At 63.5% G+C, this 56,425-nt stretch carries 57 protein-coding genes and 1 tRNA gene; 21 read left to right on the top strand and 37 right to left on the bottom strand.

What is annotated here, in order from left to right:
• Positions 1-125: 125 nt before the first annotated feature.
• Positions 126-887, top strand: coding sequence for a hypothetical protein (locus VII69_02550; GenBank protein HEY5093978.1), 762 nt, complete (start codon positions 126-128; stop codon positions 885-887).
• 1 nt (position 888) lies between these two features.
• Complete coding sequence (locus VII69_02545) at positions 889-1,374, top strand: hypothetical protein (GenBank protein HEY5093977.1); 486 nt, start codon at positions 889-891, stop codon at positions 1,372-1,374.
• 35 nt (positions 1,375-1,409) lie between these two features.
• Here the strand turns inward: VII69_02545 and VII69_02540 are convergent, their stop codons facing one another.
• The 3 genes from VII69_02540 to VII69_02530 form a co-directional block, all read right to left on the bottom strand.
• Complete coding sequence (locus VII69_02540) at positions 1,410-2,270, bottom strand: NAD+ synthase (GenBank protein HEY5093976.1); 861 nt, start codon at positions 2,268-2,270, stop codon at positions 1,410-1,412.
• Entirely contained in the window at positions 2,267-3,157 is an 891-nt protein-coding gene (locus tag VII69_02535; GenBank protein HEY5093975.1) for a nitrilase-related carbon-nitrogen hydrolase, read from the bottom strand. The genes VII69_02540 and VII69_02535 overlap by 4 nt, the downstream gene beginning before the upstream one ends.
• A 79-nt stretch (positions 3,158-3,236) precedes the next feature.
• Positions 3,237-4,007 carry a sulfite exporter TauE/SafE family protein gene (locus VII69_02530; GenBank protein HEY5093974.1) on the bottom strand — a complete coding sequence of 257 codons (771 nt, stop codon included), beginning with the start codon at positions 4,005-4,007 and terminating at the stop codon, positions 3,237-3,239.
• 453 nt (positions 4,008-4,460) lie between these two features.
• On the opposite strand from VII69_02530, the gene VII69_02525 reads away from it, so the two are divergent.
• Together VII69_02525 and VII69_02520 are read left to right on the top strand one after the other, a co-directional pair.
• Positions 4,461-9,029: an LAGLIDADG family homing endonuclease gene (locus tag VII69_02525; GenBank protein HEY5093973.1), complete on the top strand. Its 4,569-nt coding sequence runs from the start codon at positions 4,461-4,463 to the stop codon at positions 9,027-9,029.
• Positions 9,030-9,080: 51 nt separating this feature from the next.
• Entirely contained in the window at positions 9,081-10,049 is a 969-nt protein-coding gene (locus tag VII69_02520; GenBank protein HEY5093972.1) for an oxidoreductase, read from the top strand.
• A gap of 7 nt (positions 10,050-10,056) precedes the next feature.
• Here the strand turns inward: VII69_02520 and VII69_02515 are convergent, their stop codons facing one another.
• On the bottom strand, positions 10,057-10,605 hold the full coding sequence (locus VII69_02515; GenBank protein ID HEY5093971.1) for a hypothetical protein: 549 nt from the start codon (positions 10,603-10,605) through the stop codon (positions 10,057-10,059).
• Between the two features lie 4 nt (positions 10,606-10,609).
• A complete protein-coding gene (locus tag VII69_02510) occupies positions 10,610-11,932 on the bottom strand; it encodes an NAD(P)/FAD-dependent oxidoreductase (GenBank protein HEY5093970.1) in 1,323 nt (440 codons plus the stop codon).
• Positions 11,933-12,056: 124 nt separating this feature from the next.
• On the opposite strand from VII69_02510, the gene VII69_02505 reads away from it, so the two are divergent.
• A complete protein-coding gene (locus VII69_02505) occupies positions 12,057-13,262 on the top strand; it encodes an MFS transporter (GenBank protein HEY5093969.1) in 1,206 nt (401 codons plus the stop codon).
• Here VII69_02505 and VII69_02500 read toward each other — a convergent pair whose 3' ends face one another.
• The gene (locus VII69_02500) at positions 13,263-14,195 is read right to left on the bottom strand and encodes a BadF/BadG/BcrA/BcrD ATPase family protein (GenBank protein ID HEY5093968.1); all 933 of its coding nucleotides are present in this window, start codon (positions 14,193-14,195) and stop codon (positions 13,263-13,265) included.
• A 68-nt stretch (positions 14,196-14,263) separates the two neighbouring features.
• On the opposite strand from VII69_02500, the gene VII69_02495 reads away from it, so the two are divergent.
• Together VII69_02495 and VII69_02490 are read left to right on the top strand one after the other, a co-directional pair.
• Positions 14,264-15,385, top strand: coding sequence for a hypothetical protein (locus VII69_02495; protein HEY5093967.1), 1,122 nt, complete (start codon positions 14,264-14,266; stop codon positions 15,383-15,385).
• Positions 15,386-15,479: 94 nt separating this feature from the next.
• Positions 15,480-15,659, top strand: a complete 180-nt coding sequence (locus tag VII69_02490) for an SHOCT domain-containing protein (protein HEY5093966.1) — start codon at positions 15,480-15,482, stop codon at positions 15,657-15,659.
• Between the two features lie 21 nt (positions 15,660-15,680).
• Here the strand turns inward: VII69_02490 and VII69_02485 are convergent, their stop codons facing one another.
• A complete protein-coding gene (locus VII69_02485; GenBank protein HEY5093965.1) occupies positions 15,681-16,439 on the bottom strand; it encodes a MerR family transcriptional regulator in 759 nt (252 codons plus the stop codon).
• 109 nt (positions 16,440-16,548) lie between these two features.
• On the opposite strand from VII69_02485, the gene VII69_02480 reads away from it, so the two are divergent.
• Positions 16,549-17,463, top strand: coding sequence for a dienelactone hydrolase family protein (locus VII69_02480; protein HEY5093964.1), 915 nt, complete (start codon positions 16,549-16,551; stop codon positions 17,461-17,463).
• A gap of 5 nt (positions 17,464-17,468) precedes the next feature.
• Here VII69_02480 and VII69_02475 read toward each other — a convergent pair whose 3' ends face one another.
• On the bottom strand, positions 17,469-18,989 hold the full coding sequence (locus VII69_02475; GenBank protein ID HEY5093963.1) for a PLP-dependent aminotransferase family protein: 1,521 nt from the start codon (positions 18,987-18,989) through the stop codon (positions 17,469-17,471).
• A gap of 82 nt (positions 18,990-19,071) precedes the next feature.
• On the opposite strand from VII69_02475, the gene VII69_02470 reads away from it, so the two are divergent.
• Entirely contained in the window at positions 19,072-19,644 is a 573-nt protein-coding gene (locus tag VII69_02470; GenBank protein ID HEY5093962.1) for a pyridoxamine 5'-phosphate oxidase family protein, read from the top strand.
• Between the two features lie 4 nt (positions 19,645-19,648).
• Here VII69_02470 and VII69_02465 read toward each other — a convergent pair whose 3' ends face one another.
• The gene (locus tag VII69_02465) at positions 19,649-20,152 is read right to left on the bottom strand and encodes a hypothetical protein (protein ID HEY5093961.1); all 504 of its coding nucleotides are present in this window, start codon (positions 20,150-20,152) and stop codon (positions 19,649-19,651) included.
• Between the two features lie 127 nt (positions 20,153-20,279).
• On the opposite strand from VII69_02465, the gene VII69_02460 reads away from it, so the two are divergent.
• Entirely contained in the window at positions 20,280-21,860 is a 1,581-nt protein-coding gene (locus VII69_02460) for a DHA2 family efflux MFS transporter permease subunit (GenBank protein HEY5093960.1), read from the top strand.
• A gap of 2 nt (positions 21,861-21,862) precedes the next feature.
• Positions 21,863-22,576 (top strand): uracil-DNA glycosylase, encoded by a 714-nt coding sequence (locus VII69_02455; GenBank protein ID HEY5093959.1) that lies wholly within the window; start codon positions 21,863-21,865, stop codon positions 22,574-22,576.
• Between the two features lie 2 nt (positions 22,577-22,578).
• On the opposite strand, the gene VII69_02450 is transcribed toward VII69_02455, so the two are convergent.
• The 4 genes from VII69_02450 to VII69_02435 form a co-directional block, all read right to left on the bottom strand.
• Positions 22,579-23,547: a 2-hydroxyacid dehydrogenase gene (locus VII69_02450; protein ID HEY5093958.1), complete on the bottom strand. Its 969-nt coding sequence runs from the start codon at positions 23,545-23,547 to the stop codon at positions 22,579-22,581.
• Positions 23,548-23,551: 4 nt separating this feature from the next.
• The gene (locus tag VII69_02445; protein HEY5093957.1) at positions 23,552-24,643 is read right to left on the bottom strand and encodes a PQQ-dependent sugar dehydrogenase; all 1,092 of its coding nucleotides are present in this window, start codon (positions 24,641-24,643) and stop codon (positions 23,552-23,554) included.
• A gap of 83 nt (positions 24,644-24,726) precedes the next feature.
• Positions 24,727-25,584 (bottom strand): class I SAM-dependent methyltransferase, encoded by an 858-nt coding sequence (locus VII69_02440; GenBank protein ID HEY5093956.1) that lies wholly within the window; start codon positions 25,582-25,584, stop codon positions 24,727-24,729.
• A complete protein-coding gene (locus VII69_02435) occupies positions 25,556-26,962 on the bottom strand; it encodes an FAD-dependent oxidoreductase (GenBank protein HEY5093955.1) in 1,407 nt (468 codons plus the stop codon). The genes VII69_02440 and VII69_02435 overlap by 29 nt, the downstream gene beginning before the upstream one ends.
• Positions 26,963-27,101: 139 nt before the next feature.
• On the opposite strand from VII69_02435, the gene VII69_02430 reads away from it, so the two are divergent.
• Complete coding sequence (locus VII69_02430) at positions 27,102-27,512, top strand: hypothetical protein (GenBank protein ID HEY5093954.1); 411 nt, start codon at positions 27,102-27,104, stop codon at positions 27,510-27,512.
• The gene (locus tag VII69_02425) at positions 27,509-28,237 is read left to right on the top strand and encodes a fumarylacetoacetate hydrolase family protein (GenBank protein ID HEY5093953.1); all 729 of its coding nucleotides are present in this window, start codon (positions 27,509-27,511) and stop codon (positions 28,235-28,237) included. Before VII69_02430 ends, VII69_02425 begins: the two co-directional genes overlap by 4 nt.
• A gap of 18 nt (positions 28,238-28,255) precedes the next feature.
• Here the strand turns inward: VII69_02425 and VII69_02420 are convergent, their stop codons facing one another.
• Entirely contained in the window at positions 28,256-28,837 is a 582-nt protein-coding gene (locus VII69_02420; GenBank protein ID HEY5093952.1) for a hypothetical protein, read from the bottom strand.
• A 186-nt stretch (positions 28,838-29,023) separates the two neighbouring features.
• Here VII69_02420 and VII69_02415 point away from each other — a divergent pair, with 186 nt between their 5' ends.
• Entirely contained in the window at positions 29,024-29,176 is a 153-nt protein-coding gene (locus VII69_02415; GenBank protein HEY5093951.1) for a hypothetical protein, read from the top strand.
• A 38-nt stretch (positions 29,177-29,214) separates the two neighbouring features.
• Here the strand turns inward: VII69_02415 and VII69_02410 are convergent, their stop codons facing one another.
• Complete coding sequence (locus VII69_02410; protein ID HEY5093950.1) at positions 29,215-30,999, bottom strand: exonuclease domain-containing protein; 1,785 nt, start codon at positions 30,997-30,999, stop codon at positions 29,215-29,217.
• Between the two features lie 85 nt (positions 31,000-31,084).
• Here VII69_02410 and VII69_02405 point away from each other — a divergent pair, with 85 nt between their 5' ends.
• Positions 31,085-31,762 carry an alpha/beta hydrolase gene (locus tag VII69_02405; protein ID HEY5093949.1) on the top strand — a complete coding sequence of 226 codons (678 nt, stop codon included), beginning with the start codon at positions 31,085-31,087 and terminating at the stop codon, positions 31,760-31,762.
• A gap of 186 nt (positions 31,763-31,948) precedes the next feature.
• Here VII69_02405 and rimM read toward each other — a convergent pair whose 3' ends face one another.
• The 16 genes from rimM to VII69_02325 form a co-directional block, all read right to left on the bottom strand.
• Positions 31,949-32,452 carry a ribosome maturation factor RimM gene (gene rimM / locus VII69_02400; GenBank protein HEY5093948.1) on the bottom strand — a complete coding sequence of 168 codons (504 nt, stop codon included), beginning with the start codon at positions 32,450-32,452 and terminating at the stop codon, positions 31,949-31,951.
• 3 nt (positions 32,453-32,455) lie between these two features.
• Complete coding sequence (locus VII69_02395; protein ID HEY5093947.1) at positions 32,456-32,872, bottom strand: KH domain-containing protein; 417 nt, start codon at positions 32,870-32,872, stop codon at positions 32,456-32,458.
• 30 nt (positions 32,873-32,902) lie between these two features.
• Positions 32,903-33,199, bottom strand: coding sequence for a 30S ribosomal protein S16 (gene rpsP, locus VII69_02390; GenBank protein HEY5093946.1), 297 nt, complete (start codon positions 33,197-33,199; stop codon positions 32,903-32,905).
• 66 nt (positions 33,200-33,265) lie between these two features.
• A complete protein-coding gene (ffh, locus tag VII69_02385) occupies positions 33,266-34,576 on the bottom strand; it encodes a signal recognition particle protein (protein ID HEY5093945.1) in 1,311 nt (436 codons plus the stop codon).
• 48 nt (positions 34,577-34,624) lie between these two features.
• Positions 34,625-34,864, bottom strand: a complete 240-nt coding sequence (locus VII69_02380) for an acyl carrier protein (protein ID HEY5093944.1) — start codon at positions 34,862-34,864, stop codon at positions 34,625-34,627.
• 51 nt (positions 34,865-34,915) lie between these two features.
• A complete protein-coding gene (gene fabG, locus VII69_02375) occupies positions 34,916-35,671 on the bottom strand; it encodes a 3-oxoacyl-[acyl-carrier-protein] reductase (GenBank protein HEY5093943.1) in 756 nt (251 codons plus the stop codon).
• A 1-nt stretch (position 35,672) separates the two neighbouring features.
• Positions 35,673-36,629 carry an ACP S-malonyltransferase gene (gene fabD, locus VII69_02370; protein ID HEY5093942.1) on the bottom strand — a complete coding sequence of 319 codons (957 nt, stop codon included), beginning with the start codon at positions 36,627-36,629 and terminating at the stop codon, positions 35,673-35,675.
• A 9-nt stretch (positions 36,630-36,638) separates the two neighbouring features.
• Entirely contained in the window at positions 36,639-37,697 is a 1,059-nt protein-coding gene (locus VII69_02365) for a beta-ketoacyl-ACP synthase III (GenBank protein HEY5093941.1), read from the bottom strand.
• Complete coding sequence (locus VII69_02360) at positions 37,694-37,840, bottom strand: hypothetical protein (protein HEY5093940.1); 147 nt, start codon at positions 37,838-37,840, stop codon at positions 37,694-37,696. Before VII69_02360 ends, VII69_02365 begins: the two co-directional genes overlap by 4 nt.
• Before the next feature lie 184 nt (positions 37,841-38,024).
• A complete protein-coding gene (locus VII69_02355; protein ID HEY5093939.1) occupies positions 38,025-38,531 on the bottom strand; it encodes a DUF177 domain-containing protein in 507 nt (168 codons plus the stop codon).
• The gene (locus VII69_02350; protein ID HEY5093938.1) at positions 38,528-39,517 is read right to left on the bottom strand and encodes a S16 family serine protease; all 990 of its coding nucleotides are present in this window, start codon (positions 39,515-39,517) and stop codon (positions 38,528-38,530) included. Before VII69_02350 ends, VII69_02355 begins: the two co-directional genes overlap by 4 nt.
• Before the next feature lie 9 nt (positions 39,518-39,526).
• Positions 39,527-40,015, bottom strand: coding sequence for a hypothetical protein (locus VII69_02345; protein HEY5093937.1), 489 nt, complete (start codon positions 40,013-40,015; stop codon positions 39,527-39,529).
• Positions 40,012-40,575, bottom strand: a complete 564-nt coding sequence (gene coaD / locus VII69_02340; GenBank protein ID HEY5093936.1) for a pantetheine-phosphate adenylyltransferase — start codon at positions 40,573-40,575, stop codon at positions 40,012-40,014. Before coaD ends, VII69_02345 begins: the two co-directional genes overlap by 4 nt.
• Entirely contained in the window at positions 40,572-41,204 is a 633-nt protein-coding gene (gene rsmD / locus VII69_02335; protein HEY5093935.1) for a 16S rRNA (guanine(966)-N(2))-methyltransferase RsmD, read from the bottom strand. The genes coaD and rsmD overlap by 4 nt, the downstream gene beginning before the upstream one ends.
• A 37-nt stretch (positions 41,205-41,241) precedes the next feature.
• The gene (recG, locus tag VII69_02330) at positions 41,242-43,410 is read right to left on the bottom strand and encodes an ATP-dependent DNA helicase RecG (GenBank protein ID HEY5093934.1); all 2,169 of its coding nucleotides are present in this window, start codon (positions 43,408-43,410) and stop codon (positions 41,242-41,244) included.
• A gap of 48 nt (positions 43,411-43,458) precedes the next feature.
• Positions 43,459-43,532 (bottom strand) — tRNA-Cys (locus VII69_02325).
• 130 nt (positions 43,533-43,662) lie between these two features.
• Here VII69_02325 and VII69_02320 point away from each other — a divergent pair.
• From VII69_02320 to VII69_02300, 5 genes are all read left to right on the top strand, one after another.
• Complete coding sequence (locus VII69_02320; protein HEY5093933.1) at positions 43,663-44,250, top strand: sigma-70 family RNA polymerase sigma factor; 588 nt, start codon at positions 43,663-43,665, stop codon at positions 44,248-44,250.
• On the top strand, positions 44,237-45,388 hold the full coding sequence (locus VII69_02315) for a hypothetical protein (GenBank protein HEY5093932.1): 1,152 nt from the start codon (positions 44,237-44,239) through the stop codon (positions 45,386-45,388). Before VII69_02320 ends, VII69_02315 begins: the two co-directional genes overlap by 14 nt.
• Before the next feature lie 71 nt (positions 45,389-45,459).
• Positions 45,460-46,377, top strand: coding sequence for an ABC transporter ATP-binding protein (locus VII69_02310; GenBank protein ID HEY5093931.1), 918 nt, complete (start codon positions 45,460-45,462; stop codon positions 46,375-46,377).
• Positions 46,355-47,203, top strand: coding sequence for an ABC transporter permease subunit (locus VII69_02305; protein HEY5093930.1), 849 nt, complete (start codon positions 46,355-46,357; stop codon positions 47,201-47,203). Before VII69_02310 ends, VII69_02305 begins: the two co-directional genes overlap by 23 nt.
• On the top strand, positions 47,196-47,780 hold the full coding sequence (locus tag VII69_02300; protein ID HEY5093929.1) for a hypothetical protein: 585 nt from the start codon (positions 47,196-47,198) through the stop codon (positions 47,778-47,780). The genes VII69_02305 and VII69_02300 overlap by 8 nt, the downstream gene beginning before the upstream one ends.
• On the opposite strand, the gene VII69_02295 is transcribed toward VII69_02300, so the two are convergent.
• From VII69_02295 to VII69_02280, 4 genes are all read right to left on the bottom strand, one after another.
• Positions 47,777-48,235: a type II secretion system protein gene (locus VII69_02295; protein ID HEY5093928.1), complete on the bottom strand. Its 459-nt coding sequence runs from the start codon at positions 48,233-48,235 to the stop codon at positions 47,777-47,779. The genes VII69_02300 and VII69_02295 overlap by 4 nt on opposite strands.
• A gap of 128 nt (positions 48,236-48,363) precedes the next feature.
• Positions 48,364-49,365 carry an alkaline phosphatase family protein gene (locus VII69_02290; protein ID HEY5093927.1) on the bottom strand — a complete coding sequence of 334 codons (1,002 nt, stop codon included), beginning with the start codon at positions 49,363-49,365 and terminating at the stop codon, positions 48,364-48,366.
• 71 nt (positions 49,366-49,436) lie between these two features.
• Positions 49,437-50,369: an EamA family transporter gene (locus VII69_02285; GenBank protein HEY5093926.1), complete on the bottom strand. Its 933-nt coding sequence runs from the start codon at positions 50,367-50,369 to the stop codon at positions 49,437-49,439.
• 66 nt (positions 50,370-50,435) lie between these two features.
• On the bottom strand, positions 50,436-53,945 hold the full coding sequence (locus VII69_02280) for an AAA family ATPase (protein HEY5093925.1): 3,510 nt from the start codon (positions 53,943-53,945) through the stop codon (positions 50,436-50,438).
• Between VII69_02280 and VII69_02275 the strand changes: the two genes are divergently transcribed.
• Positions 53,937-54,170, top strand: a complete 234-nt coding sequence (locus VII69_02275) for a hypothetical protein (GenBank protein HEY5093924.1) — start codon at positions 53,937-53,939, stop codon at positions 54,168-54,170. The two genes, VII69_02280 and VII69_02275, sit on opposite strands and share 9 nt — an antisense overlap.
• A 17-nt stretch (positions 54,171-54,187) precedes the next feature.
• Here VII69_02275 and VII69_02270 read toward each other — a convergent pair whose 3' ends face one another.
• Together VII69_02270 and VII69_02265 are read right to left on the bottom strand one after the other, a co-directional pair.
• Positions 54,188-55,258 (bottom strand): hypothetical protein, encoded by a 1,071-nt coding sequence (locus tag VII69_02270; protein ID HEY5093923.1) that lies wholly within the window; start codon positions 55,256-55,258, stop codon positions 54,188-54,190.
• A partial coding sequence (locus tag VII69_02265) for an amylo-alpha-1,6-glucosidase (protein ID HEY5093922.1) occupies positions 55,255-56,425 on the bottom strand: 1,171 nt, incomplete at its 5' end. The genes VII69_02270 and VII69_02265, both read right to left, overlap by 4 nt.

Below are 56,425 nucleotides of genomic sequence, written 5' to 3'. Positions count from 1 at the left end.
CTGCGGATCGCACGCGGCTCGCGAGGGAAAACGCAGGTGCAATCACGCGACCGCGAAAAAGTGAACGGCGCCGTGCCGGCTCGCGACAGTCGATCGGTGCCCTACGTTCTCGGGATGGTGTGTTCATGATTTTCCTCGCGTTGTCAGCGCTTCTTGCCTTTCTCGCGCCGGCCAGTACTTGGTCGAATCAGCTTCCGGCGTATCATGCGCCGGCGTTGCCTTCCTTTCTCGGCATCGAGGTCGGCGAAAAAGCCACTGCCGTCGACGCGAAATTCGGCACCCCGACGCTTGTCAAAACGGCGGGTGATGGCGAGTTTCGCGTGTACAACCTTGCAAGCGGGGTGGCGCTGATCGTCAAGGTTCACGATGGTTTGATCGTTCTCGTCGGAGCGGGACTGCGGCCGAAGATGTTCGCCGATATCACCGATCCGTATGGTGTGGCGATCGGCGCCGCGGCCGACACGATTCAGCTTCGCCGCGGCACACCGCTTGCGACTCTCTCAAACGGGTCGCTTGAGTATAACGCATCGCCGGCCGGACATTGGTTCTATCGTGTCGACGACGGCAAGGTCACCGACATCTCTTTGACGATATCGTACGAAGCGCTCGGGCTTACGAAAACCGATGATGCAGGCCGCGATGGATCGAACGTCGCTACTGCGATCGTCATCACGGCCAAGACCGAGACGGACGGCATCACCGCAGAGCACGACTACATCGCAAAACAGCCATGCGCGAACGGCGGAACTTGGTTATGGACAAAACAGTCGGTGCGCGCCGCGGGATCCCTGAAGTACGATCAAATCGACACGAAGTGTTCGTCATCCGACGACAGCCGTTCGTTTTTCTTCGACATCACGAGTTTCTTTGGGAGATTGGGGGACTAATATGCTCGTTCACGGCCCCCGCTCGCTCATCGCAGCGATCTTGATCTCGTGCGTTCTGCCCGCGACTTCGTTTGCCGCGCCGGCGCAAGCGCCCACCGCCGCGATGATGGCGCCCGTGCGGCGAATCGTCACGTTCGTCAATACCGGAGCCGGAATTCCGGCGGGCACATATGCGGCAGGCGCGACGATTACCGATGAGTTCGCGCCCTTTCATTGGACGTCGGCCGACGCCGGAACACTGTGGAGCACCGGCTTCACCACATCCAATAACGCGGCGGGAATCACAAAGCCCCACATCGTGCTTGGTGCGCCCACCGAATACGTCGCATCGGCGACGCGCGCGTACATCGTTTTTCCGGGCAGGTTCACACCGTTCTTCCACGACAAACCGTTCGTCGAGACTGGGTATTGGACGTTCGTGGTGGTGAAGGCGGGCGTCGGCTGGCGGGTGGCTTCGCAAGCGTGGGCGGGCGTGACGTTCAAATAGCGCGGTGAGACGACTGCCGGCAAGGCCCGTCCGGCTTAGAAATCGACGGGACGCAAGTAGAACTCGTTGATGGCGGTCGCCGAAAGCATCGCCGTGGTCGCCAAGTGCCGCTTCCAATGCGTGGCGTCGACGCGCTTCTTCACGAGCGCGACGTCGCGATGGGAGAACCCCTGCGCCGCGATGTCGGCCGGCGAATAACCGAGCAATATCGCGTTGAGGATGCGGTCGGCGCGCGCGTAGGTGATGCCGAGGTCGTCTTCGTCGGTTTGGCCGCGGATGAGATCGGCGGTCGCCGGCTTGTCGATGATGGCCGTGGGCACCCCGAGATGGCGGGCGAGCACCCAGACTTGTGACTTGAACAGGTCGCCGATCGGGTTGATCGGCGGCGAGTCGTCACCGTGCCACGTGAAGTAGCCGAAAAGCCGCTCGGATTTATTGCCGGTGCCGATGGGCAATCCGCCGACCTTTGCAGATTGGTCGAACAACACGAGCATACGCGCGCGCGCCATGACGTTGCCGCGGCGCTGACCGTCTGCGCCGCGCTCGAATTTGAGGTAGCCGTCGACGGCAGCCGAGATGTCGATCAGCCGGTCGCGAATGCCGGCCTCGCGGATGACGAGCGCCCCGTGCGCGAGGCTTTCTTTGCTCGATGTGCGGTATGGCATGCGGATTCCGTGGACGTTCTTCGGGCCGAGCGCACGGCTGCACAGAAGCGCGACGACCGCGGAGTCGACGCCACCGGAGATGCCGACGACGGCTTGCGTGATCCCGCGCCGGTGCACGAGTTCGTCGCGCAGGAATCGGACGAGCCAGCGCTCGACTAGCGCCGGATCAACCGCGAGCGGGTTGGTCGCGCGCGGCGCGCGGACGATGGCGAAGGCCGGTCCGGCGTTCACCTTTCCACCTGCGGCTGCAGTTGCGCGGCGAGTTCGGCGAGATTGGCCTCGAGGTCGCCGAGCATGGGAAGCGCGGCGCGCGCGACGGCGACGTCTTCCAAACGGATCTTCGTGCGCAAGATGGCCGGCTGGTCGAACGGCGCTTCCGCTCGCAGGTCGCCGAGAGGGCCGACGACGCGCGAAGCGCCGGTGAAGCCCTTGCCGCCTTCAAAGCCGAGTAAGCCTGCGTACACCGTGAAGATGCCATGTTCGGCCGACGTCACGCGCATGATGTCGCGCCACATGCGCACGTTTGCGGGCTCGGCGTCTTCGAGCCCGCGACCGGGCGACGCGCTCGGGATAAAGACTATCTGCGCGCCGTGCAGCGCCGCAACTGTGGTTGCAAGCGAATGGCAAGCGTCCTCGCAGATGAGCATCGCGACCCGGCCGTACGGCACGTCGAACGCCGCGATGGCGCTCCCGCGCGACACGAACCGCTCTTCGTCGAAGACGCCGTAAGTGGGCAGAAACATCTTGCGGTGGACGTGGCGAAGTTTCGGCTTCGTACCGAGCGTGGCGTACAGAGCGCTATTGTAGAGCTTGCCGCCGTCGTTCTCGTAAAAACCGACGATGACGTCGAACGGGTGGTGCGCTTTGCCGCAGCCTTTGGCGGCGCTTGCATTGATGTGATGCAGCGCCTCATCTGCGGAAAGCGCGAGTTCGCGCACCCCGCCTTCCACAAAATAGCCGGAGAGACAGGTTTCGGGAAAGACTACGACGTCTGCCATACCGGCGCGATCGCGCTTTAAACTTGCAAAAGCCCCCGTGAGGGCGTTTAGGTTGGCTTTGAGATCGCCCTTTCGCGGCGCGAATTGCACGAGGGCGATGTCGAGCGTTTTCGAGCTCATCGGATCGCTCGTTCGACCACGCCACGAAAAAGCCCCGCGACGAGCGCGGGGCGTTGTATGGCCGATTGCGACGAAACCGCTAGAACATGCGCGTTCCGGCTGCGACCATCGCGATAGCCATCGTCACGCGCAGCCATTTGGTCTCCATCTTCTTGCATAGCCAGGCGCCGATCAACACACCGGGGATGGATCCTATGATCAGCGCGAGGGTCATGGCCCAATTCACGTTGCCAAGCGCGACGTGTCCTATGGCCGCGACCGGCACGATGAGCGCGGCGAACGCGACGTCGGAACCGACGAGATCGCGCAGGCGAACGATCGGGAGGATGAGACAAAGCGCCGTCATCGTGATCGAGCCTGCGCCGATCGACGTGATCGCGACGAGGTACCCGACGATGGCGCCGACGACGATGATGCGCCATTTCGCATTTTTCACCGTGACGTAGGGGTCGGGATTATGCGCTTTCAAAATCAACGGCGTGACCAGCACCACCGCGGAGACGAAGAACAGCAATATTCCAAGGCCATGCTTGAGGTCGGTGTTGAGCGCCGCAAGGCCGATGTGCGCTTCAACCCAGCGCAGCGTGAGCACACCGAGTATGGCCGCCGGCACGCCCCCGTACGCGAGATACAGCACGACGCGCCGGTTTCCGGTCTTCTGCTGACCGTGCATGAACGCCCCGACAAGTTTTGTGGGAACGCTGTACGCGAGGTCGGTGCCGACCGCCAAAAGCGGACTGACACCGAGAAACAGCACGAGGATCGGCAGCATGAGCGCGCTCGAGCCCACGCCGGTCAGACCGACGAGTATGCCAACGACAAAGCCCGCGATGGAAAAGTGAAAGTCCATTTGCCTACGCTATCAGAGCGGACGGTCGGACGTATAGGGACCATCCGTCCATTTCCACATTTCCGCTCGAAATTGTGAGGTTAGATCGTCTAGATATTTCGTCGCTCCTAATCCTATTCATATGCCGGAAACGCGGAGTTCTGCACACGGGGCAATTCCTGTACATGGGAATCTGCGGAAAACCGCGCCATGTCAGGCGCAGCATGAGTGCGGCCTGTGTACAAACTGCTGTTCGAAAAATCTATTGCATATCACCTTCCGTCGCTATATAATGGGGGATGTCACTCCGGGAGCCACTATACGTAGGGGCGAATGAACGTTCGTCGAACATACGTTTCCAATCAGTTTGACCGTTCGGTGGCTGCAAAGCCCCAGGCGTTTCGAGCGTCCCTTTCGCATCATCACCACCGTTCGCGGCAGTCATGATATAGAGAGAAAGGACTAGGAAGGTCCATGAAGATCCAACGGCGTTTCACCAAACAAGGCACCGATCCGCTTGACACCATCGAATGGGATAGCCGGGAATCGGTCATCCGCGAGCCCGACGGCACCGTCGTCTTCGAGATGCGCGATGTCGAAGTGCCGAAAGCGTGGTCGCAAGTCGCCACCGACATCCTCGCGCAGAAATATTTCCGCAAAGCCGGGGTGCCCCAACCCGATAGTTCGCTTGGCAGCGAAACGTCGGCGCGACAGGTGGTGCGCCGTTTAGCTGGATGCTGGACCGATTGGGGACGCCGTTATAAATATTTCGACACCGACGAAGACGCTGCCGCGTTCGATGCCGAGATCACACACATGCTCATCAATCAGATGGCCGCGCCCAACTCGCCGCAGTGGTTCAACACCGGGCTGGCTTATGCGTACGGGATAACCGGCACGCCGCAAGGACACTATTACGTCGACCCCGATACGCAAGAGCTCGTGCGCTCCGAAGACGCGTACACACGCGTGCAGGCGCACGCCTGTTTTATCCAGTCGGTCGAAGACGATCTCGTCAATGAAAACGGCATCATGGATCTGTGGGTGCGCGAAGCGCGCCTCTTCAAGATGGGTTCGGGCACGGGAAGCAATTTCTCGAACATCCGCGCCGAAGGCGAAAAGCTAGGCGGCGGCGGCACGTCGAGCGGCCTCATGTCCTTCCTCAAAGTCGGCGATCGAGCCGCAGGCGCAATCAAGAGCGGCGGCACAACCCGGCGCGCCGCGAAGATGGTCATCCTCGACATGGACCACCCTGACATCGACAAGTTCATCAATTGGAAAGTGCAAGAAGAAAAGAAAGTCGCCGCGCTGATGGCCGCCGGCTACGACAGTTCGTACGAGGGCGAGGCCTATCAGACGGTCTCCGGTCAGAACTCCAACAACTCCGTGCGCGTGCCGGACAAGTTCATCGACGCCGTGCGCAACGACGGTTCGTGGGATCTGCTGTGGCGCAAGGATCGCTCGGTGGCGCGCACCGTTCGCGCGCGCGATCTGTGGGATCAGATCGGCCGCGCCGCGTGGGCGTGCGCAGATCCAGGCGTGCAATATGACGACATCATCAATTCATGGCATACATCGCCTAAGGGCGGACGGATCCGGGCGACAAATCCGTGTGTCACGGGCGATACATTCGTCGCGACAGCCGACGGCCTGCACCGCATCGATGCCCTCGTCGGCAAGTCCGCATTCGTCATAGGCTCCGACGGCAAGGCGCACTTCGTCTCCCGCATTTTCCCAACCGGCACGAAGCAAGTGTTCCGCCTGCGCACCAAGGCCGGCTATTCGCTTCGCCTCACCGGCGACCACAAGGTGTTCACGAAGTCGCGCGGCGACGTCGCCGCGAACGAACTGCAAAAGGGCGATCTCGTCGCGCTTGCTGGATCGGGCTTCGGCTCGGTCAAACTTGTCGACGATATCGCGCTTGGCATCGGCGCCGCCGTAGGCGACGGCTATCTTGCTCATGCGACCGTCGCGGGGCGCGCCCGCGAGAATGTAACTCTAGTCATGGCCGCGGCGGAGTGGCCGATTCTCGAAAAGATCGCGCTCGCCGTCAACGACGAAAAGCGCGCGCGGAAAGCCATCGGCTCCGTCGGACGAAACGACGAAGTCCAGGTCACGTCGTACACCTCCAGTACTTCCCGGCTGTCGTTCGGCTCGCAACCTGTGGTCGACGTCTTCAAACGATACGCTGTGCTCGACCAGGGCAGCCACCAGAAACGATTCACCGACTCGGTGTACGAACTCGACCGCGCATCCGTCGGTCTCGTGCTTCGCGGCCTGTTCTCCGCCGATGGCACGGTTGCCAACTACGGCGACAAGAGCCAATATGTGGCGCTCGATTCAACATCGCTCGAACTGCTCCAGCAGGTTCAACTACTTCTGCTCTCCTTCGGCATCAAAGCGAAGATCTATTCCGGCCGTCGCAATGGCAAGCTCGAAGCCGCGTTGCCGGATGGCCGCGGCGGGATGCGCACATATCCAGTGAAAGAGATGCATTCGCTGCGGGTCAGCCGTGCGTCGCGCGTATTATTCGAACAGCACATTGGCTTCGATCCGGTAACCGCAAAGGCCGATGCGCTCGCCGCGATCAATCGCGATGTGGCGACGTACGCCGAACCGTTGGTCGATGAAGTCGACACAATTGAGGCCCTGGGGCTCGAGCCCGTCTTCGATCTCACCGAATCCGACACGCACCATTTCGTCGCCAACGGCTTGATCGTGCACAACTGCTCCGAGTACGTGTTCTTGGACGACACAGCTTGCAACTTGGCAAGTATAAACTTGATGAAGTTCTTCGACGCCGAAAAGAACACCGTCGACGTAGAAGCGTATCGTCATGCCATCCGGCTGTGGACGATGGTGCTCGAGATCTCCGTGCTCATGGCGCACTTTCCAAGTCAATCCATCGCACGAAAGTCGTACGAGTATCGCACTCTCGGTCTTGGCTATGCGAATCTCGGCACGATGCTTATGGTCGCCGGTATTCCGTACGATTCTCCTCGAGCGCTCGCGATATCTGGAGCGATCTCTGCAATCTTGACGGGTGAGTCGTATGCTGCGTCGGCCGAAATGGCCGGCGAACTTGGGCCGTTTTCGCGTTATAGAGAAAATTCCGACGACATGCTGCGCGTCATGCGCAATCATCGTCGCGCGGCATACAACGCACCGGGTGCGGAATACGAAGAAGTGTCTGTCGTTCCGATGGGCATCGACCAGACGTTGTGCCCGCCGTATCTGCTAGCCGCTGCGCGGGCAGCGTGGGATCGGGCGCTCGAACTTGGCGAAGAACATGGCTATCGCAACGCGCAGGCCACATGCATTGCACCTACTGGAACAATCGGCCTTCAGATGGATTGCGACACCACCGGCATCGAGCCCGACTTCGCGCTCGTGAAGTTCAAAAAGCTCTCAGGCGGCGGCTACTTCAAGATCATCAACCAATCCATTCCGGTGGCGTTGCGAAACTTCGGCTACGCGCCGGCGCAGATCGACGACATCATCCGCTACGCCAAAGGCGCGGGCACGCTGTACGGCTCGCCGTACATCAATGTCGAAACGTTGCGCGCGCGCGGCTTCAACGACCAAGACATCCAAGCCATCGAGCGCAGCTTGCCGGCGGTGTTCGAGATCGGCTTCGGCTTCAATCAATGGAGCCTTGGCGAGGCCACGCTTCAGCGGCTGGGCTTCACTCCCGAACAATACAGCGCGACGGACTTCGACCTCTTGCGATTGCTCGGCTTCTCGCGCGACGAGGTGGACGCCGCCAACAACTATATCTGCGGCACGATGACCGTGGAAGGCGCACCGCATCTCAAAGAAGAGCACTACGCCGCGTTCGATTGCGCGAATAAGTGCGGCAAGATCGGCCGCCGCTATATCCAGCACATGGGTCACGTGCGCATGATGGCTGCCGCGCAGCCGTTCATCTCAGGCGCCATCTCCAAGACCATCAACATGCCGATGGAAGCCACCGTCCAAGACATCCAAGAGGCGTACATGCGCTCCTGGGACCTCGGGCTAAAGGCTATCGCGCTGTATCGAGACGGATCCAAGCTATCGCAGCCGCTCTCCACCAAGGGCTCCGACAAATCGAGCGAGTCCGCCGAAGATCGTCAGCTGGCGTTGTCCAAAGAGTTCGAAGACCGCCTCGCCGCGGCGCGTCAGTCCGCGGCCGATGAACTGCGGCCGGACGAAATCCTCGCGGCCGCGCAACGCATCCTCGCCAACACCGACAACACCGACTTCAAACGCAAAGTCGCGCAAGTGCTCGAACGCAACCGGCTGCCGGCAAAACGGCGCGGCTGGACGCAGAAGGCGAAAATCGCGGGGCACACCGTCTTCTTGCGCACCGGTGAATACGGCGATGGCACCTTAGGCGAGATATTCGTCGATCTGCACAAAGAAGGCGCATCGTTCCGCAGTCTCATGAACTGCTTCGCGATCGCCGTTTCGATCGGAATGCAGTATGGCGTGCCGCTGGAAGAATTCGTCGAGAAGTTCACTTTCACACGGTTCGAGCCCAACGGCTTCGTCGATCACCCGAACATCAAATCGTGCACGAGCGTCATCGACTACATCTTCCGCGTGCTCGGTATGGAGTATCTCGGACGGACCGACTTCGTTCAGGTCAAACCTGAAGACAAAGACGTCGACGACACCCACCACGAGGACCACGCGCTCTCCGAATTCGAGACGATGGTCGCCGAGCAGCAAGCTTCGGAGGAATCGGCGAAGGTCATCGCGCGCCGCGCGTTGTCGCCGTCCGCACAAACAGGTTCGAGTAGTTCGTCCAAACCCGTACTAGGGCACGCATCGCTTGCCCAATCCAAACCCGTACTAGGGCAAGCATCGCTTGCCCAATCACCGGCGACTCCGATCGACCCATCGGCCGCGGCCCAACTAAACGCTCTTCGCTCGCGCGAGGCGCAGTTGGCCTCGATGATGGGCGACGCTCCGGTGTGCGACGGGTGCGGATCGCTGACCCGGCGCAACGGAGCGTGCTACGTCTGCGATTCGTGTGGAAGAAGCATGGGGTGCTCGTAAGAACGCACTTCATTTCAATGGCGTCTGCTCTTCTGCTGTAGCGCGGTTGTGATGGAGACGGAACAACAGCCCTTAGGATCGGGTTATGGACCGCAAACCACGGCTGACGAAATCGCCTCAGGACTGGACCTTGGCGGACGAGTCGTAGTCGTAACGGGCGGTCACTCAGGAATTGGACTCGAGACGACACGAGTTCTCGCAAATGCGGGCGCCAGCGTGTTCGTTGGCGCCCGTGATCTTCAAAAGGCGCGCGACGCTCTCTCGGGACTGAACAACGTCGTAGCGGTGCGCTTGGACCTTGCAGATCCGAGTTCCATCGACGAATTCTCCCAGACATTTCTCGACGCAAATCGGTCCCTCGATCTACTTATCAACAATGCCGGAATCATGGCAACGCCGCTGATGCGAGATCACCGTGGCTACGAGATGCAATTTGCGACCAATCACTTGGGTCATTTTCAGCTCACCGCGCGTCTCTGGACTGCGCTCAAGAGCGCGAAGTCTTCACGAGTGGTCACTTTGTCTTCAGCCGGGCACCGATTTGCACAAGTCGATCTCGAAGATCTGAACTTCACTGCGCGGCCGTATGACAAATGGATCGCCTACGGGCAATCCAAGAACGCAAATTCTCTGTTTTCAGTCGAGCTCGACCGCCGCGGTCGAGAATTTGACACGCGCGCGTTCGCCGTTCATCCCGGCAGAATAGTCACCACCAACCTTGGTCGTTACATGACCGACGACGATCTGATTGCGGCGGGGATATCTCGAGTGGGCGGCGTCCTGCAGGGACCTGGCCTCAAGACCATCGAGCAAGGCGCGGCGACGACCATGTGGTGTGCGCTGAGCCCTCAACTGAGCGGCAAAGGCGGCGTCTATTGTGCAGACTGCGACATCGCCGAAATCATTCCCGACGACGGCCAGCTTTCTTCCGGCGTACGACGCTGGGCTATCGACAAGACCACAGCACGAGCGCTTTGGGGATTGAGTGAACGCCTGACCGGCCTGGCGTGGCCCGAATAATTCTACGCTATTTCGATGCCGGCGGCTTTTCGGCGTTTCCAAGCGCGATGTATGTCACGATGTCCCAAGCGTTGTGAATGCCGATGAGTATCAGAAGCGCAGCCCCAAGTGCGAGCACGAAGAGCGCGTGCGCTGGGTCGATCGGAAGGTCGACCGCGCCTGCGAAGATCGAAGCGTAGGCGACCAATGGTAGAATCGAAAACCAGGCCCAGTCTTCTGCATCCGCGCTATACCCATTCATTCGCGTCGTCCGGTAGATCAAACGCGATACGTACGCAACGCCGCATATCCCGACGAGTCCAAGCAAGACAGCGGGGTCGATCAGCCGGTCCCATGGCGCGCTGAGAATCGCCGCTAGCAATAGCGCCGCGCCGAAGTGCACCACGGTTGGCGTGCTGAACGTCGAGATCCCATCCTCTGCCTGCCGTCGCCGTTCCGTGCCCATGACCAACGTGATGACGACAAACATCAACCCGGTCAGGGACGCAGCGGCCGAGCCGAGCAGTATGTAGAAGTTCGACCAGTGCGTGAGGATGGACGACGCATTTTCAGCCATACGATTACGCAGCGGCGCCGATAGAATCTGCCGCTTCCCTCGCAGCGCGCTCCCCGGTTTCGAGCGCACCGTTCACCGTTCCGCCTTGGCCGTCGTTCGCGGTCGCCTCCCCGGCGAAGAATAGCGTCTCATCGACGGGCGCGGCAAGCGTCGCCCGCGCATCCCCGCCACCGACGGCCACGTAACTGTATGCGCCACGCGCGAACGGGTCGCGGCGCCAATCGTGCGTGAATCCGCGTTCAAATTCCGCGCGCAAAAGAGCCGGCTCGCCGAGCAACGCGTCGAGACCGCTCAGCGCGCGATCGATAAGCTCATCCTGCGAAACGCCGCTCAACGCAGTCGCCTTCGGGCCTCCGACCCAGGCAACGATCAAGTCGCTCCGCTCGGGCAATTGGGTCCAATACGTCGGGAAAGGCTGCGCCACGCCGCGGAAGAACGCGGCGTCACGATAGCGTCCATCGCGGATGCGCTCCCAGAATGGCGAACGGAATTTGAGCACCACTTTGACGGCATCACCCATCTCGATGCTCGCGATCGACTTGAGCTTCGCCTTGGGCAATCCGGGCTGAAACAAGATCGCCGGCTCGCCGCCGCGCCGCCGCAATACACCGATCGGTACCGTGACGATGACGGCTCGCGCGCTAATCGTCCGTGTTTCCTCTCGTGCGTTCTTCGCAGAGACCCTGACTTCGCCGCGCCTCCATGAGATTTGGCGTACGGCGGTCGACAGAAACGTTTGAACGCCCGCGGCGATGCATGACGTGCGCAGGTATTCGAACATCGGTTGGTATCCGCCGATCGGCCGCGCGGATGCGATGTCCACACCCGACCGCCACTCATCCGCGATCCCGACGGCGCTCGCGATTGCTGGATCGGCAGCGTCGAAGCCCTCGACGAACGACCGCGCAGCGCGCGCGTCATTCTGCCTTGCGACATCGCCGTCGAAGCGGCGGAGAAAGCGATCAACGCTCTCGTCGTGTGCGAGCGCGCGAGCGCCCTCGAAGATGCCGGCGGCGGATAGGAATTCGTTGTCATTCGCGCGATGCAGCTCCCCGTCGTCACCGCATACCCACGCCTCGCCGGCCGTGTCGACCGACGCTGTACCGGCGTCGCGAAGCAATTTGAGCGTCTCACGCGCGGGTCCGTGTATGAACTCGGCGCCGAGTTCGACCGGCGCGCGATCTCCAGCAGACACCTCGGACCACACCCGGCCGCCTTCGTGGTCGCGCGCCTCGAGCACGATAACCCGCAACGACCGGCGTGCCATGCTTCGCGCAGCCGCCAGGCCCGCCGCGCCGGCTCCAATCACGACGACGTCCGCGTCCATGCTCATCCTGTGACCGCCGTTGCGGCCCGTGCTACAAACTGCTTCAACCTTTTTCCCCAGAAGTTCTGGCTCCTCTGCCGTAAGCCGAGGGTTTCCGGCCCGCCGCCAACTAACGGGTCGCCCGATGGATCGCCGCTTTCTGCTCCTTTGGGCCGGTCAGACGATCAGCGGTTTCGGCACGCAGATCTCGCTGTTGGCGATTCCGACGATCGCCATTCTCACGCTCCACGCGACGCCGGCACAAACGGGGTTGCTCGGAACCCTAGAGTATCTGTGGTTTCCGATTTTGGGCCTCACGGTCGGCGTCATCGCCGACCGGCAGCGCCGGCGCCCGATTTTGATCGCCGCCGACATCGTCCGCGGCTGCGCGCTCCTGGTCGTGCCGATCGCATTTCTGATGCATGCGCTCTCGCTGACGATGCTCTACGCCATCGCGACCGTCGTGGGCATCAGCTCGGTCTTCTTCGAGATCACGTATCAGTCGTATTTGCCGGAGCTCGTCGAACGAGAAGTCCTGATCCACGCGAACTCTCGTCTGCAGATGAGCGCGTCGGCTGCTGAGCTCGGAGGGATGCCGCTCGCCGGCGTCCTCATCGGCATCTTCGGCGCGGCCAACGCCGTCGTTGCTGACGCGCTTTCATTCTTCGCCTCCGCCGCGAGTCTCGTGCTTATTCCCGGCAAGGACACCGCGCCTGACGTCGCAAGCGAACGGCCGATCGATATGCTTCGCGAAGGGGTCCGGATCGTTTTTCAAACGCCGATCATACTTTACGTCACTTTGTGCACGGCGATCAGCAATATCGGGAGCGGAATCAACATCGCGCTGTGGCTGCAGTACGCGTATCGTTTCATCCACATCTCACCGCTGCAAGTCGGACTGGTCGGCGGGATCGGAGCGGTGGGCATGCTGCTGTCGTCGGCGCTGGCGCCGCGTATCGGGGCCGCGCTCGGCTTTGGCCGCACGATATTGACGGGCGTCATCGGATTCACCCTCGCCGCTGCCCTGCTCCCGTTGGCGGTCGTGGGTTACGGGCTTGCGGTACTCGCGGCGTCCAACTTCATCGCCGACATGTCGAACGTTCTTTACAACATCACGCAGGTAAGTCTGCGGCAGCGGTTGGTGCCGGTCGCGTTGCAAGGCCGGATGAACGCGACGGTCCGAACCATTGCGTGGGGTGCGCTGCCGCTTGGATCGATCCTCGGCGGGGCACTCGCGCAGCGCATCGGCGTATACCCGGTCTTGTTCGTGGGCATCGCATGCGGCTTGGCGACGATTTGCGTCGTGCTCTTCTCGCCCATCCTACGATACGCGGAGCAGGTCTCGGATTGACTAGCCGGCGAGTTCGAGCGCGATGCGCGCTGCGCCGTGCACGCATTCGGAGGACTCGTGGATCACGACAGAGCCCGTTTGACGCAGCGCAGCCTTGACGCGATCGCGAATTTCCGCGAATCCGCCGAATACCCCGCCGACGAGAAGTACGGGCAGCGCGGCCTCTCCCCGCACGACCTGCGCGACTCGCTTCCCATTGGCGGCGAGCGTGCTTGCTTCAAGGTCCACGAGCGCCTTTGCCGCCCGGTCGCCGGCTTGATAGGCTTGCTCGACGAGCGGCGCGAGCGAGGCGACGAGCGGCACGTCGAAATTGGGGTGCTGAATTCGCAGCACGATATCGGACGCCTGACGGAGTTTGAGCGTCTTGATCACAGCCTCGGCCAGAAGTCCGCGCGGTTCGCTGCCGTCGAACGCATTGGCAGTATGGCGGATTGCGGCAAGTCCGAGCGCAGAGGCGCTCCCCGCGTCGCCGATGATGGCACCGTGGCCGCCCGCGCGGACGACGGTGCCATCGGCGCCTTCGCCGTAAGCGATGCTCCCGGTCCCCGCGATAACAACGACGGCCGGCCTTTTAGGGCCCACGATTCCAAGCGCTGCGGCGGCATCGTTGCGCACGTTGATGGCGATGTTGCTGGGGAGCAAAGAGCGCATGGTCTTCTCAGTCGTGATGAGGTCCGACTCGCGACCGATTCCCGCGCTGCCGAGACAGACGGCCCGCACGCTGCTACCTGTCATAAGAGCATCGAGCACGTGCTGAAGAGCTTGGCGCGCGGCTTCCGGCCCCACATCCCACGGATTGGCGCCCCCGGCTTGCGCGCGCGCCACCTCTCTTCCCTCGGCGTTCACGAGAATACCAAGCGTCTTCGTGCCGCCGCCGTCGATTCCGATGGCGATGCCCGTCTTGAGGTCGCCCATATGCTTTTGATTGTGCACGCCGCAGCTACGACCCTCTGGACCAATGCGCGAGCGCGCGAGACCAGGAAGTCCGGCACGCCCGGTCAATGTCGAATCGCATCATGATGTCGAGCGCTCCATCAATCGCTTCCGGAACTTTCCACGCCTGTTTCATCTTCGATGTCGCCGATGCCATCGACCTCAAGCAGTTGAGCCAGATCGGCGGCACGAGCGCACATCCCGCGCCGTTGCGGCCCCGGACCACCCAGTCGCCGGGCAACATACAATTCGCTGTTCCACCTCTTGCAGCTATCATGCCGCCGATCACCGTCGGCCCCAATAAGGGAACGTCACGCGTCAAGATCTACGATTTTGGCGTCATCTCGATCCGCTTCTCGTTTCCCTACGCCGGATCGTGGGAAGGCTTCGCCGCGCTCGCGACGACGTTGCGGCAGGACGAGGAATTGCTCGTCCAGGCGCGCCGTCTCGTGCTCGAAACCCTCCGCGATTGCACGACTGCGCTCGACGATCCGCACGATCCGCTCGTCGAGGATTACTTCATCTACACCGTCGAAGCGTTCACACGATTGGTAGAGGCGAGCGAACTGCTTGGCGATAACCGCGCAGCCCTCGTGTCGCTGATGATGGCCGAGGCCCAAGCGCTCGGCAAGGAAGAACAGACCGAGGCGCTGCGCCATCACTACAGCTACTATCCGAACGATCTTGTGGTCGTGCTGTGGGATTCCGCATTCGTCTATGAAAACAGTGACGACGCCGACGTCATCGAAGACATCCTCGAGTTCGCCAATTCCCAGCTCGTCGAATTTCGCACGTATGACGCCCGTCTCGACGCCGAGCTCGACGTGATCTATGAAATGGACGTGCCAAGCCGTGGAGCGGCGCGGCCGCTCGGCAGACGCGCTGCCGACCTTCGAGCACAACAACTGCGATATCTCATGGTCGATATCCGCGAGCTAGCCGACCGCACGAGCAACGCGTTGAAGATCATCGGCGACGCGTACTACGCGCGCATCTACCGCGGAATCGCCGCACGACTTGGTCTCGCCGACTGGCAGAGCCAAATCGAGGGCAAGCTCGACAGCGTCGGTGAAGTGTACCGTTACCTCATCGATCAGGCGCAGATCGCGCGCGGAGAGTTTCTCGAGATCATCGTGATCCTCTTGATCGCGATAGAAATAGTCGTCGGCATATTGGGCTTGCGACACTAAAAAGCCGGCATGTGGAGAACATCCTGCCAAAGCATCGACGATCCAGATCGAAGGCGGCGACGCGGCGCAGATCAAGGAGCAGCTGCGAAAGCTGTTGTCGCCCGCGAAAGCTGATGACTCGGCCGAAGAAGCCGCGCCGAGCACGGCGGAAACGCAGCCCGATGCATCGCTGGACGTTGCAGAAAGCAAATTGCGCGAGCTGGACGATCTCCACACCGCCGGGGTCTTGAGCGACGAACAGTATCAGGCGGCGCGCGCAAAGCTTTTAGGTTAGCGGGGTTTTCCGCATGACGCGTCAGCCGGCATTGCGTTCGCGCGCAGCCATCGCCTTTGCGATGAACGCGCCGACCGCGTCGCTATAAGGCTTTTCAAACGTGGCCGGCCAATTGGCACGGTCGGCGTACAGCTTTTGCAGACCGCTGCGAATGCCGGCATCGCCGCCCGTGAACACGTGGATCAGTTCCGACCAGCGCGCCGCGATCGCTTGTCCGCGTTCGCCTGCCGGATCCTCACCGAGCGAGGCTTCTGCGTCGGCGATGAGCTTCGCCCAGTCGCCTTCGGCCTGCGAACGCAGCGCCGGATCGTCGCGCGTGGCGAGATCCGCCAATTGCTCGTCGCTGTAATATTTCTTCACCCATTCCATATTCTTGTGCATCGTCAAAACCTCCAAGATAACGCGCAGCGATCCGCGGTCGGGCTGTCCATCGCTGCCGGCAATCGCACGTTCGGCCCGCTCGATAGCCAACAGTGCGGCGTCGATCTGAGAACGCTTGTCGCTGAGCAGCCGGCGTTGCAGTTTTAGCGTCGCGGCAAGATCAGTTGGAGATTGCGCGAGCAGTGCCTTAATGCGCTGCAACGGCAAGCCGAGAAATTTCAATGCGGCTATGTGCTGCAGATGCGCGAGGTCGGCGTCGCCGTACAGGCGGTAACCGGCCTCACTGCGAGTGCCCGGCGACAGCAGCCCAAGCCGGTCGTAGTGATGCTGCGTCCGCACCGTGACGCCTGCAAGCTTGGCGAATTCTCCCGCCTGCATCGTCGCACCAAGGCCATCCATCTCGGTCGCCTATCTCCTCCAGCGCCAGTGTAAAGCCTGACGTCGCGTAAGGCTCAAGTGTTTTTTCATTTGCAGGGCCTTTTGTCGCGTCCGTCACAAGTGGCCGCCCATGACGGACATACTCGATCCCACCGCGCCCCCCCACGCGAACATGAGCAGACGCGTGTTTGTCGGTCTCTCCTCGGGAGCGATCGCCGCTTCAAGCGCCATCGCACGCGCGCTTGCCGACGGCACCACGCTCGGCGCTCCGCACCCCCCACTGGTCTCCGAAGACGATCCCGACATCCGGGTCGAGCGGCCATCCCTCGCGCGCACCGACGGCAAGATCGACGCGTATGCCGCCATGCCCGCCGGCCGCGGCGCGGATACTCCCGGCGTCGTGGTCACCCAGCACATCTGGGGAGTCGATGCGCAGATCCGCGATGTCGTGCGGCGCCTCGCAAAATCCGGATTCGTCGCGATCGCGCCAAACCTTTATGCGCGCCAGCATGCGCCGAGCGGTGACGGCGCCTCCGACATCAAGATATTCAGTCCGTTCTCCCAAGCGCTTGTGGACGATCAGGTTGACGGCGACCTTCAGGCGGCCGCTGCGTGGATACGTTCCAGCGCGAGCGCGCCGAGTTCCGCGAGCGCGCCCAAAGTCGGCATCATGGGATTTTGCATGGGCGGCACCATCACGCTTCGAAACGCGGTGGACAGCCCGCAGTTCTCGGCAGCCTCCGTGTTCTACGGCAAGATCCGGCAATCCACGAGCACCGATGGGGCGGCCACCGAGATGTCCCTCGCGTACGCGGACGAGATCAAGATGCCGTTGTGCGGAAACTGGGGCGCGCGCGACACCAGCATTCCCGCAGCCGACGTCGCGGCGCTGCGATCTCGCCTGACGGTTCCCAACGATCTCAAAGTCTACGACGGGGCCGGTCATGCGTTTTTCGATGACACGCGCCCATCTTACTTCGCGACCGCGGCGGCCGACGCGTGGTCGCGCACCCTCGCCTGGTTTCACAAGTACGCGGCGGTCTAACGCCTCTAGCGAGATTTCATGATGTGTTTTTGTGAACGGGTGCTGCTTTCAGCCTCGATGAGCGCCGCGCGCAACGACCGCACACCGGATTCGATCTCGGCCGGCGCGGCCTGCGCGTAGCCGAGCACGAGACCGCCCGGACCCCGACGCGTCATGCGAAATGACGACAGCGCAGATGTCTCCACGCCTTCACGCGCCGCCGCGGCTGCCGCGAGGCGGTCATCGATGCCGCGCGCGGTGTAGCCAACGACGTGCATTCCGGCAGGGCTCGACGCGATTTCGAGCAGACCGGACAAATCTTTCTCGGCGGCCGCGACAAGCGTGCCTTGGCGCTCTTGATAGAGTTCGCGCATGCGCCGCAGGTGCCGCGCGAAGTGACCTTGGGTGATGAAGTCGGCGACGACCGCTTGATCGATGCCCGCACAATGCCGGTCCGAGACCGCTTTGGCGCGGATCAGCCCCGCGGCGAGTTCGGGCGGCGCGACGACGTAGCCCAAGCGCAGACCGGGCAAGAGCACCTTGCTGAACGTGCCGACGTAGATGACGCGCCCATCGTCGTCCAAGCCTTGCAATGAAGCGAGCGGCTTGCCGCGGTACCGGAATTCGCCGTCGTAGTCGTCTTCAATTATCCATCCGCGCGCGCGGCGCGCCCACGCAAGCAGCGCGAGACGGCGCGCCACACTCATCACAGCGCCGGTGGGATACTGATGCGACGGCGTCACGTACGCCAGCCGCGCGCCCGAGTGTGCGCGGAGCGCAGCGGCCGGATCGAAGCCATCGCCGTCGACGCGTACGGGAACCGCCGTGACTCCTGCACCTAAGAGCGCCGCGCGCGCTCCGAGGTAGCCGGGATCTTCGATCCAGGCATGGTCGCCGGCATCGAGCAGCAATCGGACGATCAGATCGAGAGCCTGTTGCGATCCGCTCACGATGACCACTTGATCCGCGATGCAGCGCACGGCGCGAGCGCTGCTCAGATAGGCCGCGACGGCCTCGCGCAATGGCCGGTAGCCGGCCGGATCGCCGTATGCCGCGAGCGAGCGATCGGCGCGGCGCCAGCGCGCAGCGGACAGCCGTGCCCACAACGCGTACGGAAACGCGTCGAGGGCCGGAACGCCCGCGCGAAATGCCCGCCAGCGGCCAATCGAAGCGGGGAGGCTCACAACTGCCGCAGCAAGCGGCGCGCCGCGGCGCGAAAAGCGAGGCCGCCTCCCGATTCTCGGATGGGTGGATCCGTGGCTTGGCGCTCCGCCTTTGCGACCGGGCGCGACCCGCGTGGCATCGCCCACCCGTGTGACCAGAAATCCCTCAGCCGCCAACTGTTCGAATGCCGCGACGACGGTATTGCGCGAGATGCCGCGTTCCGCCGCCAGCGAGCGCGATGACGGCAGGGCCTGGCCGGGCTGCAATCGCCCGTCCAACACGAGGGCGCGAATGCCGTCGTAGATCCTGCGGTACATCGGGAGCGGCGAGCGGCCCTCAAGCACGAGGCCCGGAATCGCCACGGCGTTCGGCGACTTCGACATATTGGCTCCATCGTCAAGCGAGATATTGGCACTTCTTCCAGGTCCATTAACATGGTATCATGACGGCAAGGAAGGTGCAACCATGAAGCCCGCGTCAGTTTCCAGCACGCTACGCCGCCATCCGGAACGAACGGTGCCGGACGAAGTCGGAGATATACTCACCGCAGGCATCGTCGCTCACGTCGGCATCGTCGAGGACGGCCTTCCGGTCGTCATCCCCATGACGTATGCGTACGACTTGGTCACGCCCCACGTGTTGTACATCCACGGTTCCATCGACGCGCGCATACTCGCCGGCGCCGAGCGCGGCGCGCCCGCTTGCGTCACGGTCACCGAAGTGAGCGGTCTCGTCTACTCCAAAACCGCGCTCAATCACTCGATGGTCTACCGCAGCGTCGTCGGATTCGGCCGGATGACCGAAGTTTCAGACGAACAAAGTAAAGCCGGGGTGCTGCGCCGCATGATCGAGCGCTACTTTTCCGGCCGCACGGAAGGCCGCGATTTTTCAGCCGCGACCAGCGCACATCTCGCCATCACGAGGCTCGTCGCGATCGAGATCGACGCGTGGAGCGCGAAGGCGCGCAAGCACGGAGCTACCGGCCCAGGCGATAATGATGAGCGCGTGCCGGGAACGAGCGGGGTTGTAGAACTCTGATCCGCTATTGGAGCTCTGCTAGTTCCGCCGGGCTCAAGCGCTTCAGCGAAAAACGGTAACCTTCATAAACGGCGATGGCGTAGAACAGCAGGTCCATGAATTGAAACGACTGCTGCATGGCCGTGACCGCCGAATCCAGCGGTATCCGACCGAGCACGGTGAAGAAACCGGTGTGCGTGTCTTGAGCGGCCGCCCCCACGATGGCGAAATAATTGCCGAGCACGCATCCGAGCAGCGCGCAAGCGGCGCCCACATATTGAAATGGGCGCTCTATACCCTTGCCGAGGAATCGCACTGCGAATCCGACGAGAAAGCCCACGCCGACGGCCATCCAACCGATTTGATATCCGGTCGTATCGGTGGCGACGGCCCAGACAGCGGCGCCTACAAGCGCGGCGACCACGCCTGCCACTAGAGCAAGCGGCATGCTTTGTTCGGCTTTTCGCCTCTGCATGAAGCTCCGCACTTTTGCTTGATCGAGTCCGCCCTCGGCCGGCGCGTCCTGCACAAATACCTCCTCGCGAGTGCGAGAAACTCGCGCGCGTCATCGTTCGTCCGTTCCGGGCTGCGTAGCGGCACACCTCGTCGCGCGCGCGACAGGACACGCCGGACGCGGCGTGAAGTCGCCCGCAGTCATGGCAGAGAACCGTCCGCAACCACGAGTCACCGGCAACCGCTATTTGATCTCCGTCGCCGTCATGATCAGCGCGCTGACGGCCATCCTCGACACCACCATCGTCAACGTCAGCATCCCGAACATCCAAGCGGCGTTCGGCGCCGACATCGACCAGATCACCTGGGTGCTCACCGGATACCTCATCAGCAACGTCGTCATCATTCCGATGACGGGCTGGCTCGCCAACGGGGTCGGCCTCAAGCGGTACTACATGGCCAGCCAGATCGTGTTCGTCATCGCGTCCATGCTCTGCGGCGCCGCCTGGAATCTGCCGTCGCTGATCTTCTTCCGGATCTTGCAAGGAATCGGCGGCGGCGCGCTGCTGCCCGTCTCCTTCTCCATCATGCTCGAAGCTTTTCCGCCCGAGCAGACTGCCACAGCCACCGCGATCTTCGGATCGGGAACGATCCTCGGGCCCATCATCGGTCCGACCTTGGGCGGCTGGCTCACCGAGAACTTCTCATGGCGCTGGATCTTCTATGTCAACCTTCCGATCGTGCTCGTCGGACTATTCATGACCTACATCGCTATCCACACGCCGAAGCGTGAATTCACCGAGAAGAAAGCGATCGACGTGCTCGGACTCGCATCGGCGGCGATCTGGCTGACGACGTTTCAGGTGGTGCTGCAAGAAGGTCAACGCAACGATTGGTTCCATGCGCCGCTCATCCTATGGCTGACGATCCTTTCAATCGTATCCGGCGTGACCTTCATCTACACCGAACTTACGGTAGAGCATCCGTTCATCAACTTGAGAATATTCAAGGACTACAACTTTTCCGTCGGCAACGGCATGGGATCGGTGGTGGCGATCACGCTCTTCGGCGCCGTGTTCTTGATCCCGGTGTTTTCGGCAGAAGTGCTTGGCTACAATTCGTTGGACATCGGTCTCTCGCTGCTTCCGGCGGCGGTGGCGTCGCTTCCGCTTTTTGCGGTCGTGGCGCGGCTCGTGCAAAAAGTGGACGCGCGCCTCCTCTGCGGCTTCGGTTTCGCAGTGCTCACATGGTCGTGCTGGTTGAACACCTCCATCGACGGCAACACATCGTTTTGGTGGCTGGTCTTTCTCAACATGACCCGCAGTATGGCGCTCCCCTTCATCTTTATTCCCCTCACCGCCATCGGCATACAGAACTTGCCGCAATCGGAAAAGCCGGAGGCGTCGGCTTTATACAACCTCACGCGCACGTTGGCCGGCTCGCTCGCCATTGCGGCGCTCGGCACGTTCCTCGTCAACCGCACGGCGTTCCACTACGCCCGCTACAGCGAGTCGGTCACGCAGTTCGGCGCGCAAGCCATCCAGCGCCTCGACCAACTGCAGGCTGCGTTCATCGCGCGCTCGGGCAGCGACGCGCAGACGGCCCACATCCAAGCGGTCGCCGCGTTGAAATCGGAGCTCGTCCGGCAATCGCTGATCGGCGGATTCGACGACGCATTCCGGATGTTGACCTGGGTGTCGGCGGCTGCCGTCGTGCTCGCGCTCTCGACGCGAGCACCGAATCTCCATGCCGGGTCCGGTCAACATCCAGTCGCGATGGACTAGCGGTGCGTCCTGCGACGATCGGCGCGGTCCGGCGAGCGATCGTCGCGTGCGAGCGCTGCCCGGAATTGCGCGAATACTGTGCCGACATCGCGCGGCGGGGCAAACCTGAATTTGCCGGACAGACCTATTGGGGCAAGCCGGTCCCGCCCCTCGGCGACAGCGGCGCCCGCGTGATGCTCGTCGGGCTCGCGCCGGCCGCGCACGGCGGCAATCGTACGGGCAGGATGTTCACAGGCGACGGATCGGCAGCGTGGCTTGCGCGCTCCCTTTACCGTGCCGGATTCGCCACGCAAGACCGATCCGAACGGCGCGGCGACGGCTTCGCGATGATCGACGCATATCTAACCGCCGCGATACGCTGTGCGCCGCCGAAGAACAAGCCGACGACGCGTCAGCTCGAGCGATGCGCCGGCCACATGCGCGCGGAACTCGCGCTGCTGCCGCGGCTAGAGATTGTCGTCGGATTGGGCAAGATCGGATTCGATGTCGGTCTCGCGCGGTTGGCCGAGACCGGCTTTGCGTTGCCTAAGCCGCGGCCGCGCTTCGGCCACGGCGTGGAGTTCCGCCTTTTCCGCGAGCGGGATAATCGTGCGGTGACGGTCTTCGGCACGTATCACCCGAGCCGGCAGAACACCAACACCGGAAAACTCACGCAAGCCATGCTCGACGACGTGTTCGTGCGCGTCCGCACGCTGCTTGACACCCAAACGCCTTGACGCTACTGCGGGAGCCGCCCTTTTCGCGCAAACGTATTGATGACCTCGGCCATGCGCGCGCGCTTGCGCCGCCAATGGCCTTCGGTCCAGCCGCTGCTGTGCGGCGTCATGATCACGTTGTCGAGCTCGCTGAACGGGAAGCGTGACGGAAAGGTCCGTTCGCCCTTCGTTTGCGGATAGTCGTACCAGACATCGAGCGCTGCGCCTGCGATCGCGCCGTCGCGCAGCGCTTCGTACAGCGCTTCTTCGTCGGCGACCGGTCCGCGCGAGATGTTCACGATCAATGCGTTCGGCGGCATCAGGCTCAGCCGGCGCGCGTCAATGAGACCCCGGGTCCGGTCCGAGAGCTCGCAGCACAGCACGATGGCGTCGGACCGGCTGCACAGCTCGTCCACTTCATCCGCATTCTTCAAGTCGCCGATGCGGGCGAGACCCGTTATTGAGTTAGCGGCTTTTTCCGGATGCATGGTGAGCGCGGCAGTCGTCATGCCGAAAGCAGCCGCACGGGGCACTATTTCTTTTCCGATCCGGCCGAAGCCCACGAGACCGAGCCTCGAGCCCCATAGCTCACCGACGAATCCGCCGGGTCCGAGAAACCCAAATTCCCAGCGGCCGTCGCGCAATGCTTTATCGGCCTGAAGGAGCTTTTGGCGAAGCGCGACGAGCGTGCCGATGACGTACTCCGCGATGGGAATCTCATGTCCTTGGCCGTTGATGACGTCGACGCCGCGCGGCAAGTGCGCGCGATCGATGCCCTCGGTGCCCGCCGAGGGGCACACCAGCAGCTTCAAACTTCGCGTGTGGGCGGACATGGCGGCGTCGAATTTGGTCGTGACGAGGATCTCGGCGTCGCTTATGGCATCTGCCACGGCGGCTTCGTCATCCGGATCGGCCGTGATGTAGTCGACGTCCGGACCGAGCGACGCGCGCAGCTCTTCGCGCCAGATGTGGGAGATCGAGACGACTTTCACTGCGTCAATGCTCGTAGCTGATGCGATAAATGGTGCCGCGTTGATCGTCGCTGATGAAGAGCGCGCCGTGTCCGTCGACCGCCAAACCCGCAGGTCTGCCGTTGTACTCGCCGTTTGCCAGCCATCCCGTGACGAAGTCCGTGTAGCCCGTTGGCCGGTCGTGCGCGAACTTCACGAAGACGACCTTGTCGCCCGTGGGCGCGCTGCGATTCCACGATCCATGGAAAGCCACGAACGCGCCGCCGCGATACGACTCCGGAAACTGCGTCTTGTTGTAAAAGACGATGCCGAGCGGAGCCGAGTGCGCTTGGAAGTCCAACGAAGCGGGCTTGGTGCCGGAACAGTCCGCGTCCGGATACTCGGGATTGGCATCGCGCTTGGGCAATTTCGGATCCGGGTAGCAACGTGGCCAGCCGAAGTCGGCGCCGGCAGTGACGAGGTCAAGCTCATCGGGGGGCAGGTCGTCGGTCACCGCTTGAGTGGGTCCGATGCCGTCGCGTTGATTGACCACGGCCCACAGCCGTTCACCGCTGTCGAACGCCAGTCCGCTCGCATTGCGCAGTCCAAGCGCGTAAGGTCGCGCCGTGCCGCCTGCGACGTGCACGATGCTGGCGAGCGGGAGCGCGTCGTCGCAGACATTGCACGATGAGCCGACACCGACGAACAGCGAATGATCCGCGGCGACGGCCAGCGAGCGGCGGTTGTGATCGCCGTTCTCGGGTAGACCGCCGGTCACGCGCGTCACCGGCCCGCCCGGATAGACCAACTTCTCCACGCCATCCCACACGGCGATGTAGAGCGTCGAACCGTCGAAGGCTAAACCGTGCGGCAAATCGAGTCCCGAAGCGACGACGGTCGGGGCGGAAGCCGGCCCGTGCAGCGCCACGACGTCACCGCGTCCGGTCAGTGCGACGAGCAGGGCTCCATCCGGCGCGACCGTCATGAAGCGCGGGCCGCTGAGCCCCTGCTCGAAGATCTCCGCCTTGAAGCCGGACGGAACGGTGAGCTCAGCTGCAAGCGGCAGTGGAGAACTCGTTGCGGCAGCGTTTGCATTGCTCGATCCAGTGACGAGCGCTGCGGTAAGAATGTATAGCAACGCCCAGACGGCGTGACGAAATTTGGATGAGCGGATGGCGTGCCTCCCCGTGTGGCTTCGTGCTGTCCAAGCAGGCGCCCGTTTTAGTTTCGGCGCCGGAGCACCGTCACCATCCGCCACGACGACATGCGGGCGCTCAGCGGCACGCGCGGCGAAAGGTCTCCGTACCACGCCACCACATCAAAAACGCCGCTCGCCGCTGCCACATGGCTGATGCCGCTGCGCAGCCACATGCGATGCAGTTGGCGGTCGACGATGTGCTTAGCCGGTCGTCCGTCTTTATATGTGGCGTCGATCGTCATGCTCTTGACGTAGGTCTCCGCGATCGGATCGATGCCGGTCGTGAGAAATCGCGTCCGCACGGTGACGTCGGGATAGGCCTGGCTCCACCGGCCCACGGTGCGTTTGCTGGCCGACGTGAAGTAGTCGGCGGGATGCGTCAACTCGAGCAGCAGAATGCCGCCCTTGCGCAACGCGCGGGCGGTGCAGCGCAAAGTGGCGACGGCATCGTCATCGGTGGTGCAGTGACTGAACGAATCGAACAAGCATTGCGCGATGTCCACCTTCGTCGATAGGACAAACGCTCGCATGTCCGCGCGCTTGAGACGGATGGCGAGATGTTCGGTCGCCGACAGGTGGCGGGCGTAGGCGAGCATTTCGCGGTTGAGGTCCACCCCGTACCCTTTGAGTCCGAGCCGGGCGTACTCGCGCAGATGATGGGCCGGCCCGCAGGCGATGTCGGCGATCGCCGTGGGCCGCGTCACTCCATGCAGCGCGGCGATGCCGAGCAGTCCTCGACATTCCGCCGCGATATGGCGGAAGCCGAAAGCGAGGTCGTACAACCGCGGATTCTCGTAGAGCGCGTGGCTCGAACGCGACGGCAGAGCTCTCGCGCGCGATGCGCCCGGCGCCTTACGGCGTGACGAGGGCATGTTCTTCATGCTCGAGACGTTCGCAGAGATCTTCGGCCGGATATGTCAGGATCTCGGCGAGCGTCGGATGCAGATGGGGCATCGCCATCACGTCGCGGACGTTCGCCTTGAAGTAGAGCAACGCGATGCATTCGTGGATGAGGTCGGACGCCTCCGCGCCGACAATCGCGACGCCGAGCATCGTGCCGTCGTTTGCCGCGAGCACCTTGATGAAGCCCTTGGTCGCACCGATCGCGATGGCTTTGCCGAGATCGTCGAACGGAAACATCGACATCGCATAGTCCAACGAGCGCTTTTTGCACTCGCGCTCGGTCAAGCCGGCGATCGCCACTTGCGGGTCCGTGAACACGGCGCGCGCCCCGTGCAGATCGTAGTCGATCGTGAGGCCGGCGCCGGACAGCGCGTTGCGCGCGGCGATCTGGCCTTCATTCACCGCCACGTGCACGAGCTGGGTGCTGTTCTTGATCACGTCGCCCGCCGCATAGACATCCGGGTTCGTCGTGCGAAGATGGCCGTCGACATGGATGCCCGCAGCGTCGTACTCGATCCCCGCCGCATCGAGGCGCAGCCCCTCGACACTCGCTTTCCGTCCGAGTGCCACGAAGATCTCGTCGGCTTCAACCATCATCTGCACGCCGGTGCTCTCGAAATGCACGCGCTTGCGCGCGCCCGATTTCTCCACTTTCAAGATCTTCGTGCCCGTGTGGATCTGCATGCCCTCGTCGGTGAGCGCACTGGCGAGCGCGCGGCCGACATCGGGGTCCTCGCCCGAGAGAAGCGTATGGCTGCGCTGAAGCATCGTGACCTCGACGCCGAGGCGCCGCAAGTATTGCGCCAATTCGCACGCGACGGCGCCGCCGCCTAAAACGATGACCGACGGCGGCAGCGCCTCGAGTTCCAACACCTCGTCGCTCGTGACGTAGCACGCATCCAACAGGCCGGGAATCTTGGGCACGCTTATCTCGGAGCCCGTCGCGATGAGATATTTCTTGGCCCGGACTTCGTGTCCGTCGACGGCCAGTTGTTGCGGTCCGGTGAACGCGACGGCGCCGCGCAGCATGGGAAAGTTGTCGATGGCCTCGATGCGATAGTCGGCGAACTCCTTGATGATGCGCCGCTTGCGCGCTACGATGGCGGGAACGTTGGCGCGCACCGTTCCGGCTTCGATGCCGAATCGTGAAGCCGCCGCCGCCAAGTGCGCTATTTCGGCGCTCCTCAGCAGCGTCTTGGAAGGCATGCAGCCGCGCAAGATGCACAATCCCGCCAACGGCGCCGTGGATTCGGCGATGACGACGCTCTTGCCGAGCGAGCGCGCGATCGACGCACCTGCAAAGCCGGCGCTCCCCGCACCGATCACGCAAAAATCATAGTCGTGTTTGCTTGCCATGGAGCACATTATTACCCGCGGCTCGCGGAACCGACCTCTATTGCCGGCACGCCGGACGCTGCACGCGATTCGATAAAGGTCGCGTTGCCTATCGGATGTAAAGCGGCGTTCGATGCACCCACCGCCGCTCTCGGACGTCGTGCGCCGTAACATCGTCCGGCGCCTCGCGTTCATCTTCGCAGCGTCCATCCTCGCGCAATTCGGGGCATATGCCGCGTTCGTCTATTGCGTGTCTGCCGCAGCCGCGCTGCTGCCCGATGCAGCGCGCCTTACCTTTTCTGCGATCGTCCTAGTCTTGCGCATCGTCATCACGATGCCGCTCGGCTTCTATGCCGCTCGCTTCACGTACCGCGCGATGCGCCGCGCACCGCCGCCCGCGGCGAACATGGCAGCGCAGCCCGCCGTCGTCGCATCGGCCGCTGCCGCGGGAGTGATGTTCCTGTCGAACATCGCCACAGCCCCCGTCATGTGGCTGACGATCGTGCGCGATCTTCTCGCCGCGGCGCTCTGGATATTCGCGGCGCAGCGTGCTCTGCGCCGGCCCGCGTGAAAATCGCTCGCTTTCGCGTAGGCGGCGCGGACTTCGACGGCGTCGTCGACGGTGACGAAGCGGTGGCCTCCGGATTCCGCAAGCCCCTGGGCGAAGTGACGCTGCTCGCTCCTTGCCGGCCCTCGAAGATCGTCTGCGTCGGACGGAACTACGCCGATCATGCGAGCGAGATGGGGAACGAGCCGCCAAAAGAGCCGTTGCTGTTCTTCAAACCACCGTCGGCGGTGATCAACCCAGGCGACGCGATCGTCTATCCGCGGCAAAGCGCGCGCGTTGATTTTGAAGGCGAGCTCGGCGTCGTCATCGGCCGTCGTTGCCGCGGGACGTCGCGCGAGTCCGCACTCGACTACGTCCTTGGCTACACCATCATCAACGATGTCACCGCACGCGACCTTCAGAAATCCGACGGTCAGTGGGCGCGCGCAAAAGGTTTCGACACGTTCGCGCCGATCGGTCCATGGATCGTCTCGGAGCTTGACTGGCGCGATGTCCGGCTCACGACGCGGCTCAATGGGGCCGTCAGGCAAGATGCGTCGACCGCCTCGATGATCTTCGACATTCCCGTGCTGATCGAGTATATCAGCGCGGCCTTCACGCTCGAACCCGGCGATGTCATCGCGACGGGAACGCCAAGCGGCGTCGGACCGATGCAGATCGGCGACACCGTGGCTGTGGAGATCGAAGGGCTCGGCACGCTGACGAACCGCGTTGTTGCGGCGTCGTAGCGGCGCGAATCTCGTGGTTTACTGAGCCGGCGGGTCGAAGAACGCGTCCTCGGTGACGGCGATGTGGAACGGAGCGCCGGCGCGAAGCGTGACGTCAGAACCCTTGCGGAGCATATCGAAGAGGACGAAGCCGGGCACTGTGATGTCCGCTACGTCTGTGATCACGCCACCGGCGCCGTTCTTCTGGTTGCTGTCTGCTATCACGCTGTCCTGAGTGATGCCGATCGAGACCGGAACTCCGGAAGGCACCGGCACTGGATCGAGCGTGACACGCAGCATACCGTCCCCGCCGCCGCCGTGAGCGGGTCGCACCGCGGCCACCGCACCCGTGCCTTTGGTTCCGGCGGGAATGACGACCCGATCGCCCACCTTGACATCGTCCACGACGGTGAATCCGAATTTGTCTCCGACCTTATTATGCGCCGACGAAAGCGTCTGGTCGAGGCTGATGCGGATCAGCGTACCCGACTGAAGCAGGCTGTTCTTGGTCTGCTCCGTGAGAGGCGTGGTGGCGTGGGGGATGGCGAGCGCAGGCGCGGCCGCGAGCGGCGAAAGGGCGATCAAGGCCGCGAGCGGGCCGATCAATTTCATTGAGATCATATGGTGAAAACGCTCCTGCCCCGTTCTTTAGTTCCAGTCTTTAGTCAAAGCCCTGTACTGCACTCTACGAGATAGCGGTGAACTTTTCATTCCTACGTGATGCCCGTCATTGTCCGCGCGCGCGATCAGCGGTTCAATTAGTGAGAAGGGCTTGGGATCGAGCGATCCCGTCTCACGAGGAATCCAATGAGCCGATCAGATCCGGCGGTACTAGTGAACCAGCGGGACGAAACGATTCTCAGAAAAGACCGGGGCGGTGCCGCTTTCTTCTATCTATTGGCGGTCTCGTTTGCCGGTATGGTGACGTTCGTCTTGTGGTACGTGCCGCGTCATATGTGAAACGAAATTGAAAGGGACGACGAGCGGCGTGCTCCGTTTTATCCCGAGATTTTATCGCCGTCCAAGACTTGAGCGGCCCACTTCACGGCATCCTCTGTGCTCGGCCGGCTGAGCGGCAACGGCACGAAACTTAAGCCTTCGCGACCGCGCCGGAACCACGTGGACACGATGAAGAGCTGATCGATCTCTTCCTGGCGCGCGAATGACCTGTCCATTTCATCGGGCCGGTATTTTTCCAAAAGAAGCTCTCCGAGCAGCCGCCGGGCTTCGTCCCGGTTCGGCAACCGTCGTGGCAATCGAACTTGTGCCGCAAGCCGCCCCCCGTTGAAGAGAAAGCATGCCTCCTCCGCCGGATCGCTCGACGGAGCCAGCACGAGCATCGATAGTCCGGTCGCGAACTCCAATCTTGCATGCCGTTCGCGCAGCCGGCGCAGGCGGTCGAGCCGCGTTTCCTCACGCTGCGCGATCTCAGACTTACCCCGAGCGGCCGCCTCATCGCGACGCCGGGCGATGGCCAAGAGCACATCATCCGCGGCACCCTCGATAAACGCGATCGCCTCATCCACCAACGCTTCATACTGGCCGTCCGGAAGCGTGCGCGGCACTGCGCTATCGGCATCACACGCGCGCAGGCCAAGCGCGTCCTGCAAGGCCTCGACCGCCGCGCGCGCTGCAGGCATGCTTGTGTACGGCCCGTAATAGCGCGCGCCGTCCGCAGACATCTTCGTCGTTGTGCACAGGTGCCCGCGCGGTCCCGGCGCGACTTTGATGAACGCGAATTCGCGGAAGTTGCGCAGCCTGTCGTTGTACGGTGGATCGTACGCGCGCACGAGTTCCGCTTCGAGCAGCAGCGCTTCGAACTCGCTCCCGGTCACCATGAAGTCGAACGACGCGACGACGCCGCGCAGCTCGCGGACCTTCGCGCCTCCCGGTTTTGCGCTCGTCGCGTACGAGCGGATGCGCGCCCGCAAGCAATTCGATTTTCCGACGTAGACAACGCTCCCGCCGGCATCCTTGAGCAAGTACACGCCGGGCCTTGAAGGGACGGAGGCCAATTCGGTGGTGAGGACCGACGTCCAGACCGGAATCTGATTGACCTCGCCGAACGCGCGCGCGCGAGGAAGCCGCTTGCGTTTGATGGGGCGGGTGCGCAGATACTGCTGCAGCGCGCCGAACGTGAAGACGCCCGCATCTTCAAGGCGCTTGATGCAGTGCACGAGCAGTTCGGCCGTGGCAGTGGCATCGGCAAGTGCGCGATGATGACGCTCGACATCGAGGCCGAGCTCCCTCGTCAGCGTGCCCAGCTTGTAGTTCGCCACTTCGGCGATCGTCCGGCGCGCGAGGGCGAGCGTGTCGAGTGTGGGACCCGTCAATCCGAAAAAACCATGGCGTCGCAACTCGAAATCGATGAACCCGGCATCGAATCGCACGTTGTGCCCGACGACGATCGCGTCGCCGAAGTGGCCCAAGACAGCCGGCAGTACGTCGCGGACGTGCGGTGCGCCGGCCACCATCTCATCTGTGATGCCCGTGAGCTGCGTGATGAATGCCGGTATCGGTTGCTGCGGGTTCACGAACGATCGCCAGCGCTTGACGATTTTTCCCTGATCCACGCGCACGACTGCGATCTCGGTCATCGCGTCCGATCCGGCTACGCTTCCCGTGGTCTCGATGTCGACGACCGCAAACGGGCAGCTCCAAAGATCAGTCGATTCGAGTTCTGCGAGTCGCCGGGCGAGGGCAGCGCCGGCGGCGTCGACCGCCAACGTCGCCTTTGAGAGCGACTCCTCAAACGGCGACGGCAGCCACGCATGAATAGCCATGGCTTTCGAGCTTCTCGAACATCCGTACGATTCCCGCGCCGAAGAGCGCGGGAGCCGCTCGCGGTGCGCCCGAAGCGGCGCGGCCATGGCTCGAATATTGTACCTCCACGGCTCCGGACATACGGCAGAGTCGTTTGCCAATCAAGTGCTTGCCTTTGCCGGTTCCGAAGCGCTTGCGCTGCCGGGCCATCCGACGGGAGCGCCCCTCGACACGGTCGGTGAGCTGGCGGTTTGGCTGGCCGGCGAGGTCGCGGCGCGGGCCGGCGAACCGGTGGTGATCTGCGGAAACTCACTAGGGGCTGCGGTGGCGCTCGAAACGGCTTTGTCGCATCCGGCCCGTGTCGCGGGCGTCATCCTCATCGGGGGCGGCGCGCGTTTGCGCGTGGGCGGACAGATCTTTGAGATGATCGACGAAGATTGGCCGGGATGCATCGACAAACTCGTCGATCTGTCGGTGGACGCCGGCTGTCCGGCCGATCTGCGCCGGCGGCTTGCCGATATGCATCGTGTCGCCGGACAAAGCACAACGCGCACCGACTATGCGGCGTGCAACTCGTTCGATGTGATGGATCGCGTGCGCGGCATTTCACTCCCGACGCTGATCATCGTCGGCGCGAACGACCAGATGACCCCGCCGAAATATTCAACGTTCTTGCGCGAGTCGATAGCCGGGAGTGAACTCGTCGTGATCGATGGCGCCGGACATCTGCCGCATCTGGAACAACCGGTCGCCGTCAACGCGGCGATCGCGGCCTGGTTGTAGGGGCCGTTATTGTAGGAGGGCAATCGAACTAGGGCAAGCATCGCTTGCCCAAAAAATGGGTGAGCGTTGCTCACCCTCCTACAGAACGACGGGGCAAGCGATGCTTGCCCTAGTACGTGCGTTGAAACAAAAACGGGGCAAGCGATGCTTGCCCTCGTACGAGATTCCCCTACGGAACGGGACCTATTACAGTTCTTCGAAGCCCGCAGGTAGCGTTACGGCGATTCGTTTTGCGGCGAGGTCGATCCGAACGTCGAAAGCATTGAGCATCGGGATGAGCGCCGAGCCTACGACAAGCATGTCCGCTCCGGGATAGTGGCGCACCGATTCCACAAGTCCGAGTTCGCCGAGGCGCGCGTCCACCACGGTCAATCCGATGAGATCTGCGTCGCGATAGGTGTCCGGCGGCAGCGGCCTGAGATATTCCCGGCGCGCGAGGACCACGACGCCGCGGAGAGCGTCCGCTGCGGTAGCATCGGAAACGCCGGGGAAGCGTAAGAGCGCGTCGCCTTTGTGTATGCGCGCCGCCTCGATCAGCATCTCGCGCTCGGTGCCGCCGGGCGCGCGCGCCACGAGACGCAGTCCGGCGGCGAAGTCGGCTGGGTCATTCGTCTGCACTTTCACTTCGCCGCGAAGGCCGAAAGCGCCGGCGATCCGTCCGAGCGATACGAGCGAATCGTCTGGCGGCACGGTTTAGTCGAGGATCTCGACGTTGACTTTCTCGCCCGAGCCCACCGACGCTGCCTTGACGATCGTGCGGATCGCATGCACGATGCGGCCTTGGCGGCCGATGATCTTCCCGCGGTCGTCTTCGGCGACTCGCAGCAGCAGCACGGGGCCGCGATCGTCTTCCGTGGCCGCGATCGCGATCTGATCCGGTTCGTCGACGATACGCTCGACGATGAATTTCAATACGGCGGCGGCCCGTCCGATGCCGTCGCGGATATTTCCCGCGTCGTCGTCGCCGGCCGGTTCAGCCTCATCGTCATCGACGCCGATCGCCGGCGGCGCGAAATCGTCGTCATCGTCGACATCCAAACCGGGAGGCGGCCCGACGGGTGCAGGCTCGTCATCGTCGTAGTCAATGAGGTCTTTCGGGCGGTCGGGCATGACACTGCGCCTTTCAGGTAGTGCGGAGTACTAAGCCTTCTTGTCGCGTTTCGCGCGCGCCTTACGCACGCGCACTTTGCTCTTCTCGTACAATCCCTTGTCGGCGAGAAGCCGTGCCACCGTGTCGGAAGGCTGAGCTCCCGTACCGAGCCACTTCTTTATCTTCTCTTCATCGAGAACGAGCTCGATAGGATCTCTGCGCGGATTGTAGTGACCGACGATCTCCAGAAATCGCCCGTCGCGCGGCGAACGTTCGTCTGCTACGACGAGGCGGTACGACGGCTGTTTTTTCTGGCCCGTGCGGCGGAGGCGGATGCGGACTGACAAGGTGAGATTCCTTTCGTTTCTGTGGCGTGCAGCGAGGCTGCGCGTACCACGACTGGTGAGAAGCGCCTAATTGGCCATTCCGGGCGGGCGGCGCATTCGGCCGAACTGTTTCATCATCTGTTTGGATGCGTCGAACTGTTTGATCAACTGATTGACATCTTGCACCGAGAGGCCGCATCCCTTTGCGATGCGCCGGCGCCGGCTCGCGTTGAGGATCTTGGGATCGGCGCGCTCCAGCGTCGTCATCGAGCAAATGATCGCTTCCGTACGCGAGACCTGCGTGTCCGCGATGGGATTTGCGGATACAAGCTTACCGAGTCCGGGGATCATCTTGGCGATATCTCCAAGCGAACCCATCTTCTTCACCGTGCGGAGCTGGTCGAGGAAATCTTGCAGCGTGAAGGTTTGGCGGCGGAACTTCTGAGCGAGCTCCTTCGCTTTGGTTTCGTCGTAGACGGCTTGGCTTTTCTCGATAAGCGTGAGCACGTCGCCCATGCCGAGGATGCGCGACACGAGCCGGTCTGGGTGGAATGGCTCGAGCGCCGTCACCTTCTCACCCGTCCCGATGAATTTCACCGGTTTGCCGGTCACGGCGCGTATCGACAGAGCCGCGCCGCCCCGGCTGTCGCCGTCCATTTTGGTGAGCACGGTGCCCGTGATCGCGAGACGGCGGTCGAATTCGACCGCGACGTTGACCGCTTCTTGACCGGTCATCGAGTCGACGACGAGGAGCGTTTCGCTCGGATGTACGGTGTCGCGGATCTCCTCCAACTCGCGCATGAGCGCGTCGTCGATCTGCAACCGGCCGGCGGTATCCAGTAGGACGACGCCGTTGCCCACGCGGCGCGCTTCCTCAAGGGCGCGTTTTGCGATCGCGACCGGGTGCGGTTCGGCGGCGGTGAAGACGGGAACGTCGATCTGAGCGCCAAGCACCTGCAGTTGCGTGATCGCTGCCGGCCTGTAGACATCGCACGCGACGAGCAGCGGACGCCGGCCCTGATCTTTGAAATACAAGGCCAGCTTAGCCGCCTGCGTCGTTTTGCCGCTCCCTTGCAATCCGACGAGCATGACGACGGTGGAGCCGGTCGGCTGCATCCGCATCGGCGCCATCTGCCCGCCCATCATCTCGACCAGGCCGTCGTGCACGATCTTGACGACGGCTTGCGCCGGCGTCAGCGATTCCAGAACTTCGGCGCCGATCGCCCGCTCGCGGATCGAAGCGATGAAATCCTTGACGACTTTGAGGTTGACGTCGGCTTCGAGCAACGCGATGCGGACCTCCCGGAGCACTTCCGAGACGTCGCTTTCGGTCAGCTTTCCGCGTGAACGCAGCCGTTGAAAGATCGCCCCGAGGCGATCGGAGAGCCCTTGCAGCATATCGGGATCAGCGCGGGTGCGGAAAGGTGGCGGGGCCGCGCGCGGAGATCAAGCTTTTTCGCCGGCCTCTTCGATGAAGCGCACGGCATCACCGACGGTCTTGATCTTTTCGGCGGCCTCGTCTGGGATATCGAGATTGAATTCGGTCTCGAGCGCCATGACGAGTTCGACCTGGTCGAGCGAATCGGCGCCGAGATCGTCGGTGATCGACGCATCCATGACGACTTCTTCTTCGTCCACGCCGAGCTGCTCGACGATGCATTTTTTTACTTTGTCGAATACGGACATCGGGCGTTTTCAGCCTCCAGGTGATGGTGAGTGTGTTAGTGGGCCTTTTTCTTACCGCATGGTCAGCCCGCCGTCCACCGCGAGCGTTTGTCCCGTGATGTACGACGCACTATCGCTTGCCAGAAACAGTGCCGTACGTGCGACTTCCTCAGCCGCGCCAAACCGCCCGAGCGGTATGCGAGACCTGTACGTCGTTTGGACCGCTTCGGGCAAAACCGACGTCATGTCGGTTTCGATAAAGCCTGGCGCGATCGCGTTGACGCGGATGCCGCGGGAGCCGAATTCCTGCGCCAGCGATTTCGTCAGGCCCAGCACCCCGGCCTTCGCCGCGACATACGCGCTTTGACCCGCATTGCCGCCCAATGCGACCACCGACGATACGTTGACGATGGCGCCGCTTTTCTGCGCCAGCATGACCTTTCCCGCCGCTGAACACAGGTAAAAAACGCTCTTCAGATTGACCGCGAGCGCCTCGTCCAACGCATCCCATTTCATGCGCAAGATCAACGCGTCGTAGGATTTGCCGGCGTTGTTGACGAGCACGTCGAGACGGCCGAGGGTCGTCTTCGCGGCGTCCACCAGCGCCTGCGCGTCCGCCTGCGAAGAGACGTCGCCTTGATGGATGTGGGCCGTGCCTCCGGCTTCCTCAATTTCCTTGCGGACGGCTTCGAGCGGCTCACGCCTGCGGCCGTTGAGCAGCAGCGTGGCGCCTTCGTTCGCAAACGTTCGCGCGATCGCCCTGCCGATTCCGGTGCCGGCCCCCGTCACGACCGCGATCTTGCCATTCAAGACGCCCGTCTCGTGCATATCAGGCGGGCAGCTTTTCTGCCGCCGCGGAGAAAGCAGCGACCCCAGCCGCATCGCCCACGTGAAGGATCCGATCCGCGATGGCGCCGGGCAGCCGTTTCAACATCGGCGTGAGCACGGGCGCCGCGCCGCACTCGATGATGAAGTCGGGCTTTTTCGCGGCCAACGCGATCGCCGTCTCGTGCCATCGCACGCGCGAACAGAGACTTGCGACGAGGCAGCGCTTGATGTCATCGATCGAGCGGTATGGCGCGACGTCGACGTTGCTGATCACGTCGAAGGCCGGCACTGAAACGTGGGCGGCTTCGACGTGGATCGCAAATCGTTCGACGGCCGGCTCCATGAGCGCGCTGTGCCACGCGCCCGAGACATTGAGGATGACGACTCGCTTCGCGCCGGCCGTCTTTGCCAACTCGCATACGGCGTTGACGCCGGCGACGTCGCCGGAAACGACGATCTGCAGCGGCGCGTTGAGATTTGCGACGTCGACCCGCGCACCGCTCGCCGCTCTGGCTTGCGCGCACACGGCTTCCACCTTTTCTCTATCGAAGCCGATGATCGCCGCCATCGACCCGGCCGCGAGATCCGCTGCGGCGCCCATCGCCAAGCCACGTTCGTTCACGAGCCGCACCGCGTCGTCGAACGTCAAAGACCCGGCGATGGTGAGCGAGCAATACTCGCCGAAAGAATGCCCAGCGGACACCACCGGTGTGAAGCCGAGCGATTCGACGGCTCGGTAGATGGCGAGATTCGCGGTGAATATCGCCGGCTGGCTGACGCGCGTTTCGCGAAGCTGGTCGTCGCTGCCGTTTGAGACCAAGGCGAGCATGTCGTAGCCGACGGCCGCCGATGCGCGCTCAAAACAGTCGCGCGATGCCGGAAATTGCCGCGCGACGTCCGCGCCCATCTGCGCCGCTTGCGACCCCTGACCTGGAAAGACGACGCCGAGCGTGGGCACGATCGACGCTTACGCTATCGCGAAGTGCGCGGGCCGGTCGGCCGCGACGAACTCTGGCGGAAGTGCGCCCACGCGCGCGCCGCGCCAGCGCCAGGCCACGGCGCCCCACGAAAGCCCGCCGCCGAACGCTGCGAAGACCACGACATTTCCGTCCTTTATCTGGCCGTTGAGAACCGCGTCGCACAGCGCGAGAGGTATCGACGCCGATGATGTGTTGCCGTATTCTTGGATGTTCGTGATGCACTTCTCGGGCGGCAGTTTGAGCATTTTCACAGTGGCGTCGATGATCCGGGAGTTCGCCTGGTGCGGCACCAGGAAGTCGACGTCGTGCGGCGTGAGGCCCGCGCGATTTAGGGCGTTGCGCGACGCTTGCGCCATCATGTTGACCGCGAACTTGAACACCGCTTGACCTTGCATCTGCACGAAGCCCGCGCTCCGGTCCGCTTTGCCATTGGTGTTGAACGGCAGCCGGCTCCCGCCGCCCGGCAGATACAGCACCGTGGGATCCGCTCCGTCCGCGCCGAGATCGGCGCCGAGGAAACAGTCTTCGTCAGCGCGCTCGAGCAGCGCTGCGCCGGCGCCGTCGCCGAATAAGACGCACGTCGAACGATCCGTATAATCGACGATCTTCGACAACGTTTCGGCGCCGATCAGCAAAATCGATTTGAACACGCCGGAGCGGATGAGCGATGCGGCGGTGGTCAGGCCGTAGATGAATCCGGAGCAGGCGATCGATATGTCGAATGCCGGCGTGCCGGGGATCCCGAGTCGCGTCGCCACGAGGCACGCGGTGGCGGGAAACAAGTAGTCCGGCGTAGCGGTCGCGACGATGACGCACCCGATGTCGCGCGGCGAACGCCCGGCCGCGTCCAATGCGGCGAGCGCCGCGGGGTAGGCGAGATCGGATGTGGCTTGCTCGGGCGCAGCGATATGGCGGCGCTTCATGCCCGTTCGCTGTAAGATCCATTCGTCGTTGGTGTCGACCAGCTTTTCGAGATCGGCGTTGCTCAGAATGCCGGCCGGAGCGTATCGTCCGATGCCGGCAATGGTCACACCGTACCCGTTCATCGCGCGGTGATCAGCCCTGCGCCGTCTTCGAACTCGATGCGGCCGGAGCCGCGTCCTTCTGCGCGATCGCTTGCCGTCCGTCGTAGAAACCGCAATTGGCGCACGCGAAATGCGGCCGGCGCGGTTGCTTGCACTGCGGGCATGTGGACATGGTCGGCGCGGTGGTCTTCCAGTTGGCGCGCCGCGAACGCGTATTCGACTTGCTTCGTCGTTGCTTTGGGTTGGCCATTATTGGCTTCCTATCGTGTATTAGGGCAAGCTACGCTTGCCCGCATCCGGTTTTGGGCAAGCGGTGCTTGCCCTATTACAGTAATTGAGATGATTAAATCAGTCCGTCCCGCGTTCTTCTAGGAGACGGGCCAGGCCTGCCAGCCGTGGGTCTATGGTAGCTTCCGAGCACGCGCACGACAGGACGTTTCGGTTGCCGCCGCAGATGGGGCAGATGCCCCGGCAGCGGGGGTCGCAGACGGCGGCGATCGGCTCGTCCACTTCCAAGAGCTGACTGACGAGTTCGTCGACGTCTATCTCCCGGTTCACGAGGGGAGCGACATCGGAGATGAGTGCGTCGCGTTCGGGAACGTCTTCGCTATACGCTTCTGCCACCGCCACGTCGACATTGCGGGAAAAGGGTTCGAGGCAGCGTGCGCACGTCTCGCTCTCTCGTCCGCTTATCGTTCCCTCGATGAAGACGCCGTGCGAGATGTGGCGGATCTCGGCCCGCAACGTGACGCCGTCCGGATAGCGATCTTCGAGGCCGCCTGCAGGCGCGACGACGCAATTGACATCGATCGGCTCGGGATCGGAACCGAAGAGCCGGGTGACGGGTAGCTTCATCGCTTTGCCGTAAGGGCGCGCAACGCTTCGCTGAACGAGTGCACTGGAATGACTTCGATTCCTTTCGTGCCCGCGACTTCGCTATAGTTGTCGGCGGGAACGAGGAACACCGCGGCATGGGCGCGGATCGCCGCTTCGATCTTTTCGCGCGTGCCGGCTATCGGAGACACGCTGCCATCGGCCGCCAGCACGCCGGTGCCGGCGATGTTCCGGCCGCGCGTGATGTCTGCGCCGGTGAGCGTGCGGTATATCTGCAGCGCGAACATGAGCCCGGCCGACGAGCCGTTGATGTCGGGCAATTTGTATGTGATCGGCACGGGCAGGCGGAACGCGCGCGTCTGCGCTTGGATCAAGATGCCGAATCTCGCCTTTTTCTGGTACATGTACGTAGAGCATGCGACGGCGATGCTCTTCGTGCCGCGCTCGACCGTGAGCGCGAATCTTGTGCCGGGCGGGTGGGAGGACGCCATGCGCACGAGATCCTCGTCGGCGCCGAATCGTTTGCCGTCCACCGCGACGATCGCGTCGCCCGATTTGAAGCATCGTGCCCCGGGCGAATTCTGTTTGGTGCCCCTGACGATGTACGCGATGGATACTTTGACCGGAAGCCCGGCCGCACGTTCGGCTACGACTTGCGCGTTCAATTGACTTTCGGTCATCGCGTCGACGAGCTGCACATTCAGCTGTTTGTCGGTGACGTTCTTCGGAACGAGCTGCTCGCGAGGCACGATCTCATATCCCGGGAACATCTTCGCTATCGCGTAAAACGCCGGACGGCCGGGCCAAAGCTTGATGTCGGTGAGGAAGAGCGCGCCGGACGGTGGCGTCTTCTTCGGCACGACGATCGCGGTATTGAGATTCACGGCGTCGCCCGGACCGTAGATGAAGAACGGAATGGGGTACCAGCCGACAAACGCGACCGCAAGCGTCAACACGATGAGAACGAGCGTCCGGAAGTAGTTCCGAAACGTTGTGGTGCCGGACAAGCGTCCCTCTTATTCTTGGCGCTCTCTTGTGCGAACGCGCCCGTTGGCCGCGCTTGTCAGGCCATCGGCCAACGTCTGACGCCCCTTCTGGACCGCGCCGCGTGCATTGCTCAACGTGGCATCGAGCCCGGCGAGAAGCTGATCGGCGTATTCATCGGCGCCACGCCTGATCTCGCGCGCGCGCGTCTCGGCTTCTGCGACGATGGCGTCCGCACTTGACTGAGCTTGGCGGACGAGCTCCGCGTCGGAGAGCGCCTTTGTCTTCTCGAACGTGGCGTCGGCGCGGATCTTATCCGCATCTTCTTTCGCCTGTGAGAGCAGCCGGTCTTTCTCTTTGGTGACGGCTTTGGCAGTGCTGACCTCTTCGGGTAGACTCGATCGCAGTTTCTCGATAAGGTCTAGCATCTGATCGCACCCGATGACGCGATAGCCGAACGGCAGCCAAACGCCGCCTTTGACGCCGGCTTCCATCTTGTCGATCACGCGATAAACGCTCATGAGACCTTCCCCCGCAGACGGGCCATGGCGCGCAGCACCGATGGCGGCACGAATTCCGAGACATCGCCGCCCAGCGCGAAGATCTCGCGGACACTCGACGACGACACATAGGCATATTCGACGCTGGCCGGCAGAAACATCGTGTCGACGTGACCTGCCAATTTGCGATTGAGGAGCGCCATGGTGAATTCGCCCTCGAAATCCGCGACGATCCGCAGACCCTTTACGATCAAGCTCGCGCCCCGGCGCCTGACGTACTCCACAAGCAAGCCGTCGAAGGCGTCGACTTCGACGTTAGCGAGGTCGGCGCAGGCCTCGCGCAGCATTTCCACACGTTCGGCTAGCGCGAACATCGGGCGTTTGTTCGGGTTGGAGACGACGGCGACCACCAATCGCGAGAAATTCCGGGCCGCCCGGCGCGCGACGTCGAGATGGCCGTTTGTCATCGGGTCGAAGCTGCCGGGGTAGACGACGAGGCCACCGGGTTGGGCGTCCGGCTGGGCGTCCGGTTGGGCAAGCGTTGCTTGCCCTAGTACGGCTTGCCCTAGTACGGGTTTCAACGGCGGCTCTTCTCGCGGCGCGCGGGTTGGCGCGATTTCGTGGCGAGCACGCTTTCCGCCGCGCGATCCTCCGGCAATGATTCGCGCGCCGGCCGCACGGCGGCGAAGGTCAGCGTGGTGTCGCCGTATTTCGCCGACTTGAGCACCTTAAGCGATTCAGGCAGCGGCGCGTCCTCGCCCGTGCGGTGTTCGACGACGACGACGCCGTCGGTCGCGACCAGACCGCGTTGCATGAGCGTGGCGAGTTCTTCGCGCGCTCCGCGATCGTACGGCGGGTCGACTAAGACGATGTCGAACGTGCCGCGAAGCACCCGCAGAGCGCGTATGGCGAGCATCGGCATGATGCGGAAGCGATCTTTCTCTTCGATGACGCGGACGGCGTTGCGCCGCACTGCCATGACCGCGTCCGCGTCGTTGTCGACGAAGACCACGGAACCCGCTCCGCGCGACATCGCCTCAAGGCCGAGCGCGCCGGATCCGGCGAAGAGGTCGAGCACGCGCGCCTCTTCGATCCGCTTGCCCAAAACCGCGAAGAGCGCTTCACGAACTTTCGCCGACGTCGGCCGCGTCCGCACGCCCTTCGGCGCGAGCAGTGGCCGGCGCGCTTTGGCGCCGCCTGATAAACGCATGGAGACCTTAGTTGGACGGCCCGGCGCCGGGTTCATTTTACGACGTGAAGCGCAGGCCGCGGGTTCGTTCGCGACTGTCGATGACGCGTTTGAGCCCTGCGTTTTCTGGCTTTTCCAGGCCGGCATCGGCTGCCACGAGAGCGTCCGCCTCCTTCTTCGCTTGTTCGAAGACCGGCAGATCCCTGATAAGGTTGGCAAGCCGGAACTCTTGCGCGCCGTGTTGCCTGGTGCCGGCGACATCCCCGCTCCCGCGCAGGCGATAGTCTTCTTCGGCGATGGCGAAGCCGTCGTTCGTCGCCGCGAGAATGCCAAGCCGGGCCGAGTCGGATTCGCCGCGTTCGGACGCCACAAGTATGCAATACGATTTGGCGGCGCCGCGGCCGACCCGCCCGCGCAGTTGATGGAGCTGGGCCAACCCGTAGTAGTCGGCGTCGAGGACCACCATCACCGAAGCGTTCGGCACATCGACGCCGACTTCCACCACCGTCGTCGAGATGAGCACCTGGATGAATCCGTCGCCGAGCAAGCGCATGATCTCGTCTTTCTGCTTGCCGGTCATCTTGCCGTGCAAGAGCGCGACCCGCAAGCCCTTGAGATCGCCGTTGCGCAGCGACTCGGCTTGTTCGACGGCCGAATGCAGCGCTCGTTCCGAGTCGTCGATCGCCGGGCAGACGATGTACGCCTGCCGGCCGAGCGCCACTTGCTTTCTCACAAAGTCGAATATCTTCGTCGTGTCCGCCGCTTCGCGGACGTAGGTCTTCACCGCGGTGCGTCCTGGCGGCAGCTCGTCGACAACGCTCAAGTCAAGGTCGGCGTAGAGCGACTGCGCGAGCGTGCGCGGGATCGGAGTCGCCGTCATGATCAGCGTGTGCGGCGTGTAGCCACGGGCCTTCGAGCGCAATTCCGCGCGCTGCAGCACGCCGAAGCGGTGCTGCTCGTCGATGACGGTGAGTCCGAGCGCGCCGAATTCCACGTCATCGGTCAAGAGCGCATGCGTGCCGACGACGAGGTCGATCTCCCGCCCGCGCAACCGTGCGAGAAGATCGTCTCGAGTGTGTTTCTTCAAGCCGCCGACGAGCAGCGCGCTCTCGACGCCTGCCGCCCGCAGCGGCGCGCTGAGCTTGTGGAAGTGCTGCAGCGCGAGGATCTCCGTCGGGGCCATGAACGCCGATTGAAAACCCGCGCGCGCCGCAAGCAAAATCGCGGCGGCGGCCACCGCTGTCTTGCCCGATCCGACATCACCTTGGAGCAACCGATTCATAGGCGCCGGCCGCAACATATCTTCCGTCAGTTCGGCGATGCACCGCCGCTGCGCGGACGTCAACGCGAATGGAAAAAACGCGTCGAGGTCGGCCGCAAGCCGCGACAGCTTTTTGGGCGTCATCGCGGCGGCGAAATCCGGCGATCGTTCGCTCGCGCGCGCCGCTCGCCGCAGCGCCGCTTGCGCTGCGAGCAGGAAGAACTCTTCGAAGACCAGCCTCCGGCGCGCTTCCGCGGCCTCTTCCGGAGACGACGGTGCGTGGATGGCGCGCAGAGCAAAGCGCGCGTCCTTGAACTTGTGCGCGGCATTCACGCGCGCAGGCAGCGGGTCCAATTCGTCCGCCGCGAGCGGGTCGGCGAGAACGCGCGCTAACTCTCTTGTCACCAACCGCCGGATGACAGAGTTGCGCAAACCGGCGGTCTGTGGATAAACGGGGACGAGCTCGCCCGCGAATGCTTCTTCGGCGTGAACGACGCGATGCTGTACGACCGCCATGCGCGCTCCCGTCAGCGTCGCCTCGACGCGACCGCGGACGAATATCTTCATGCCGGCTTTGAGCTGCGCGCCAAGATATGGGCGTCCGAACCACGTCGCTTCGAGAAGTCCGGTGCCGTCGTCGATCACGGCGCTCGTCTTCGACCGGACGCGCCCGCGAAGACGCACGTGCTTGGACTGCCGGATGACGCCGCAGACATTCTGCTCGCCGACTTGATCCGGACCGAGGCTGCGCAGGCCGGCGATGGCCGTCACCTCACGCAAATCGTCGTACCGGTAGGGATAGTGACGGATGAGGTCGTCGACGGTCACGACTCCCATGCGTTCGAAAAGAGCCGCCGTCGCCGGCGTTATGCCGGCCAGCTCGCGAAGCGGCTGGACGAGCGGCGAGCCGGATGCCTGCCGGTCTTGTGTCGTCGCGCGCGCCATGAACTCCGTTGCTTGATGCACTATGAGGATCGCAGACCGGGGTCAAGTGGCGGCCCCGGCGATATTCGATGGAGGCGACACCCAGAGTCGAACTGGGGATCGGGCTTTTGCAGAGCCCTGCCTTACCACTTGGCTATGTCGCCCGATGGGTATTCGGTTTGGATCGACCGGAACCCGAATTTCCGGCGACCCCCGTCACCCACCTCCCGCACGCCCGAGCAGGAGTAACTTTGCCATGCAAAGTAGTCACTTGCCACATTCTGCCGGCGTCCGGTGCTATCCGTTTCGGACGGGCACGAGATCGCGGAGGCGTCTTTGGCATTTGCGGCACGTATCGCGCTGACCACATCGACATCGGAATCGAGCGACAACGCGTTCGAGCGGCTCTTCCGCGCGGAATACAGCAACGTCGCACGCATCGCGCGCCGGATCTTATCGGACACGCACGCAGCCGAAGACGTCGCCCAAGAAGTCTTCGTTTCGTTTCATCGCTTGCACGCTCCGGATTCGCCCTTCGCTGCGAAGTGGCTGTACACGGCCGCCGCCCATACCGCCCTGAACGCTCTCCGCGGGCGCAGGCGGCGTGAACGGCGGGAGTTCGACGACGCAGCGGACGCTCGTGCGATCGCCCGCCACGACAATCCTTTGGAAACCATCGAATCCGTTGAGCGGCGCATCGCCGTCCGCCGCGCGCTCGGCCGCATCAATCCAAGGTATGCGACCGTGCTGGCGTTACGATACGCCGGCCTGTCGTACGCCGAAGTGGCGAACGCGCTCGGCGTCGATTCCGGCCAGGTCGGCACCATGCTCCGACGCGCCGAAGCCGCACTGAAAAAGGAGTTCGACTATGATCCATCCTGACGACGGCGCGCTCCGGCGTTTTTGCGACGAACCCGACGCACTCGACGACGCGCAACGCGCACACCTGGAATCTTGCCCCGCGTGCGGCGCGCGTCTGGACGCGATCCGTGCCGACGCCGCGTTTGCCGCCGGCGTTTTGGGCGCGGCCGGTTCCGACTCGTCACAAGCGGCGGCGCCGGATGATTTGACGAGGGCATGGTCTGCGTTGCGCGCGCGGACAGGTAAGGTGCGGCGGCGGATCGCGTACGGTCCATGGCTCGCGTCGGCTGCTGCCGCCGCGCTGATCGCCGGCATCTTCGGCTTCACTCCCGCCGGTACGCTCGCCCAAAGTTTCCTCACCATCTTCCAGCCGCAGCAGTTTGTCGCGGTTCCGGTCTCGCGCGCCGATCTTGGAACGTTGCCCGATTTGCGAAGCTTCGGCACGGTCGTGGCGCGCACCACGCCGCATATGCGCGAAGTGACCGGCCCCTCGCAGGCTTCCGCGCTTGCCCGCTTTCCGGTTGAAGTGCCGCACTGGCTTCCCGCAGAACTGCCGCACGCGGCGCGATACGCCGTCACCTCCGGCTCCGATACCGCATTCACGTTCAGCGCGGCAAAGGCGTGGGCGAACACACCGCCTCAGTCGCGCATAGCCTTGGCTATGCCGCGTTCGCTCGACGGCGCGGTGCTGGAAGTTGCAACGCGGCCCGCGGTGATCATCGCGTTCGGTGCGACCCTTCCGCCGGTTCGATCTGCGTCGCATGGCGAGGACGCGCGCGGGCATCAGAGCGCGCGCAATGCCGATAGCGGCGACCTGCCGCCGCTCATCATCGTACAGGCTCCGCTTCCGACGGTGAAATCCACCGGCGCGACGGTCGCTCAGATCGAGGACTATCTCTTACGCCAGCCCGGCATCTCGCCGGCGCTCGCGGCAGAGATCCGGGCGATCGGGGATCCGGAAACCACCATGCCCGTGCTCATCCCGATCGATCGCGCATTTGGTCAACCGGTGACCGTCCACGGCGTGGCCGGGCTCGGCATCGGTGACAACACCGGAGTCGGCGGCGTTGTCGTGTGGCAGCGCGGCGGGACCATCTTCGCGGTGGCGGGGAAACTGCGCCAACGCGACATCCTCAACATCGCGGAGAGCTTGCGCTGAGCACTGCGCCCGAGGCTCGCGAGCCGACGGATCTACGCGGTCCGGCTGCGGATCAGCGGCGGCCGGCCGCGGTGCGAACCGACGTCCTGACGAAACGATACGGCCCGGTGACGGCACTCGCTGGCTTGAGCATGTCCGTGCCGCGCGGCGAGATATTCGGCTTTCTGGGGCCGAACGGCGCCGGCAAGACGACGGCGGTCAAGCTGCTGCTCGGCCTCGCGCGGCCGACCTCCGGTGAGGCGCGCGTGTTGGGCGCGCCGCCGTCCGACCTCGAGATGCGCCGCCGCATCGGTTATCTTCCGGAGCTTTTCCGCTATCAGGACTGGCTGACGGCGCGTGAAGTGCTGGCATTGCATTGCGCGCTCGCCGGGTTGCCGCGCGTCCGTCGCTCCGGCGCCATCGACGCGTCGCTCGAGCTGGCCGGCCTCACCGCTCGCCGCGACGACCGGGTCGGCACGTATTCGAAAGGAATGCAGCAGCGCCTCGGCCTCGCGGTGGCGCTCGTCGCGGAGCCCGATGTCGTCTTTCTCGACGAACCGACCTCCGCGCTTGATCCGGTCGGCCGGCGCGACGTGCGCGAGGTGCTCCGTTCGCTCAAGGCGCGCGGCGCGACCGTCTTTCTCAATTCGCACATGCTCAGTGAAGTCGAGCTGGTCTGCGATCGCGTCGCGGTGGTCGATCGCGGCCGCGTCGTCTCGCTTGGAACGCTGGCCGAACTCATCGGCGGTTCGCGCCGCGTGCGCATCGGTGTCGAGGCCGCATCCGACGCGCAATCCGCCGCGGCGTCGGGATTCGGCATCGTCGAGCGCGCCGGCGGAACAGAGATCGTGATCGGCGGCGTCGAGGCCGGACGCATACCGGATGTCGTTGCGGCGCTTGTGGCCGCCGGCGCACGCATACGGTCGGTCGTGCCCGAATCGCAAACGCTCGAAGACCGCTTTCTCGCATTATTGCAAGAGCCCGACGATGCCGATCCTGATCATCGCTAGTCTCGCCGTTGCAGAACTCGTGCGGCGCCGCGTGATCGCCGCCGTGGCCGTGCTGACGGCCGGCTGCATCGCGCTGACCGGCTGGGCCTTTCACAAGCTGCATCTCTATGCGCTCGCGCATGCAGCGACGATCACGCGCGGCGACGAGGCCTTGGCAAATTCGATGCAAGTCATCCTGCTCGCGCACATGTTCGGCATGGTGCTTGCGATCGGCGCTGCGTTTCTGGCCGCGCCGGCGATCGCGAACGAGATCGAAGGCGGCGTCGCGCTCGCCATCCTGCCACGGCCCATCCGGCGGCGCGACGTCGTGCTCGGAAAGTTTTTGGGCGTTGCCGTCGTCACCGTCAGCTTCGTCTTCTTGACGGGATCGCTCGAATTCGCCGTCGTGAATTTCTACACCGGCTACATGCCGCCGCATCCGGTCCAAGCGATGCTCTATCTTTCCGCGGGCGCGCTCGTCCTGCTCGCCCTCGCGCTTGCGGGAAGCACGCGCTTTTCGCCGATCGCCGTCGGAATCGTCGCCGTCGCTCTCTACGGCATCTCGTGGATCGGTCAGGTCGCCGACGGACTGGCTGCCGCCTACAATAATGATGCGATCCGCACCGCGTGCACGATCATCAGTCTGATCATTCCGTCCGGCGGCATGTGGCGCGGCGCGAGCTACAGCCTCGAACCGGTGGCGTTGGCGGCTGCGAGCACACAGCTCAGATTCGACCCGATCACGGTCACCTCGCCGCCCACGCAAGCGTATCTCATATGGACGGCGGCCTGGATCGTCGTCATGCTGGTCACGGCCGTGACGTCGTTCGAGCGGCGCGATGTCTAGATCCGTCCTGCTCGTCGCTCTCGGTGTCGCAGTGGCGGCGGCCCTGCTGATCGCGCCGGTCACGTTTTTCGTTTTCGCGCTGGCTCGTCCGCCGCTCGCCGCAGCGGCGACCGCGTATGTCTCGAGCGCGGGCTGTTCGGGAACGGCGGCGCACGGGTTGCCGCAGCCGCTGCGGCCGATCCCCGATCCCTTGCGCAACGGTGCGCCCTGCGCCGTCGCCGGCGCGATGGTGACGGAGAAGGATACAATATCGCAGGGCGTCGCCGGGCTCACGCGTTACGTGCTCGGGTTGCGCACGGATGCCGGCGCCGAATATCTCGCAACGCTCGATGGCGATGCGGCGGCCGCCTTGTGGAATTCAGCCCAAGCAGGCGATCGCGTCTTGATCCAGACCTTTCGCGGCCGCGCGGTCCTTGTCGGCGACGGAACCCGCACGGTTCCCACCGACGCGAATCCGTCGTCGGCTGCTCAAAACAGCGCGGTTGACCTGTGGATCAGCAGCGGCTTGAGCGCGCTCGAACTGCTCGCAGTCGGCATGTTCGCGATCTGGCGGAGGCGTTCTGCCGCGTCGTCTTAGTCGGTGGATGCGTGAAGACCTGAGCTCTGACAATACCGCACGCCCGAGACGCCGGGCACATAGCCGTTGAGGCCGGTGAGCGTCGTCGAATCGTGGTCGTTGTTGTCTTTTATCTTGTACGCTTCGGAGTTTAAGCACGCGCCAAAGCCGGGTTCCACGAGAGCGTAGTCCAGCCGGTCGGCGGGATCGGTGGGCGTCTCACCCAGATAAGCATTGCCCGGCCCGCCGAACATCGCGACGTCGATCGTCCCTGCGCCCGGATATTGTCCGCTGTTGTCGACCGCGTATTCTTCGAGAGCGGTGGCTATCTGCTTCTCGTTGGCTTCGCACGCCGCGGACACGGACTCGGCTCGCGCATGCAGGAAATTCGGGATGAGGATAGCCGCGAGGACGGCGATGATCCCGATGACGATCATCAACTCGATGAGCGTGAACGCGCGACCCGTTCGGAGCATGGTCGACCTCTTTTAGCCAAGTCTTGGCCTTGCCAGAGTACGACCGTGCTAGTGTGACGGCTGTTACACCGCCATCTGGACCAACGGGTCCAGATGGCGATACGGGAGCGGGTTTGGCTGTCTGATGTCTATGGCAGCAGATCGGTGAGGGGAACGACGTTGGCGGTGTCTTTGGTATGCCCGAGGAGCCCCAAGCCGAACGACTGTTCAATCGTCGACAGGATCGAGTAGTGATTGTAGAACGTCGCGGTCTGTATTGGTTTGGTCGTGCGCTGCGTGATGACGATGGTCGCGATGTGGCCGCCGCCGATCGCCGGCGAGTCGCAGCATCCGAGGAACGACGAGAAGTCGTTTTCGTCCCAGGTCAAAAATATCGCCGAGTTCTTCGTGTATGCAGGCGAATTGTTGATGGTATGGATCAGATTCTTCACGTAGATATCGCCCTGGACCAGGAGACGGTCGGGATCCGAACACGGCGTTTGGCCGTGCATGTCGTGGCATTGGTCCGGCACGATCAGGACGTAACGCGGCGCCGTTCTCCCGCCCGCGAGCGCTTGCAAGAGTGCGTCCATGTTCGGGAGCGGCACGATCTTCGCAAGCCGGGCCGGGTTATTGGCGATATCCCTGAAATAGACGAACGGGTTGTGCTTTTGCGCGTACAGCGGTGCGCCGGTCTTCGGGAACTGCACGCCGAGATAACCGGGCGTCGGCATGGTCTGCTCGAACGCCGTCCACGATATGCCGGCTCCTTCGAGCTCGTCGACGATGTTCGTCGCGTCGATCTTGTCGCACGGCGGCTGAGGCGTGGGTTTGGCATAGCAAGACGGGTTGTCGTCTTGGATTCCGTAGTAGTCGCCTGAGATCAAAGAGACGTAGTTCGGCAGGCTTGGATGGGTGACGCCGAATTCGAGCGTCGCGAGGCCGTATCGCTCCGCAAGGTGCGTGATGAACGGGGTGTCCGGATTGTTGTTGGCGTCGAGATGGCCGACGACGTTGTCGAATCCCTGATTTTCCATAAAGATGATGAACACGCGGTCGAGCGGCCGCACGGCCGCCGATGCGGTCTGCGACATCGAGAGACAGCAAGCCGCCGCTGCCGCAGCGGCGATTGCGGCAAAATGAGCCTTCATACTAACGGATCCTTTCGGAAGTGAACCGTAGTGGTACGCACCTAGCATAGACCCGTTCGATTAAGCCATAGTTATCCGCCGGTTAAATCAAAGTCCCCGGCTCGTTTTGTGTTCGGCTCCCAGATGATGAGCGCGACCGCGATCAAAATGGCAGCGCCCGCCGCGATGGTATGCGGCCCGATGGGTTCGCGCAAGATCAACCAGCCCAGTGCGACCGCGACCAACGGATTGACGTACGCGTACGTGGACACGCGCGCGATCGGCGCGACGCGCAGCAGCCACAGATACGCGCTGAATCCCACGAGGGCCCCGAAGACCACAAGATACCAGAACGCCCACCAGGAGGCCGCGGTCGGGTGCAGCAGCACCGGGTCGCCAAATTCGCCGCCTGCCAACGCCGCGATGATGAGCAAGATGCCGCCCGCGAGCATCTCCATGCCGATCGCCGTCGATGGGTCGTCGGGCAATTCCGCGCTGCGCGCGTAAAGCGAGCCCGCGGCCCACGCGACGGCGGCGAACACGGCGGTCACAGCGCCGAAAATATTCATCGCACCAGCATCGGGTCTTCCCACGAGGAGCGCGACGGCTCCGAATCCGATCACAAGTCCGGCGATCCGTTGGACCGGCAGCGCGTGCTTGAACCAAACGCGATCGAGGAGCGCTATCCACAACGGCACGGTGGCGGCGACGAGCGCTGTGATGCCCGATGGGATGGTCCGCTCGGCGACCGCGACGCCGCCGTTGCCGCCGAGCATGAGTCCTGCGCCGATGAGTGCAGCCGATTGCCAATGGCGAGCGGTGAGCCGGGGCGCCGTCCGTCCGAGCGCCACTTTGCGCCACACGAATAAGATGCTGCCCGCGATGAGGAACCGGACACCGGCCATCAGCAGCGGAGGCATCGATTCGACCGCGATCCTGATCGCTAAATAGGTCGAACCCCACACAACATAGACGATGATCATGGCCGTCCAGATCATCAACTGGGATGTGTCCGCTTTCGTCATGGGCGACGATTCGGCTCGATGCCTCAAAGCCCGTTTTGGATTTGCGCGGCAGGCCGATTGTATTATCTAGCGGTGGACGATCGACTCCGATTTGGATTCCGCATACGCGGCTTTGATCTCAGCGACAAATGGTATGGAGGTGTAGCCCCGCCGTGAATCCAGGTCGCGAAACGAGGCCGATCTGCGCTCGACTTCATCGTGCGCGGCCGCGAGCAATTCGAGCCCGCCCGCTTCGCCGCATGCCGTGAGGACTTGGGCGGTGTGGAAGAGCGCGGTTTCGGGAAACCGGAACTCCGAGTCTATCCGGCTCCGGTTTGCCGCCACTTCGCGCGCCGCTTCCAGCGCGCCATCGCGGTCGCCCTTCTTCAGGCGCGCTGCCGCAAGTTCGGCGAGAATATCGAGGACTTCTTTCTCGAGGCCGAGCGCGCGGGCGAGCCGGCACGCTTCCTCTAAATGGTCCACGGCCTTGTCGAAATCGCCGCGAATCCGTTCGGCAACCCCGAGATTGGTGAGCGCCGAGCAGCGGATGGCGGAAAGTTTCTCCCGATCCGCGATCGCGAGACATCGTCGCGCGGCTGAGGCCGCGATGTCGGCCCTGCCGACGAAGGTGGCGGTCGCGCTGAGATTCATCGCCGCATACCCCTCGCCGCGCGCGAATCCCAGAGCCGCGAAAGTCTTCTCAAGATCCGCGAATTCCGCCATCGCTTGCGTGAGCTTTCCCGTCTTGAGGTCGAGCAGGGCCTGATCGTGCGCGAGGACCGCTTGTTCCCGGCGACAGCCAAGCTGGCGGTATAGTTCGTTCGCTTGGCGGTAGAATTCGCGGGCCTGCTCGATCTCGAAGAGCTCGTTCGCCGCGGCCCCAAGGCCGCGCAGGGCCGCCGCCTCGCCCATCCTATCGCCGATCGCGCGCGCGGCGTTCAACCGTTTCTCCTGCAGCGCCTTACAGTCGCGATAGGCCAGGAGCGCGTGTGCCGCGTTCGCCGCCGCGGCCGTCACTCCGACCAGAGCCGACGGCTTCGCGCCGGCTGAGAGCGCATTGAAGCGGTCCAATATCGCGCGAAGCTCCTGCAAGCTGTCTTGCTGGGCGGCCGCTTCGACGATTCGCGACACGCACGTCAATTGGAGCGCCTTGTCGTCGATGTTTTCTGAGAGCAATAACGCGCGATGGGCCAGCTCGCGCGATGATTCGTAGTTTCCGCCCGCGGCTTCAAGTTCGGCGGCGCACAGCAGTACTCGGATTTCACTCGTGCTCGGCGCGCGTTCCCCGGCGGCTGCGGTGCGTAATTCATCAAGCGTCGCGCGGGCCGTCGCGCGGTCTTCCGTCGCGAGGGCGTGATGGAAGCGCCGTTCCAGGCCGTCGAAGAGCCGCGCGGGGTCGGCGAACGTTTGCGCCAACGCGGTCAGCTCGTCGATGCCGGCGCTGCGCTTGCGATGTTCGGCGCGGCGAGCGTGCACGTCATCGACGATGCTCAATAGCTCGAAGCGAAGGCCTGCATCGTCCACCACCGACAGGCCGCTTTCGGCAAACGAAAGAGCCTCGTCGAGCGCTGCGACTTCAAATGCGGCGGTGGCGGCGGTCCGGTAAAGCGCAGCCGCTCTCTCCCGGCTGCCGCCCCGGTCGTGATGCCGCGCGATCTCTCCGGCGACGTCGGCAAGCCGGGGCGCATGCGCGATTTCGAGAACGCGCGCAATGCGCCGGTGGCGGCGTCTCGTGGATTCCGGATCGCTCCTCGCGTAGATGGCTTCGCGCACCAAGCTGTGGGTGAACACGTAGTCGTAGCGGCTTCGCCCGCCCCCTTCTCGGATCAGTGTCCGATCCTGCAGCTCGCCGAGACCGTCCAACAGCACGTCTTCATCCCATCCGCTGACTTCGCGAAGCACGTCGACGTCGAAGGCGTCGCCGATGGTCGCGCACATCTCAGCCAACACGCGCCCATCGGCGGACAGCCGTTCGCAGCGCCCATTGATCAAATCGCGAACGCCGTTCTCCGACGGTGGTGTAGGCTCGGACTCATCACCGAGATCCCGCATCGCCTCCACAAGGAAAAGCGGATTCCCCGCGCTGCGGGCATGGAGCTTCGCGACGATCTCGTCTGCGCGCGGAGCGATCGACGCGCGCGCACACACGAGCGTCCTCACGTCCGCTTCCGTCAGCCGGCCGACCGCGACATAGCCCGATAGCCGATCCTGCTGCAGCCGCTTGCGCACCGCCCGCAGCGGATGGGCCGTTCCAGCATCCTCGGTCCGGAACGTGCAGACGATCAGCGATGCGGTGCCGCTGCATGCGCGCGCGATGTACTCAAGCGCCGACGCAGAAGTTCGTCCGGCCCAATGCCCGTCTTCCAAGATCAAGAGCAAGGGCCGCGGCCGTGCGAGCGCTCCGATCAGCGAAGCCAATGCGTCGAAGAGCCGCAGGAGGTCGGCTTCGGGTTCCAGCGCATCGAGTTCGGGCAAGTCCGGCCGGTGCGCCCGGATGTCGGGCACGATGCGCGCGATGGCTGCGAGGCGCACGGGATCGAGTTCGACGGCCGAGATGAGCGGCAATGCCGAACGCAGCGCATCCGCCAACGCCTGAAACGGGGCATTTTCCGGCGACGTTGTGGCGCCCCACAGCACGCGCGCCCCTTGAGCTTCGGCAACGAGCGCAAGCTCGCTCACGAGCCTCGACTTGCCGATGCCGGCTTCACCGGCGACGAAGACCAGACGGCCGCGGCCTTGCGCCGACCTGCTCCAGTATTCTTGAAGCTGTTCGATTTCGGCGTCGCGACCGACCATCATGCCGCCCATGGCCGGCATTCGCTCGAGCGGCCCCTCGGAAATCTCAGCGGTCTGCTCATCGGCCGTTCCGCCGCGCCAAATCCGGTCGCGCAGCGTTACCGTCTCCGGCATCGGTTCTACTTGAAGTTCTTTGCGAAGCCGTTCGCCGAACGCATCGAAAGCCGACAGTGCACCGGCGCGGTCGCCCGATTCGTACAGCGCGGAAAGAAGCTGACGGACGACATCCTCGCGGAACGGATCATCGGCGAGCAAACGGTTCGCGTACGAGACGGCTAGACGGAAGTCTCGCGAGCGCCGCGCTTCGAGGACCAACCGATAGAGAGCGCTGACGTAATTCTGCCGGTATCGTTCGCGAAATGGGAAGAGCCAGTCGTCGTAGAGCCCGTCCAGCAATTCGCCGGTGTGCAGTTCCACTGCTGCCGCCGCGTCATCGTGCGACGCCGCAAGGCGCTCGAACTCCGCGACGTCGAGCCAGGCCGGTGCGCCGTCATTCCACGCGACGGTCTCGTCGTGCGCTTCGATCCAGCGCATCTGATCGATGACGGGAAGCGCATTCTGCGTGACGTAGAGCAGCCGCCGCAGATTCGCGCGCGCGATCTCTTCGGCGTCGTCGGGAAACAACGTGAAGGCCAAAGATTCGCGGGTGACGTGGGTGCCCCGATGCAGGAGCAAATAGGCCAAGAAATTGAGCGCCTTGGCCGGCCCACGGAACTTGTACGGCTGTCCGTCCGCCACAAAACGGGGCCGCCCGAAGAGATGGATTCTTAGACGACTCGGATCGCCGGCAGCATGCTGCACGGGCCCAATACCCTTCCGCTCCACAAGCTCGCCATGGGTTCTGTTCGCGCTCGACGCGGTCCTCGGTTTGGCTCGGACGGTGGCGCGACGCTGAGCGGTTATGATGAGGCCGCGCTTCCGCCTCGAAAGGATGGGATTATGATCTCTGTATTGCTGGCCGGCACGCTCCTTCTCGCCACGATCGCATGTGCGATCTCAAGACCTGAGGGCGAACGCCGCTACTGACCGCCTCGTCGGTACGCTTACGACTGCTTCAACGCATCTCGCGCGCGCGCACCGTTTGGTTTGAGGCGCAAGGCCTGGCGGAATGCCGCGACCGCCAAACGCGAAAGGCCCGCGGTTCGATACGCGCGGCCGAGACCGAACTGCGCATCGGCGGAACGCGGATATTCACGCGCGTTTTTTGAGAGAAGCGCGATGGCCGATGCGCTGACGCCCGTCTTCAATATCTGATAGCCGATGAATTCGATTGCCGACTCGGTGTTCACACCTGCGGCGCGACGGCGAAACGATTCGTACGCCTGCGCGTCGTACCGCGCGTCATCGCGATGGTCGTATAGATCTTCGAGCAGCGCGGAGAGCGGCGTGCGGGTGAACCTCGGCGGCGAGAACGCGGATATGGAAATAGGACGATTCGCGACGACGTTCGTCCACGTCAGTCGATTGAGCTCTCTACCGGTTGCCAGATCGACCTCGCGCGAAGTGGTCGGCAGCAATACGCCGGCCACGCGGCGATAGCCGCCGAACAACGTTTGACTGGTGACGCGACTGCCGAACGCGTGCACTTTCGCGGTCTGGCGCGACGCGACGATCAAATACGTCGTCTGGTCGATGTAGAGGTGCTTCGCAAAATCGTCTCGGAGCGTGACGAGGATGTCGAACGCCGGGCGTCCTTGGATCTCTGCCGTGCCGGCGAGCGCGATGTGCGTGCCCTTCGCGTCGGCGTCCACGAGCGAGTCGTCGAATTCCGACGCATGCGTGGTGGCCATGCCCGGTGCGCCGAACGTGCGCAGCACGACGCCGTACTCCGCGTAATACTCCCAAGGCCGGCCGTCATCACCTTCCCTGATCGCCGGATCCAGATGCGGATCGACGGTCTCGTAATACGGTCTCATGTATGTCTGCGACGCCGCGAGCGTGAAGTCGCCCTCGCGATACACGCCGGTGTACGACAGTGAAGTCAACGCTGCCGCGCGATCGTGGCCTCCGATCGCCGCGACGTGGCGCTGCGCGATATTCGCCGCGGTTTGCGGCGCCGATCCGAGAAGCGCGAAAACGGCCAGCGCGCTGGATAACGCGCATGCGAAGTTCATGCACGCTGTGCGCGCTTGAGGATCGCGCGATAGGCGCGAAGCGCTTCGCCGACGGACCACGCCTGTGCGATGCAGCCGCGCGGTTCGTTCGGCGCATCGCCGTCGAAGATCTCGCTCACCGTGCCGAGGCCCGCCTCGCGCAAATGTCCTTCGAGGGGCGCGAGGAGGTCCATCGCGGCGCGCGCGTCGCCGTACGCACGCAGGTGTGCCAGAGCGTACGATCCGAGCAGCCACGCCCAAGCGGTGCCTTGGTGATACGCTGCGTCACGCACTATTTGAGGCCCGAGATACGTGCCGCGATAGCCTGGCTCGCCAGGCCCGAGCGTGCGGATGCCGCGCGGCACGACGAGGGGACCGCAGGCGTCGACGACCGCCCTCACTTGCGCAGGCGAAAGCGGCGTCTCCGTCAGCGCTGCCGCGATGAGCTGATTTGGACGAAGTTCGCTTTCGTCGCCGTTCGGACCATCGATCACGTCATGACAGTAGCCCTTGCCGCCATTCCAGAATCGAGAGAAGCCGCGGCGCGCCGTCACGGCCCAGGCGGAATACGTGTCCGCGTTTTCTCCGATGCGCGCCGCCATCCGGCTCACGGATACGAGCGCGTTGCACCAGAGCGCGTTGACCTCGACGGGCTTGCCGATGCGCGGTGTGACGACCCAATCGCCGACCTTCGCATCCATCCACGTGAGCTGCACGCCATCTTCGCCCGCGTAGAGCAACCCGTCTGCGGCATCGCCGCGAATCCCAAAGCGCGTCCCCTCGCGATACTTCACCACGATCTCTCGCAGCACGGGGAACAGCGTGCGCAGCGTGAGGTCATCGCTCGTGCGCTGGACGTACTGGCGCACAGCTTCGATGAACCACAGGCTCGAGTCGACCGAGTTGAACGTGGGCGCGGCGCCGTCGGCCGGGAATTCATTGGGCAACATCCCCGCATCTACGAACTGCGCCCACGTCACGAGGACGGCCCGTGCCTCGACGTCGCGGCCGGTGGCGAGCAGCAGTCCGGGCAGTGCGATCATCGTGTCGCGGCCCCACTCGCCGAACCAGTGATAGCCCGCCACGATCGAATATCCGGAGTCGGCCGCGATGCCGCGGCGGACGACGAATTGATCGGCGGCGAGTGCGAGCTGCTCGATGAATGCCGGCGCCGCGTCGCCGGCCGCT

The organism is Candidatus Eremiobacteraceae bacterium (genome assembly GCA_036511855.1).
Classification (GTDB): Bacteria; Vulcanimicrobiota; Vulcanimicrobiia; order Eremiobacterales; family Eremiobacteraceae; genus JABCYQ01.
The sequence above is the reverse complement of the archived record's forward strand: the minus strand, read 5'-3'. Positions and strand labels throughout refer to the sequence as shown.

What these genes read in the sequence shown, in the direction of transcription:
- VII69_02550 (HEY5093978.1), top strand. Translation starts at nt 126, where the DNA reads ATGATTTTCCTCGCGTTGTCAGCGCTTCTTGCCTTTCTCGCGCCGGCC.
- VII69_02545 (HEY5093977.1), top strand. Translation starts at nt 889, where the DNA reads ATGCTCGTTCACGGCCCCCGCTCGCTCATCGCAGCGATCTTGATCTCG.
- VII69_02535 (HEY5093975.1), bottom strand. Translation starts at nt 3,157, where the DNA reads ATGAGCTCGAAAACGCTCGACATCGCCCTCGTGCAATTCGCGCCGCGA.
- VII69_02530 (HEY5093974.1), bottom strand. Translation starts at nt 4,007, where the DNA reads ATGGACTTTCACTTTTCCATCGCGGGCTTTGTCGTTGGCATACTCGTC.
- VII69_02525 (HEY5093973.1), top strand. Translation starts at nt 4,461, where the DNA reads ATGAAGATCCAACGGCGTTTCACCAAACAAGGCACCGATCCGCTTGAC.
- VII69_02520 (HEY5093972.1), top strand. Translation starts at nt 9,081, where the DNA reads ATGGAGACGGAACAACAGCCCTTAGGATCGGGTTATGGACCGCAAACC.
- VII69_02515 (HEY5093971.1), bottom strand. Translation starts at nt 10,605, where the DNA reads ATGGCTGAAAATGCGTCGTCCATCCTCACGCACTGGTCGAACTTCTAC.
- VII69_02510 (HEY5093970.1), bottom strand. Translation starts at nt 11,932, where the DNA reads ATGGACGCGGACGTCGTCGTGATTGGAGCCGGCGCGGCGGGCCTGGCG.
- VII69_02505 (HEY5093969.1), top strand. Translation starts at nt 12,057, where the DNA reads ATGGATCGCCGCTTTCTGCTCCTTTGGGCCGGTCAGACGATCAGCGGT.
- VII69_02495 (HEY5093967.1), top strand. Translation starts at nt 14,264, where the DNA reads ATGTCGAATCGCATCATGATGTCGAGCGCTCCATCAATCGCTTCCGGA.
- VII69_02485 (HEY5093965.1), bottom strand. Translation starts at nt 16,439, where the DNA reads ATGGATGGCCTTGGTGCGACGATGCAGGCGGGAGAATTCGCCAAGCTT.
- VII69_02480 (HEY5093964.1), top strand. Translation starts at nt 16,549, where the DNA reads ATGACGGACATACTCGATCCCACCGCGCCCCCCCACGCGAACATGAGC.
- VII69_02475 (HEY5093963.1), bottom strand. Translation starts at nt 18,989, where the DNA reads ATGTCGAAGTCGCCGAACGCCGTGGCGATTCCGGGCCTCGTGCTTGAG.
- VII69_02470 (HEY5093962.1), top strand. Translation starts at nt 19,072, where the DNA reads ATGAAGCCCGCGTCAGTTTCCAGCACGCTACGCCGCCATCCGGAACGA.
- VII69_02460 (HEY5093960.1), top strand. Translation starts at nt 20,280, where the DNA reads ATGGCAGAGAACCGTCCGCAACCACGAGTCACCGGCAACCGCTATTTG.
- VII69_02440 (HEY5093956.1), bottom strand. Translation starts at nt 25,584, where the DNA reads ATGAAGAACATGCCCTCGTCACGCCGTAAGGCGCCGGGCGCATCGCGC.
- VII69_02435 (HEY5093955.1), bottom strand. Translation starts at nt 26,962, where the DNA reads ATGGCAAGCAAACACGACTATGATTTTTGCGTGATCGGTGCGGGGAGC.
- VII69_02420 (HEY5093952.1), bottom strand. Translation starts at nt 28,837, where the DNA reads ATGATCTCAATGAAATTGATCGGCCCGCTCGCGGCCTTGATCGCCCTT.
- VII69_02415 (HEY5093951.1), top strand. Translation starts at nt 29,024, where the DNA reads ATGAGCCGATCAGATCCGGCGGTACTAGTGAACCAGCGGGACGAAACG.
- VII69_02410 (HEY5093950.1), bottom strand. Translation starts at nt 30,999, where the DNA reads ATGGCTATTCATGCGTGGCTGCCGTCGCCGTTTGAGGAGTCGCTCTCA.
- VII69_02405 (HEY5093949.1), top strand. Translation starts at nt 31,085, where the DNA reads ATGGCTCGAATATTGTACCTCCACGGCTCCGGACATACGGCAGAGTCG.
- VII69_02395 (HEY5093947.1), bottom strand. Translation starts at nt 32,872, where the DNA reads ATGCCCGACCGCCCGAAAGACCTCATTGACTACGACGATGACGAGCCT.
- ffh (HEY5093945.1), bottom strand. Translation starts at nt 34,576, where the DNA reads ATGCTGCAAGGGCTCTCCGATCGCCTCGGGGCGATCTTTCAACGGCTG.
- VII69_02380 (HEY5093944.1), bottom strand. Translation starts at nt 34,864, where the DNA reads ATGTCCGTATTCGACAAAGTAAAAAAATGCATCGTCGAGCAGCTCGGC.
- fabG (HEY5093943.1), bottom strand. Translation starts at nt 35,671, where the DNA reads ATGCACGAGACGGGCGTCTTGAATGGCAAGATCGCGGTCGTGACGGGG.
- VII69_02365 (HEY5093941.1), bottom strand. Translation starts at nt 37,697, where the DNA reads ATGAACGGGTACGGTGTGACCATTGCCGGCATCGGACGATACGCTCCG.
- VII69_02360 (HEY5093940.1), bottom strand. Translation starts at nt 37,840, where the DNA reads ATGCCCGCAGTGCAAGCAACCGCGCCGGCCGCATTTCGCGTGCGCCAA.
- VII69_02355 (HEY5093939.1), bottom strand. Translation starts at nt 38,531, where the DNA reads ATGAAGCTACCCGTCACCCGGCTCTTCGGTTCCGATCCCGAGCCGATC.
- VII69_02345 (HEY5093937.1), bottom strand. Translation starts at nt 40,015, where the DNA reads ATGAGCGTTTATCGCGTGATCGACAAGATGGAAGCCGGCGTCAAAGGC.
- rsmD (HEY5093935.1), bottom strand. Translation starts at nt 41,204, where the DNA reads ATGCGTTTATCAGGCGGCGCCAAAGCGCGCCGGCCACTGCTCGCGCCG.
- VII69_02315 (HEY5093932.1), top strand. Translation starts at nt 44,237, where the DNA reads ATGATCCATCCTGACGACGGCGCGCTCCGGCGTTTTTGCGACGAACCC.
- VII69_02305 (HEY5093930.1), top strand. Translation starts at nt 46,355, where the DNA reads ATGCCGATCCTGATCATCGCTAGTCTCGCCGTTGCAGAACTCGTGCGG.
- VII69_02300 (HEY5093929.1), top strand. Translation starts at nt 47,196, where the DNA reads ATGTCTAGATCCGTCCTGCTCGTCGCTCTCGGTGTCGCAGTGGCGGCG.
- VII69_02295 (HEY5093928.1), bottom strand. Translation starts at nt 48,235, where the DNA reads ATGCTCCGAACGGGTCGCGCGTTCACGCTCATCGAGTTGATGATCGTC.
- VII69_02290 (HEY5093927.1), bottom strand. Translation starts at nt 49,365, where the DNA reads ATGAAGGCTCATTTTGCCGCAATCGCCGCTGCGGCAGCGGCGGCTTGC.
- VII69_02285 (HEY5093926.1), bottom strand. Translation starts at nt 50,369, where the DNA reads ATGACGAAAGCGGACACATCCCAGTTGATGATCTGGACGGCCATGATC.
- VII69_02275 (HEY5093924.1), top strand. Translation starts at nt 53,937, where the DNA reads ATGCTGCACGGGCCCAATACCCTTCCGCTCCACAAGCTCGCCATGGGT.
- VII69_02270 (HEY5093923.1), bottom strand. Translation starts at nt 55,258, where the DNA reads ATGAACTTCGCATGCGCGTTATCCAGCGCGCTGGCCGTTTTCGCGCTT.